Genomic DNA, 57,297 nt, shown 5'->3' with positions numbered 1-57,297 from the left:
CGGAAAAGCCGCACCGGAACGTGCCCGGTCACCCGAGCGTTTTCCCGGTTGGATGTAACAAGGTTGCGAGCCCCGCGCCATGGACCCCGTCAGCACCACCCCACAGGCCGGGCCGAAGGCCCGCACCCTCATCGCCAGCGACCGCGTGATCGGCACCGAGGTGCGCCGCCCCGACGGCGGCAAGGTCGGCCGCATCGAGCGGCTGATGCTCGACAAGTCCTCGGGCCGCGTCGCCTACGTGGTGATGAGCTTCGGCGGCTTCCTCGGCCTCGGCGAGGATTACTACACGCTGCCCTGGGCGGTCCTGGCCTTCGATCCGGCCATCGAGGCCTACGTCGTCGACATCACCGAGGAGCAGCTCCGCAACGCCCCCGCGCGCTCACCCGAGGGCGGCGACCCGGCCGACGAGCGCGAGTGGGAAGAGCACGTGCACCGCTACTACAACGCGGCACCGTATTGGGGAATCTAGAGCCGTACCTGACCCCGTTGCATCGGGCCGGCGTCTCTAGATCACGCTGCGTTTTGAGCGGGTCAATCAAAACGCAGCGTGATCGATTCAAAAGTCGAAAGCAGGCTTCGCGCGAAAAACCGTTGCCATTTTTTTGCAGCCTGCTCCAGGGCGGCAGGTAAACCAGCCTGGCGCCGGGCGTCTGTCGAGTCGCGTCGGAACCGAAATTGGGATCCGCCGTGTAAAAGTCCTGATTTCTGCGCAAGCGTCAAAGACACAGCCGCACATACTCTGTAAAGTCGATATCTCAGCATCAAAGAGCTGTTAAAAGACAGCAGTCCATTTCTGTCCGATAAATACATACCTGCCAATTTTTCACGAAGTGGTCTCGAACAAAAACACTACCACGCGAATGACGACGTGCCATGAGCCGAGATATCCATGTCGTATAACTGCTGGATTCAAATTCTCAGAATTTATCTTGAATATCTATTTGGCAGACCGATCGAATTACGAAGATAGTTTCGTCTTGCTCATCCCGGACTTGCAAGACAACGGAATAGCTATCACATTTTTCGCTTCCTGCTGCCAGCAGACCGGTGATCGCTTTTAGGGCGCCTCGCCTCAAGGCCGCCTGATCTCTGAACTCACAGCCGATATGATCCCGGAAATCGAGCCCATCATTGGTGTCAAAAAAGTACCGTGGCATTCTGCTTCTGCTTCATTGTTTTCCACCATCGATCCGAAAGGACGCTCCTCTCAGCGGGTGAATGGCGCCTCACGGCGTGTGTCGGACGGGGAACAGCCAAATAATCTGCGATAACGCTGCCCAAAGTCACTCATGTGGACGAAGCCCCAGTGTCGAGCAATATCCGAGATAGACCATGTTGCTTTGGCAGCTGAAAGCAGATCGTGATGAGCGCGTTCGAGACGCTGGTCGATAATGAACTGAATCGGTGTCCGGCCGATTTCTTTTCTAAATTTATCCTGCAGTGATCTAACGCTGATACCAGCTATGGAGGCAATATCGGCTAAAGTTAATTCACTTGATAGATTGGCGTGAATATAATCGACTGCTAAGTTGAGCCGACAGGACGACGCCGGTGTCGATTCATTTAGCGGCTTATTTTCAAGTCTTGGCCAAGCTGATAATAATTGATAACTCATTATCTCTTGTATCATCGGCAATATTAAGTCTGGTTGCTGCATCGAATCGTTGATTTGGCTCTTAACCAACTTGACGGTGCAAAACAGCGCCATCATGCCCGGTGTGGTCATTTCGGCGACCGGTGAAAGCGACGGTAAACCTGCGTGGTCGTTGCCCGTCAGCGCCTTGTTTGCGGCTATAAGGGTTTTAACCGCGATCGTTCCGCTGATCGAACTGAGTGCCCTGGATGCGCAAACGTCCTTTATACCTTCGAAGCCGGCCAATGTAGCATGTGTTCTGGATCCCAGGACGTCCCCGCCCCGGTGCGAATAAATAATGTGGCCACTCGTAATGAAGCGGACGGTTAAAAGATTGGCGGAGAATTTGGGTTGCGTGATGAAGCCACTGGCCGAACGCGTCTCCCAGAAACTAAGCAGTTCGCTTTGACTGCCTGATATATTGATGTCAGGTTTCATTGCCTTCATAACATCAAAATTAACTGCGATGCCTCCGGCACCATTGAAATTACGGAGCTGGCGCGCCGAAATAATACTTGCAGAAAATCGAGGTTGTGGCCGCCACGAGTTTTCATCGTGTCGATCCTGGCCTATCATCAGATTCACACGTTGCCCGTGAATAACTCACGCCTTTCAACCGCAGACGGTCTTGTTCCCTGAACACTGACGGACCGGATGCCGCGCCGCAAGTCCCGAAGGAGGTTTAGCGCAATATAGAAGCCGATAGCGAGACTATAAATATACTGTATTTTTATATCATTTTTGCGCATGGCGTCTGTTAAGACTATAGAAACCTTGGTAATCCATAAAAATACGACCTGAGGTGGAGTGTGATAGATTTGCAACGTCATGCTTTTGCTTCGAAATAATTTGCGGTCTGTGGGACCTGTCGGTTTTGCACGACGCCGATCAGGTCGCGGTGGCGGCAAGCGATCGCCGAGTTTCTGCTGCGTGATATGGCTAAGATGTCCAATTGCAATCTCATGCCATCATGTAATTCCGCTCGGCCAGAAGGCGAGTCTGGCATCGTATTCCATGCATGCCGTCCATCGAGCAGGATGAAAGTTCAAGCCAAGCATCTGTTATGGTCGAGCGCGGCAGAGTTTCCATGGCTTAAGGATTTGCATTTTCATTTGTAATCGTAGCGGTAGAGTGTCGCGGACAATGTTTCGTGACTTACTATCCTGGACGAATGTGCCATGATCTTTGGATCGCCGGTAATTGGTTTTTGGAACGACCAGACAAAGATTTCTAGAATGTCGGATTGGATAAATAAAGAGAAACAATAATATTACTTGATGACCGATCGTGGATTAATTTGATTTATTATTCTATGCAAGATAAACGCCAGAATCTGGACGTCGAAATCGGGTTGATGCCGTGGCTCTGCGTTTCGTAGATCATTCCTTGATGGCCCAAAGCAGGTTGGATCGATGCCAAGCTCGACTGTCGTCGTACTCACCGATAACATCGATCGGGGTCACGATCTGTGTGAAGCTGTTCGCATGATGGCCGGCTGTCGCGTCGCTGACGTCGAGGAGCAATGGCTGAACCTTGAGCCCGTCGTCGGCGTCATCGCAGATGTCGCCTTGGAGCGTCCAAATTCGAGGCGCTGCTTGCAGAGGCTGACCGTCAGGTGCCGCGATCGTCGGATGCCGCTGATCTACCTCACAAGAACGGGAACGGACGCCGTGCTGCGGGAGGCCGGAAACCTCGGCATCACGGCCTGCTTTTCGGCGCTTGCCATGGAGCCGCGAACGGTCGTCGCAGCCCTGTTCCGCTTGATCGCTCCTGCAAAGACCACAACCGATTTGCTTGTCGAGCACAATTTCGAACTGGTCGGCTCGACCTTCAGCGAGATGTTCGACACAGCCCGGTCGGGATCGCTGGACATGGAGACCGTCAACGAAGCCATTGGGCCGCTTCTTGTTGCTATACGGGAAGGCGGCCTGGACCGGTGGATTACTCTTATACAGGCGCACGACGACACGACTTTGCGACACTGCCTGCTCGTTGCGAGCTATGTAGCTCACTTCGCCATCTACCTCGGCCTGCCGTCCTCGGAGCGGACGACATTGATCCGTGCCGGGCTGGTGCACGATGTCGGTAAGGCGCTGATCCCTCTTTCCGTTCTGAACAAGCCCGGAAAGCTCGATTCGAGCGAGATGGCGACGATGCGGACTCATGCTGCACTTGGGTACGAAATCCTGGCCGCGGCTGGTTCCGTCGATCCGATCATCCTCGCGGCCACGCGACATCATCACGAAATGCTTGACGGATCTGGATATCCGGATGGTCTGCAAGGCGGCCAGATCGGCGATACGGTTCGCCTTTTGACGATCTGCGATATTTACGCGGCACTGACAGAGCGGCGCCCTTATCGGCCGCCGATGTCCCAGACGGAAGCGTTGCAGATTCTGCGCGGCATGACAGGCAAACTCGAGCCGGCACTTGTCGAGGCTTTTGCCGCTTCGATCGAAGGGTGAATGCGAGTGAAGAAGGCTAAGCCAATGCTATTGTATAACACATCAACCTGAATGTTTATGGAGCTTCTTTAATGTATTTTATTTACATGTTATATATCTGTTCTCTAATTTAGATGTAATTTTTTTCAAATATAGATGTAGTTTTATTTGAAGCCATATGAGAAATACAAATGTAGCATCCGAAAAATATCTGCAATTTAGCTAATTATTATTGATTTTTGTATATTTCTAATCATTAAGCGGATCAGCCATGCGTCTAGGACGTGCGCGGATTCGCCGTGGCAAGGATTTGAGATGTTGAATTTTCGCGCCCCTGAAGCAGACGCAAAGCTTGCGGTCCTGGATCGTTCCCAGGCGATAGTCGAGTTCAAGCTCGACGGCACGATCCTGACTGCAAATGCAAACTTCCTCGCGGCCGTCGGCTACACCCTCGACGAGATCCGGGGACGTCATCATAGTCTGTTCGTCGAGCCGGGCTACAGCGAGAGCGCGGCTTACAAGGCATTCTGGGAAACCCTGCGCCGCGGCGAGTTTCAGTCGGCCGAGTACAAGCGCATCGCCAAAGGTGGGCGGGAGATCTGGATTCAGGCTTCATACAACCCGGTGCTCGATCGGGCAGGCAAGCCGGTCAAGGTCATCAAGTTCGCTTCGGACATCACGACACGGAAGGTGCGCAGCCTCGACCTGGACGGGCAGATCGCCGCCCTGGACCGATCGCAGGCCGTCATCGCCTTTGCCCTCGACGGCACGATCCTGACGGCCAACAGGAATTTCCTCGACACGCTCGGCTATCGGCTCGAGGAGATCGCAGGCCGCCACCACAGCATGTTCGTGAACGACGACGAGCGCCGCAGCGCCGCCTATCAGGCGTTCTGGGTCGCCCTGGCTCGGGGCGAGTTCCAGTCGGCCGAGTACCGGCGCATCGGGAAGGGCGGCCGCGAGATCTGGATACAGGCGACCTACAATCCCGTTTCAGACGCGGACGGCAAGCCGATCAAGGTCGTGAAATTCGCAACCGACATCACGGAGCAGGTACGGGACCGGCATCGCCGCGCGGACGCGCAGAAAGCGATCGGTCTCGACCTCGACGCCATCGGCGTCGCGGTCGGCGACGTGACCCGGCAGACCACGGAGGCCGCCGGCACTGTCGGGCGCGTCTCGAGCGAGATCCAATGCGTGGCATCGGGTGCCGAGGAGCTCTCGGCGTCGGTGAGCGAAATCAGCCAGCAGGTGAGCTATGCCGCGAAGATCGCCGGGGAAGCCGTCGAGCAAACGCAGCGCACCGGTGCGATCGTGGAAGGCTTGAGCGGACAGGCGGCCCAGATCGGCGACGTCGTGGCGCTCATCCAGGGAATTGCCGCCCAGACGAACCTTCTCGCGCTCAACGCCACGATCGAGGCGGCGCGGGCCGGCGCGGCAGGCAAGGGCTTCGCCGTCGTGGCTGCCGAGGTCAAGGCGCTGGCGGAGCAGACGGCCAAGGCGACGGACCGGATCCGAGGCCAGATCGCGGCGACCCAATCCGCGACACGGGAAGCCGTGGATGCCATCGGCACGATCCAGTCGACCATTCGCACACTCAACGATGTGTCCGGTTCGATCGCGGCCGCCGTGGAAGAGCAATCTGCCGTCACGCGGGAGATGTCGGGAAGCATGCAGGCCGCGTCGCATGGGGTCAGCGCGATCGCGGCCGGCATGGACGCCATCGCTCTGGCGAGCGAGCAGGTCGATCAGGCGACCCGTCAGGTGCGCGAGGCTTCCCGCGCCGTGGGATGAGGCCTTAGAGCGCTTTCCGACCAAGAGGTTGCCGGTTGGTCGAAAGAAAGCGCGTCACAACAAAGGCTTAGAGCCGTACCCGACCCGATGCAATCAGGTCGGGTACGGCCCTAGAGTTTCGTCGAGACAGCATATCCGTATCGACGAAACTCTCGCGTTTCGTCCGTCTGCGAGGCCGAAGACTTTCCGTCTCAGGGCACTTCGTCGCGTACCCGAAGATCGGCGTTGTCTTGTTCCTGCCTGAAAGCGGACGGTCTGCCGAAGGCGCCGAGAGATGGGCCGGCCGGCATGGCTCAGGCGAAGCTGGCGGCGGTGAGGGTCGGTGCGCCGACCGTGAGCTGGAAGTCGGCTTGGGCGTCGCCGTTCAGGTCGGCGCTCACCAGGGAGGTATTCGCCTGGGTGCCGCGCTGATAGCGCAACTGCCCGGCTTGGCCGCCGAAGGCGTCGGTGCCGATGAAGGTGAAGCGCTGGATCCCGGCAATCCCGGAATTGGCATCGATGGCGGAGAAATCGATGCGGTCGCCGTCGCCGCTGATGAACTCGATGATGTCGAGGGCGCCGCCCGCACCGAAATCGGCCACGCTCCGGAACGCGAAGCGGTCCGCGCCGGCCCCGCCATAGACGGTGTCGGCGCCGGGGCCGCCGATGAGCACGTCGTCGCCTGCGCCGCCCGAGAGGTAGTCGTTGCCGGCGGCCCCGTCGATGGTGTCGCCGCCGCCGTTGCCGCGCAGCGTGTCGTTGCCGGCGCCGCCCGCGATCGTGTCCGCCGCCTCGCTGCCGTTGATGGTCTGGCCCGGCGCGGAGCCCGACGTGGTGTTGGTGACGCTTCGGGCGGCGAAGGTGGCGGCGTCGTTGCCGGCGAGATCCTGGATCGCCAGCGCATCGTTGCCGGTGCTCGGATCGGTGTAGGCGACGGTGACCGCCTGGCCGGCCGCGACGGCCGCCGCCAGGGTCAGCGTCACCGTGTTGTTCGCGACGCCGACGCCGACGACGCCGACCGCGCTGCTGCCGGCCCGGACGGCGAAGGCGGCGGGGGCGGGCCGGTTGGCGGCGTCCAACGCCTCGCCATAGGTCAGGATCAGGCTGGCGCCGTTCACCGTCGCCGACTGGAAGGCGGGCGGCGTCACGTCTCCGCCGCCGCCGCTCCCGGAGAGGAAGTTGCCGGCGGCGAGGCTCGGGGCCCCGACCACGAACTGGAGGTCGGCCTGACCGTCGCCGTTGAGGTCGGCGCCGACGCGCTGCGTGCCGCCGAGTGTGCCGGCCTGATAGCGCAGCTGTCCCGCCTGGCCGGTGAAGGCGCCGGTCCCGATGAACGTGAAACCCTGCTTGCCGGCGATCAGGGTGTTGGCGTCGATCGCCGACAGGTCGATCAGATCGCCGTCGCCCGCGATGAACTCGATGAAGTCCGGCGTGGCCGCCGGCGCGAAATCGGCCACGCTCTGGAAGACGAAGCGGTCCGCGCCGGAGCCGCCAGAGACGGTGTCGGCTCCCGGTCCCCCGATCAGCACGTCGTCGCCGGTGTCGCCCGTGATGGCGTCGTTGCCCCCCGCCCCGTTGACGGTGTCGTTGCCGCCGTTGCCGCGCAGGGTGTCGTCGCCCGCGCCGCCGGTGATCGTGTTGGCCGTGTCGTCGCCGACGATCTCCACTCCGGTCGACGGACCGGGTCCTGCGCCGCCGACCGTGAGGTTGAACGTGTCGGCGGTGGTCTGACCGCCCGCCGCCGCCCGCACCGTCACGGCATAGCTGCCGGCCACGGCCTGGCCGCTCGCGCTGAAGGTCGCCGAGGCCGGGTTGAAGCTCAGCCAGGCCGGCAGAGCCACACCGGAGGCCAACGTTGCCGAATAGGTCAGGCCGGCCGGCGCCCCGGAACTCAGGAACGGCGATGCGCCGGCCGTCGGCCCGTTCGGATCGAACCCGAGCGCGCGCAGATACGCCCCCGCCCGCAGGGCGTTGCCGGTGGCGTTCGGGTGGATCAGATCCGCCATGCGGCCGGCGGCCGAGGCCGTCGCGTAACTGCCGAGGACGGCCTTGTCGTCCACGTAGAGGAGGCCCCGGTTCGCGGCCTCCTGGGCCAGGATCGCGCGGTAATTGTCGAGGTAGACCTGTCCGCTGCTGCCGATGTCGTTCGGGCCGATGAGGAGGATGTCGGTCCTCGGCGAGGCCGCCGCGAAGTTGTTCAGGATCCCGGCGATCCGGGTCTGGTAGGACGCGCCGAACAGGACGCCGCGATCGTTCATGCCGGCATCGAGGAGATAGGCCTCGGGCGCGAGGGCACCGAACCAGGACTGGCGGAAGCTCGTGTTCAGGTTCGACCAGTTGGTCAGGCTGGTGCCGGGGATCGCGACGTTCGAGAAGCTCGCGCCGTCCGTGTCTGTCCGGAAGTCGGCCCCGAACAGGGTGACGCGGCCGGTCATGCCCTGGACGGTGATCTGGTCGTTGCTCTGCCCGCGATCCGAATGGACCACCACGCTGCGCAGGCCGAGCGCCCCCGCCGTGTCGACCGTGACCGGGGCGGCGGCGCCCGCGCCCTGGAGCGTGAGCTTCCCGCCGCCGGGCTGCTGCAGGTAATAGAGGGTCGCGGTGTCCCAGGCCGCGTTCGGATCCCACACGAACCGGTCCGAAGCAGAGGCGGCGGCGACGTTGATGCCCTGTCCGTTGATGCTGTACTGCTCCAGGCCCGGACTGGCGGTCGGCCCGGCGAGGTAGGACACGCCGGCCGACGCGGCTGCGATGCGGCCGGCCCCGGTCGGCGGATTGTTCGTGAAGGCCTGGTAGCCGCCGCCGCCGTCGCCGTAGAGACCGCGCAGATGCGCCGTGAAGCTCTGCGCGTAATTGCTTCCGGCGAAGCCCGCGGTGAGACTGTCGATGGCCCCGAGCGCGTTGTACTCGTAGCTGACGGTTCGGCCGGCCGCCCTGGTGAAGGTGTCGGCGGGAACGCTGAACGAGAACGACGTGCCGAGCGAATAAGACCTGTCCGCCAACGGGTTCAGGACGGTCGGGGCCCCCGTGACGACGATGGTCTCCACCGCCGGTGCGCTGGCTCCGTTCGCGTCCTGCGCCGTGACGAGCACGTCGTAGCTGCCGACGGCCGACGCGCCCGAGATGGACAGCGCACCGTTCGTCCTGTTGAGCGTCATCCAGGACGGCAGCGCCGTGCCGTCGCCGAGAGTCGCGGTGTAGCTCAGATTTGCCCCGACGTTGCTGAACGTTCCTGCCGCGAGGCCGACTTGTGTCGATTGGCCGACAGGCAGGAACACGTCCGAAGGATTGCGAAACAACAGGGCCATCGCAGATCTCCTATCAATCCCATGAATACACTGATGCACGCTCGATTTTCGGAAAATCCGTGAGATAGACTTTTCAAATTTTCCATTGAATCGGTAGATCGTCTATCAAGGCACGGGGCCTCTGCGACGCTCGCCCGGGGCGGCGCCTGGGTCGATCGAAATCAAGTACGCAAATGATACTATTTCTTGGAGCCGCATTTCTATATAGCTTAGATTCCGAATTCGAAATCTTCGCGAATCATAATCAGAGGAATAGGATTGAAGCAAGTACGGATGTCATATCCCGGCGCGCGATTTTATAGCGCCGTTACTCGGCCGCGCCTGAGCGCCAATCGCGACGTCGTGAGGCACGGGCCGGGGGGGCGGAATCAATGCTTAGGACCGTAAGATTCTTGTCTCGGATCTAAGCCGTCGCCGGTCCGGCATTATTTGGGGCCGAAACGCTGCCGTCTCCGCCTCGGAGATACGGATTGCACCGCCTCGGCGGCGGCCATCGGAAGCTTTCCGGACAAGTGCCGGCGCTCGGTCGAGCTGGAAAGACACCGTACCGGAGCCGTGGCGACACCACGGCCTCGCCTCAGGGCCGCATCACGAACCCGATCGGCTCGCGGCCCGGCTGGCCGAGCCAGAGCAGCGTGGCGCCGAGCAGCAGGCCGATCGCGGCGGCGGGGGCCAGGGTCAGCGGCAGGACCAGGACCTGCCAGAGCCAGGGGGCGACGCCCTCGACCGCGCCCTGCAGCGCGCTCGCCTTGTCCTTGAACAGGGCGAAGAGCAGGTCGCTCACCGTGGTGACGCGCAGGGCGTTGTTGGCGATGGAGCGCGCGCCGTCATAGACGACCTGCACGAAGCCGCCGGCCAGGATCAGGAGCCCGAGCGCGCGGCTCAGGAAGGGCAGGCCGAGGAAGCTGGCGACGGAACGGAGCATCGAAACGGGCCTCGCCGGTCCGTCCGAGCGGAGCCGGTCCGAGGGCTGAATACGGGGCCGTCGGCGAGGGCGCAAGCGAGGGACGCGCCGCCGCCGCGCAATCACGAGGTGCACTCCGCTGGCAGCGCCGCCCGCCGCATGGTCTACAAGGCGGCCGCATCTGAACTCCCGTCGAGAATGCCCCGCTTCGCCGCCAACATCAGCCTGCTCTTCACCGAGCACGCCTTCCTCGACCGCTTCGAACAGGCGGCGAGGGCCGGCTTCGCGGCCGTCGAGATCCAGTTTCCCTACGAGCACCCGAAGGAGGCCATCGCGGAGCGGTTGGCGCGCCACGGCCTGCGTTGCGTCCTGCACAACCTGCCGCCCGGCGACTGGGAGGCGGGCGAACGCGGCATCGCGATCTTTTCCGAGAGGCAGTCGGAGTTTCGCGACGGCGTAGCGCGGGCGATCGACTATGCCGGGGCGCTCGGCTGCCGCCAGCTGAACTGCCTCGCCGGCCTCGTCCCGGCGGGGGCGGACCGGGCGCGGCTGCACGCGACCTTCGTCGCGAACCTCGCCTACGCGGCGGCGGAACTCGAGCGCGCCGGCATCCGGCTCCTGATCGAGGCGATCAACACGCGCGACATGCCTGGCTTCTTCCTCACGGGCACCGCCCAGGCCCTCGACCTGATCGCGGCGGCAGGTTCGGCCAACCTCTTCGTGCAGTATGACGCCTACCACATGCACGTCATGGGCGAGGATGTGCGGGCGATGATCGCCGCCCATCGCGACCGGATCGCCCATGTCCAGATCGCCGACGATCCCGGCCGGCACGAGCCGGGCACGGGGCGGATCGATTGCCCCGGGCTGTTCGAACAGCTCGACCGGATCGGCTTTCCGGGCTGGGTCGGCGCCGAGTACCGGCCCGCCGCGCGGACGGTGGACGGGTTGGGCTGGTTCGCCCCGTACCGGGTGGGATCGATAGGGTGATCGGGACGCGAGCGGGACCGAACGATCCATCGGACGCGTTGCCGGAGGATTCCTTGGCCTCGACAGGCTATTGAATTATGAATTCATTTAATCGATCGGATCGCGCCCGGAGGCCGCTACCGCGGTACACGTCGCGAAACCCGAACTGACAGCAGCACGGACGCGCAAGGGCGCCGCAGGGGAGAAACGGTTTGGGCGCGAGCGCAGCACCTGCGGGCAGCCGAACGGTGGCGGAGTCCGCGCTCGCTCGCGAACTCGGGACGGCGATCCAGGGCGAGGTCCGCTTCGACGCGTTCACCCGCGGCCGCTACGCCACCGACGCCTCGATCTACCAGATCATGCCCGCCGGGGTGGTGCTGCCGGAGAGCCGCGACGACATCGCCGCGACGCTCACCGTCGCGAGCCGGCATGGCGTGCCGGTCATCCTGCGCGGCGGCGGCACCTCGCAGAACGGCCAGCCGATCGGCTCCGGCCTCGTGGTCGACTGCTCGCGCCATTTCAACGGCGTGACCGGCTACGACGCGGAGGCCGGCACCGTCACGGTCGAGCCCGGCATGGTGCTGGAGCGCTTGAACACGCGTGTCAAAGCCGATGGCTGGTTCTTTCCGGTCGAGCCCTCGACGGCGACCCGCTGCACCATCGGCGGCATGGCCGGCAACAATTCCTGCGGTGCGCGCTCGCTGCGCTACGGCAAGATGAGCGACAACGTGCTCGCCATGGAAGCGCTCTTCCACGATGCCGAACCGTTTGGATTCGGCCTGACCGGCAACGAGAGCAGCGGCGTCACCGGCTCTCCGCGCGCGGAAGACCTCGCCCGCCGCATGCTCGCCCTGGCCGCGCAGAACCGCGAAGAAATCATCCAAACATATCCAAAAGTTCAGCGGCGGGTCGGGGGCTACAACCTCGATGCGCTGATCGCGCCGCGCCCGAACCTCGCGCATCTGCTGGTCGGATCGGAGGGCACGCTGGCGGCCACCACTTCGGTGACGCTGAAGCTGTCGCGGCTGCCGGCGCACCGGGTCATGGGCATCTGCCACTTCCCGTCGTTCCGTGCGGCGATGGAGACGACGCAGGCGATCGTCGCCCTCGATCCGGTGGCGGTGGAACTCGTCGACAACAATGTGCTGGTGCTCGGCGCCGACATTCCGTTGTTTCGCGCGACGCTCGCCGACATCACCCGCGGAACGCCGAACTGCCTGCTGATCGCCGAGTTCGCCGGGGACGATCATTTCGCGATTTCGCAGGACCTGAAACGCCTCGACGCCTGCATGGCCGACAATGGTTTTCCAAACGCCGTGGTCGAGGTTGTTGAGACCGCGCGGCAAAAAACGGTGTGGGAGGTACGCGAGGCCTGCCTCAACATCATGATGTCGATGAAGGGCGACGCCAAGCCGATCTCCTTCATCGAGGATTGCGCGGTGCCGCTCGAACACCTCGCCGACTACACCGACGCCGTCACCGAGGTCTTCTCGAAGCATGGCACCCGCGGCACCTGGTACGCCCACGCCTCCGTCGGCTGCCTGCACGTGCGGCCGATCCTCGACATGAAGGATGCCGGCGGCGTCAGCGCGATGCGCGCCATCGCCGAGGAGACGGCCGACCTCGTGCGCCGCTTCAAGGGCTCATATTCGGGCGAGCACGGCGACGGCATCTCGCGCTCGGAATTCGTCGAGCCGCTGTTCGGCGCGCGGCTGACGCGGGCCTTCGAGACGGTGAAGGACGGCTTCGACCCCGACAACCGGCTGAACCCGAACAAGATCGTGCGCCCGCTCAAGTTCGACGACCGCTCGCTGTTCCGGTTCAAGCCGGACTACGCCGTGACCCCGATCGCCACCGCCCTCGACTGGTCGGATTGGGGCGGCCTCGGGTCGGCCGTCGAGATGTGCAACAACAACGGTACCTGCCGGAAGCTCGCCGGCGGGGCGATGTGTCCCTCATACCGCGCCACCCGCGAGGAGCAGCATCTTACGCGCGGCCGGGCGAACTCCCTGCGGCTCGCGCTCTCGGGCCAACTCGGGCCGGACGCCTTCACCTCCCCAGAGATGAAGCGCACGATGGATCTCTGCGTCTCGTGCAAGGCCTGCCGGCGCGAATGCCCCACCGGCGTCGACATGGCCAAGATGAAGGTCGAGTTCCTGCATCACTACCACGCCCGGCACGGCCTGCCGCTGCGCGAGCGGCTGGTCGCGGAGATGCCGCGCTATGCGGGCGTGGCGGCAAAACTCGCGCCTCTGATGAATCTGCGCAACCGCATTCCGGCCTTGGCGAAGCTCGCCGAGCAGATGATCGGTCTCTCGGCGCGGCGCTCGCTGCCGGAATGGGGGCGGCCCTGGCGCGAGGCGGGCGAGGCGGCGCATCCGGGTGACGTCACGGACGCGTTTCGCGACATCGTCCTGTTCGGCGACACCTTCAACCGTGCCTTCGAGCGCGAGAATCTGGAGGCGGCCGAGCGCGTGCTGACCGCCGCCGGCTATCGTCTGCATCGCGTCGTCCCGCCATCCGGCAATCGCCCACTCTGCTGCGGACGGACTTATTTGGCCTCCGGCCAGACGGACCGGGCGCGGCAGGAGGCGCGGCGCACGCTCGACGCGCTGTTGCCCTTCGTGCGGGCCGGCGCCCGCGTCGTGGGGCTGGAGCCGTCCTGCCTCCTCACCTTCCGCGACGAGTTTTTGTCGCTGCTGCCGGGGGACGAGGCGAAGGTTCTGGCAGACAAAACGTTGCTGTTCGAAGAGCTGCTTGCCGTCGATCTCAAGGCCGGCCGGATCGCCCTGAATCTCGCCGATCAGGGCGGCCGGGTCGCGCATCTGCACGGACATTGCCACCAGAAATCGTTCGGGGTGATGGGCTCGGTCGAAACGGTGCTGCGCGCCGTGCCCGGCCTCGACGTTCGTATCATCGAGTCGAGCTGCTGCGGCATGGCCGGGGCGTTCGGATACGGGGCGGAGACCATCGAGACCTCGTTCGCCATGGCCGAGCTCTCGCTGTTTCCGGCTTTGCGCAAGGCCGGCCCGGACGACCTCGTGGTGGCCGACGGCACCTCGTGCCGCCACCAGATCCATGACGGCCTCGACCGCGAGGCCCTGCACGTCGCCCGCGTGCTCGACGCCGCGATGGAGCCCCGCTCATGATCGTCGACCTCTTCAGCGATACCCAGACTCGGCCCACGCCCGGCATGCGCGAGGCCATGGCCCGCGCCGAGGTCGGCGACGAGCAATCGGGCTCCGACCCGACCACCAACGCGCTCTGCGCGCGCGTCGCGGATATGCTCGGCATGGAGGACGGCGTGTTCATGCCGTCCGGCACCATGTGCAACCTCGCCTCGATCCTGGTGCAGACGCGGCCCGGCGACGAGATCATCTGTGACGACCAATCCCACCTCTACAACACGGAGGCCGCGGGCTCGGCCGCGATCGGTGGCGTCTCGGTGAAGGCGCTGCCCACGCGCGTCGGGCTCTACACCCTGGAGCAGGCCGAGGCCGCGATCCGCGTTCCCCAGCGTACGGCGCCGCGCTCGGCCCTGATCTCGATCGAGCAGACCACGAGCTTTTCCGGCGGCACGGTCTGGGACCTCGGCGTGATGCGCGCCATCCGCGACCTCGCGCACGACAAGGGCCTGAAGGCGCATATCGACGGCGCGCGCCTGCTCAACGCGGTGGTCGCAACGGGCATCTCCGCCAGCGACTACGCAGCCGGATTCGACAGCGCCTGGATCGACCTGAGCAAGGGCCTCGGCTGCCCGGTCGGCGCGGTGCTCTGCGGCTCTCGGGACTTCGTGGTCGAGGCCTGGCGCTGGAAGTACCGGCTCGGCGGCGCCATGCGCCAGAGCGGCGTGCTCGCCGCCGCCGGCCTCTACGCCCTCGACCACCACATCGATCAGCTCGCCGAGGACAACGCCAACGCGCGGAGCCTGCACGCGGCGATCCGCGCGGCGCCCGGCCTCGCCTTCGACCCGACGGCGGGCCAGTCCAACATCCTGTGCTTTTCCGTCGCCGGCCTCGGCGTCACCGCCGCGGACTTCGCCGCCGCCTGCCTCGACGAGGAGGTCCGGATCCGCGCCATCGGCCGCGACCAGATCCGCGCCACGGCCAATCTCGACGTCGACCGTGCCGGCATCGCGCGGGCGGCCGAGGTCATCCTGGCCAAGGCGGCAGCGTTCGCCACGCGAGCCGAGACACCGCCCGCAGCACCACCACGGTTGCAGCCGGGCGCCCTCTCTCAGTAAGGCCAATTCATAATACGAAGACGCCGGCACAAATCGCCGGCCGTTCGCCCGACACGTCTCCGCAGAGGGACGGCGGCGAGCGGGACGACACACAAAAGTCCTTGGAGGAAGCCGCCATGTCGACGCCGCCCGTTGCGCCACCGCGCAAGGTCCCGCTCATCAGCGCGACGAACAGCGTGCTGTTCCTGCTCTGCCTGATGTACTTCATCACCTATCTCGACCGCGTGAACATCGCGACGGCGAAGGGCGTCATCAGTGCGGATCTCGGGCTCTCGAACACCGAGTTCGGGCTGATCCTCTCGGCTTTCGCCTACCCCTACGCGATCTTCCAGGTCATCGGCGGCTCGGTCGGCGACAGGTTCGGGGCGCGGCGCACGCTGCTGGTCTGCGGCATGATCTGGGCGGCGGCGACGATCCTCACCGGCTTCGTCGGCGGCATCGTCAGCCTGTTCGCCGCCCGCCTGCTGCTCGGCTTCGGCGAGGGCGCGACCTTCCCCACCGCCACCCGCGCCATGCAGAACTGGACGGCGGCCGGCCGGCGCGGCTTCGCGCAGGGCATCACCCACGCCTTCGCCCGGCTCGGCAACGCCGTGGCGCCGCCGGTGATCGCCTTCCTGATCTACCATGTCGGCTGGCGCTACTGCTTCGTCGTCCTCGGCATGGTGAGCTTCGTCTGGGTGGTGATCTGGTATCTCTACTTCCGGGACGATCCGGCCGACCACAAGGACATCACCCAGGCCGAACTCGACATGCTGCCGCCGCCGCGTGCGCCCGGCACGAGCCAGGCGGTGCCGTGGGGGCCGCTCACCCGGCGCATGCTGCCGGTGACGATCACCTACTTCTGCTACGGCTGGACGCTGTGGCTCTTCCTCGGCTGGATCCCGAGCTACTTCGCCGAGCATTTCGGGCTCAACCTGAAGAACTCGGCCCTGTTCGCCTCGGGCGTGTTCTTCGCGGGCGTCGTCGGCGATACGCTCGGCGGCGTGCTGAGCGACGCCATCTTCAAGCGCACCGGCAACCTCAAGCTCGCCCGGCTCTCGGTCATCGTGGCCGGCTTCCTGGGCGCGGCCGTGAGCCTGACCGGCGTGTTCTTCACCAAGGACCTGACCTACGTCGCGCTGCTGCTCTCGTCGGGCTTCTTCTTCGCCGAACTGGTGATCGGCCCGATCTGGTCGGTGCCGATGGACATCGCCCCGAAATATGCCGGCACCGCGAGCGGGCTGATGAACACAGGCTCGGCGGTGGCGGCCATCGTCTCGCCGATCGTGTTCGGCTTCGTCGTCGACAAGACCGGCGACTGGACGCTGCCCTTCGCCGGCTCGATCGGCCTGTGCCTGCTCGGCGCAGCCCTCGCCTTCACGATGCATCCCGAACGCAAGTTCGAGGACCCTCTGGACGAGACGGGGATCCCCCGCTCCCCGAAGGCCGCGATCGTGCCCGCCGCGCGATAGGGCTTGCCGAGGGCTGGGGCGCGCGGTCCCGGCATAGCCGGCGGGGGCGATTGCGGATCACCGCCGACATCAAGATTTCGTCACGGATGCCGCCGGACGTTCGATCTGGGATCAAACTTCGCGACTTTCCTGTTATGGCTGTGGCAGCGGGTCGCGCCGGGTCGCGGCACGTCGGCACTTGTCGCGCAGCGCCGCAGGCGTCCGGCACGGCAGTTGCCAGCTTGACTGCCGGAAGGCTTTCGTCGTCTAGCCTGTCCGCCCACTCCTGACCCGAGGGTCCCTGCTCTTGCCGCCGCTCCGCCGTTCCAGCGCAAAAGCCGTCGCCGTGCCCCGCAGCATGAGGGGGCCGGCGGGAGAACGACGGGATCCTCTGGAGGACGAGGCCCGGTTCCTGCGGTCTTGGTTCGAGCGCCCGCTCGTCACCGGCTCGGTGACGCCGTCCGGCAAGATGCTCGCCCGCACCATGGCGTCCTATGTCGACCCGCGCATGAGCGGCCCGGTGATCGAGCTCGGCCCCGGCACGGGTCCGGTCACGGAGGCCCTGGTCCGCCGCGGCATCGAGCAGGAACGGCTGATCCTCGTCGAGTTCAACCCGAAATTCTGCGCGCTGCTGCAGCGCCGCTTCCCCCGCGCCACGGTGCTGCAGGGCGACGCCTACCGGATCCGCGAGACCCTGAAGGGTCTCGTCGAGATCCCCTGCGCGGCCACGATCTCCAGCCTGCCGCTCTTCACCAAGCCGATGGAGCAGCGCATGGAACTGCTCCAGAGCGCCCACGACCTGATGCAGCCGGGCGCGCCCTTCGTGCAGTTCACCTACGCCGTCGTGCCGCCGATCCCGGCCAAGTGCGAGGCCGGCAGCTACACCGCCAGCCGCTCCAACAAGGTCTGGCTCAATCTGCCGCCGGCCCGCGTGTGGGTCTATCGCCGGCCGTCGTAATTCGGCCCGTCTCCATCCGTGCATTCGCAAGGCCGCGTCGTAGACTGGCGGTCTTTCGGGCAACTGCTCGGCCATTTCCCGCACGTCTGAAGCGAAGGCGAGCGGCAGGACGTCCCGCGCGGCCGTTGCGACGGCCCCAGCAGAACCGAGTTCGCCGAGGACGTGCGCGCGGAGCGGAGATCGCAGGTCTGCCGTCCGCTGCGGGAATGGCGAAGACGCTGCCTGCGGCGCGCCCGGAAGCGGCAAGGATCGCCTCCGATCGGCCGCCCGCTTGGGACAGGACCGGCGGATCGCCCGGCATGCGCCGACACGTCCTCGCCCGAGCACTTAATCCCTTCATCGTCTTGGCGTTTTCCGGTTGCGAACCGGAACGGTTCCGCCATGTTTCCGTTCGTTACTACGCCCCTCAGCAGGCGTTCACGCCGGGGGATCTAGACCAGACGCCTGGCCGGCTCAGCCCGGCCTGCGCATCCAAGGAGATCAGAATGACCATGCATCGAGGCCGTACCCTGCTCGTCGCGGCCGCTCTCGCCGCAGGCGGACTGTTCGCCGCCGCGACCGGCGCCGCCCAGGCCGCTCCGCTCGCCCCCGCAGCCGTCGAGACCGTGGCCGGCGAGGCCGGCGCTACCGCCGTGCATTGGCGCGGACGCGGCCATCACTTCGGCCACCACCATCATCATCGCCACTTCGGCTGGGGCCGCCCGCGCCACCACGGCTGGCACCACCACCACCACCGCGGTCACCACCACCACGGCTTTGGCCACCGTCACCGCTGGTAGGCCGGCTCAGCCGATGCGCTCGTGGATCGCGTCCGCGATCCCGGGCGCGTCGGCACCGACGCGGTAGGCGGCCCTCAGGGCCGCCGCCGCCACCTCCGCGGTGCCCTCGTCGCGGGCGTGGACGATTCCGAGGGGCCTGTCCGGGCCGACGGCGTCCCCCGGCCGCGCAAGCGCCGAAAAACCGACGGCGTGATCGATGGCGTCCTGCGGCCGGGTGCGCCCGCCGCCGAGCCCGATCACCGCGAGTCCGATCTCCCGCGTCGCGACGCCCGCGACGAAGCCGGACCGCTCGGCGAAGACGGGGCGAACCGCAGGCGCCCGCGGCAGGACATCCGCCGAGACCCGCAGAAAATCGTTCGGGCCGCCGAGGCCGGCGACCATCCGCTCGAAGCGCTCCGCGGCCTTGCCCGAGGCCAGGGCCCGATCCAGCCGCTCCCGCGCGTCGGCTGCGTCCGCCGCCAGCCCGCCGATCACCAGCATCTCGGCCGCCAGGGCCAGTGTCACCGCGTGGAAGCGCGGCTCCCGGCGCCGCCCGGTGAGGTAGTCCACGGCATAGGCCATCTCGACGGCGTTGCCGGCGGCGGAGGCCAGTGGCGCATCCATGTCGGTGATCAGCGCCACCGTGCGCATCCCCGCGCCGCTGCCGACGCCGACGATGCTCTCGGCGAGCGCCCGCGCCGCGTCGCGCGTGCCCATGAAGGCGCCGGAGCCCGCTTTCACGTCCATGACGAGTCCGTCGAGCCCGGCCGCGAGCTTCTTCGAGAGGATCGAGGCGGTGATCAGGTCGAGCGATTCCACCGTGCCGGTGACGTCGCGGATCGCGTAGAGCCGCTTGTCGGCCGGCGCGAGGTCCGGGGTCTGGCCGATGATGGCGCAGCCGGTCTCGCGCACGACCTTCCGGAACAGGTCGAGACCCGGCGTGGCGTCGTATCCCAAAATGCTCTCGAGCTTGTCCAGCGTGCCGCCGGTATGGCCGAGGCCGCGCCCGGAGATCATCGGCACGTAGCCGCCGCAGGCCGCCACCATCGGCGCGAGGACGAGGCTGACCGCATCGCCGACGCCGCCGGTGGAGTGCTTGTCGAGGACCGGGCCGGGCAGGTCCCAGGCCAGGACCGTGCCGGATTCCGTCATCGCCCGCGTCAGCGCGACCCGCTCATCGAGCGACATTCCGCGAAAGAACACCGCCATGGCGAAGGCCGCGGCCTGCCCCTCGGTAACGCTGCCGTCGGTGAGCCCGGCGATGAAGCCGGCGATGTCCGCCGCGTCGAGCGTCCCGCCGTCGCGCTTCGCCCGGATGATCTCCTGCGGCAGCTTCGTCACGATGCGGCGTCCCGGGCTTTTGCCAGTTCGCCATAGAGGCTGCTCGCCCCGAGCCGCATGTTTTTGGCTGTTGCCCAACGCGATCCCATGATGCGGTCGGCGAGGCTAAGATAGAGGGCCGCGTCGGCCACGCTCTTGAGGCCGCCCGAGACCTTCAACCCGCCTCCGCCATGCGCGCGGATCGCCTGCAGCATCACTTCGGCCGCCTCCGGCGTTGCCGAGACCGGGCTCTTGCCCGTCGAGGTCTTGATGAAGTCGGCGCCGGCTTCCAGCGCGATCCGGCTCGCCTCGGCGATGCGCTCGGGCGCTGCGAGTTCGCCCGTCTCCAGGATCACCTTGAGCAGACGGCCCCCGTCGCAGACCTCGCGGACCGCCGCCACCATGTCGCGCGCCAGTGCGCCCTCGCCGCGCAGCAGGGCGCGATAGGGCAGCACCAGATCGATCTCCCCCGCCCCGTCGCGCAGCGCCTCGACGGTGTCGTCCACGACCCGCTCGACATCCTCGCCGCCGGCCGGGAAGTTGACCACGGTGGCCACCGCGATCGGGTCGCCGTGCAGCCCGCGCAAGGATTGCCCGACGAATTGCGGCCAGACGCAGACGGCGGCAACGCCGCCCTCCCGCGCCGTCCGGCACAGGGCATCGATGGCGCTGGCCCCGCAGGCGTCGTTGAGATCGGTGAGATCGAGCAGCGGGATCGCCCGGCGGGCGACGGACGCGGCCTCCTCGGCGGATAGGGTCGGGCTGGCTGTCATGATCCGGTCGGCGATGCGGGAGGCGGCAGGCGCGCCACGAAGGCGCAGACGAGGCGGGTGAGGTCGTCCGCCGCGCGGGCGGCGACGGTCTTGGTCTCGGCATGGTGCGGATCCCCGCCCGCGATGCCGGCGGCGCGGTTGGTGACGACGGAGAGCGCGGCGACCTTCAGGCCGAGGAAGCGGGCCAGGATCGTTTCCGGTACCGTCGACATCCCGACGAGATCCGCGCCGAGGCGTCCGGCCATCCGCACCTCGGCCGGCGTCTCGAAGGACGGCCCCGAGAACCAGGCATAGACGCCCTCGTGCAACGCCACGCCGGAGGCCGCGGCCGCCGCGTGCAGCAGGGCGCGCAGCGCCGGATCGTAGGCGTCTGTCATCGGCACGAAGCGGGCGTCGCTCGGCTCGCCGACCAGCGGGTTGAGGCCGGAGAGGTTGATGTGGTCGGCGAGCGCCACGAGGCTGCCGGGCCCCGCCTCCGGCATCAGCGAGCCGGAGGCGTTCGTGAGCAGCATGGCCCCGGCGCCGAGGTCTCTCGCGAGCGTCAGCGGCACCCGCATGGCGGCGGCATCGCCCGCCTCGTAGGCGTGGATGCGGCCCTCGAAGACCAGCACCGGGCGTCCTGCGATGCGCCCGCCATGCAGCGTGCCGCCATGCCCGCTGACGCCGGATCGCGGGAAGCCGGGGATGTCGGCATAGGCGAGTCCGACCCGCTCCTCGAGCGAGGCGGCCAGCCCGCCGAGCCCGGTGCCGGTGACGATGGCGCAGGCATAGGGGCCACTCAGGCCCGCCGCGCGCAGCGTTGCGATCGCCGCACTCATCGCGAAAAATTCTCGGGGCCGAAGGAGGCGGGCAGCAGGGCCTCGATGGTGAAGCGCGCGCGCAGGCCGTGAGGATCGGCCACGAGCACCGGCGTGTCCGACCCTGAAAACTCGCGAATACGCTGGCGGCAGGCGCCGCAGGGCGTCACCGGCGCCGGCCCGTCGCCGAGGACGAGGATCGCCGCGATGCGCGTGCCGCCGGCCGCGACCATCGCCGCGATGGCGCCGGCCTCGGCGCAGGTGCCGACCGGATAGGCCGCGTTCTCGACGTTGCAGCCCGCATGGACGCGGCCGGCCTCGTCGAGGAGCGCCGCGCCGACATGAAACCGCGAATACGGTGCGTAGGCGCGCGCGCGGACCGTGCGGGCCGCGTCGAACAGAGCCTCGAACGTGGAGCGATCCTGAGCCGGATCGGAGGCCTGCGGGACCGGAGCATGCATGGCCGATCATAGGCCCGAGCGGCCCGGCTCTGTCGAGGGGGGCGCAGGCCATCGCTCCGTGGCATTTCGCGGATGGCGGAGCGAGGGCACGGACCGAGCCCGGCGGCTGGCGAAGGGCGCGCGTTTACATCTGTGCCGATTGGACTAAGCGAGCCCGAGGGCAGACGACTTTTCGCGTCGTCTTCGCTCCACGATTTCAAGGATGTCCGGTGCGATACGGGACGATCAAAAAGATTCTCGTGACCGGCGGCGCCGGGTTTCTCGGATCTCATCTGTGCGAGCGCCTGCTGGCGCAGGGACATGAGGTTCTGTGCGTCGACAATTTCTTCACCGGGACGCGCCGGAACGTCGCCCACCTTCTCGGCGAACCCCGCTTCGAGCTGTTGCGCCACGACGTGACGTTCCCGCTCTACGTCGAGGTCGACGAGATCTACAATCTGGCCTGTCCGGCCTCGCCGGTGCATTACCAGTTCGACCCGGTCCAGACGACGAAGACCAGCGTCATCGGCGCGATCAACATGCTGGGGCTGGCCAAGCGCCTGAAGGCGAAGATCTTCCAGGCCTCGACATCGGAAGTCTACGGCGATCCGGAAGTGCATCCGCAGCCGGAGGCGTATTGGGGCCGCGTCAATCCGATCGGCTTCCGCTCCTGTTACGACGAGGGCAAGCGCTGCGCCGAGACGCTGTTCTTCGACTATCACCGCCAGCATGCCCTGCAGATCAAGGTCATGCGCATCTTCAACACCTACGGGCCGCGCATGCATCCCAATGACGGCCGCGTCGTCTCGAACCTCGTGGTGCAGGCGCTGAAGGGCGAGCCGATCACGCTGTACGGCGACGGCTCGCAGACGCGCTCGTTCTGCTACGTCGACGACCTGATCGAAGGCATCGTGAGGTTGATGGAGACCGGTCCCGAGGTGACCGGTCCGATCAACGTCGGCAATCCAGGGGAGTTCACGATCCGCGAGCTCGCCGAGATCGTCGTCGAACTGACCGGCTCGCGATCGGTCTTCGTCCACAGGCCCATTCCGCCCGACGATCCCCGGCAGCGCCGGCCCGACATCACCCAGGCCCGCAGAGAGCTCGGCTGGGAACCCAGGATCGCATTGCGCGAGGGGCTTTCCAGGACGATCGCCTATTTCGAGCGGTCCCTCTCGGCGGAGAACGCGATTTCCTGACGGGAGACGCGACCGGAATCTGACGGATCCCGGCCTGCGGATCGGCCCGGTGCATCGATCGACAAGCGACGCGTGCCGGCGCTATGAGGCGATGAACGAGGCAGGAGTGGTCAGAGATGCTCGGTCGCTACGAACGCACGCCGCAGGGCGGCGAGGCCAAGGTCGAGTACGGCGACGGCACCATGCGCGTGGTCAAGCCCGGCACCTTCGTCCGCTGCGCCGTCACTGGCGAGACGATCGGGCTCGATGCCCTGCGGTACTGGAGCGTCGAACGCCAGGAAGCCTACGCGACCCCTGAGGCCGCCATGTCTCGCCTCAAGGCCGTCGGGCACGCGCCCTGAGCGATCGGGCCGAGGGCGGGTTTCAGATCCGCCGGCCGGGGCCGGGCGACGGATCGATCCCCGGACGCATCAGCGCATCGAGCTGCGCCCGCAGCGGCGCTTCGTCCGCGAACGCCAGCGCAACCCGCAGCACCGTCACCGCCTCCCGAAACGCCGCCGGCAGCCGCACCGCGTCCTTCTCGGTGGTGACGAGCACCGCCCCGAGCCGCAGCGCCGCCTCCGCCAGCCCCGCAAGCTCCTTCTCCGAAAAGCGGTGATGGTCGGGAAAGGCCCGCGTCTCCACGAGCCGCGCCCCGCAGCCCCGCACGGTCTCGAAGAACTTTTCCGGCCGTCCGATCCCGGCGAAGGCGAGCACCGCCCGACCGGCGAGGTCGGTGGCCGCCTCCGGCACCAGACGCCCGCGATGGACCGGCAGGCCGCGGCGCAGCGCCTCCCGCGCCACCGCTTCGCCCGGCGCGCCCTCGCCGATCAGCACGAGGCCGCCGACATGCCGCCATTGCCGGTCGAGGGGCACGCGCAGGGGGCCGGCGGGAAAGGTTAGGCCGTTGCCGATTCCGGCGCCGGCATCGACCACGGCGAGGGAGAGGGTCTTCGTCAGGCTCGGGTTCTGCAGCCCGTCATCCATCACGACGACGTCGGCGCCCTGCGCGGCGCAGAGCCGGGCACCGGCCGGGCGCTCGCGCGCCACCACCGTCGGCGCGACCCGCGCCAGCAGCAACGGCTCGTCGCCGATTTTCTCGGAGTCATGTCGTTCGGGATCGACGAGGAGGGGGCCACGCTCCCGCCCGCCATAGCCGCGCGTCAGGAAAGCCGGCCGCGCCCCGGCCTCCTGCAGCAGCGCGGCGATGCGGATTGCGGTGGGCGTCTTGCCGGCGCCGCCGAGCGTCAGGTTGCCGACGCAGAGCACCGGACAGGCCGTGCGCTCGCCCAACCCGTCCATGCGCCGCGCCGTCAGGCGTCCGTAGGCCGCGCCGACGGGCGCGAGGGCCCGCGCCAGGGGATGCGAGGCCGGGCCTGACCAGAAGCCGGGCGCGCGCATTTAGGCCGGCGACCGGGCGGCGAGCGTCAGCTGCGCGACGAAGGTGTCGAGCACGGCGAGCGTGCGCGCGACCGCGCCCTCGAACGGCTCCAGCGCCGCATGTCCGCGCTCGGCCATGGCGTCGATGCGGCGATGGTCGGCCAGCAGGTCGCCCACCGCGGCTGCGAGATCGCGGGCATCGGTGACGGTCAGCGCCCCCCCGGCGGTATCGAGCGCACGGTACGGCTCCAGGAAGTTGCCGACATGGGGGCCGTGCAGGACCGCCGTGTCGAGGCGCACCGGCTCGATCGGGTTCTGGCCGCCATGGGGCACCAGCGAGCCGCCGAGGAAGACGAGGGGGCTGAGCCGGTAGAACAGGCCGAGTTCGCCGAGGGTGTCGGCGACGTAGAGATCGACTTGCGGATGCGGCCTGCCGTTCATGGAGCGGCGGCTGGTGCGCAGACCCAGGGCGGCGGCGCAGGCGGCGACCGCCTCGCCGCGGCGTGGATGGCGCGGCACGATCACGGTGAGGAGGTTCGGCAGCCTGTCTTTCAGCAGGGCATGGGCCTCGGCCACCACCGCGTCCTCGCCGGGATGCGTGCTGGCCGCGACCCAGACCGGCCGGTCGCCGACCATGTCGCCGAGATAGGCGAGCTGCTGCGCGTCGGCCGGCGGCACGGCGGAATCGTATTTGAGGTTTCCGACCACCTTCACGCGCGGTGCGCCGAGGCGGGCATAGCGCTCGGCATCGTCCTTGGTCTGGACGAGGCAGATCGAGATCCGGGAGAGCAAGGCCTCGGCGGTGCGGGGCGAGCGCGCCCAGCCCTTGAACGAGCGCTCCGACATCCGGCCGTTGACCACGATCAGCGGCACCGCGCGCCGGTGCAGCGAGATCACGGTGTTGGGCCAGATCTCGGATTCGGCGACGAGGGCGAGGTCGGGCTGCCAATGGTCGAGGAAGCGCTCGATCCAGCGCGGCGCATCGAGCGGCATGTACTGGTGGACGGCGCCGGCCGGCAACCGCGTGCTGAGCAGTTCGGCGGCGCTCTTGGTGCCCGTGGTCACGAGCACGGAAAAACCGCGCGCGATCATGCCGGAGACCAGCCCGATCAGCGAGAGTGACTCGCCGATGCTGGCTCCGTGCATCCAGACGAGCTTGCCCGTCGGCCGCGCCCGGCCGGGACGGCCGCGCCGCTCGGGCAGGCGGCCGGGATCCTCCTTGCCGCGATGAGAGCGCCAGGCGAGCAGGCCGGCGACGGCAGGCTCGCCGAGGTAGAGCCCGGCGCGGTAGGCCTTCAGCGTGATGGGGAGCGCCGAAACCCTCATGCCTCCGCCCCACTTTTCCCGGACGCCTGCAGCGAAGCGCAAGGTGATCCGGGAGCCAGCGCGAAAAGGGCCGCGCCAGCGGCTCGATACGAACGGCGCTGAGGTGCCGACGCTTCGCGACGTCGTGTGCTGGGCCCCGGATCGGGTTCCGCTGACGCTCCACCCGTCCGGGGAAGGGGAGGTGGTGGCACCGACGCCATCAGCCGGGAGCGGTCTGGGCGGCGGTGCGCGCCTACCGATAGCTGGCAACCGACGAAGTCGTAGCTCGCGTCCATCGGAGTCATGCCGGATTCCCGACCCGGTCCTCACGTCCGACCAGCGTGTAGGCCTGGTCGTGAACGCGGTTCAGTTCGGTCTGGACCTTCAGGCGCAGGCTGTCGACGAACTCGGGCTCGACCTCGCGCGGCACGAAGATCGGCTCGCCAAACACCATGGCGCCGCGGCCGAAGGGCAGCCCGAGGCAGGCGCGGTCCCAGCTGTTGAAGCGGATGTGCCGGCTCGTCACCACCGCGACGGGCAGGATCGGGCGGCCGGAGAAGCGCGCGAGCATGATGATGCCGGCATCGCAGACCCGCGAGACCTTCGGCACGTCGGCGGAGAAGCAGACGGTCTCGCCGTTCTTAAGGGCGCGGACCATGGCGCGCAGGCCTTCGGCGCCGCCCTTCGCCTTGGCGTCGCGCACGGCGCGACCGCGGGCGCCGGAGGCGCGCATGACGCGAACGCCCATCCGCTCCAGGGAATACGTGTTGATGTTGCCGTCGGGGGACTTGGAGATGATGGTCGCGATGCGATCCTGCGGCCGCTTCATGAACGAGATCATGATGTGCTGGCCGTGCCACATCGCGGCGATGCACGGGCCCGTCGCGTCGAGCAGCGCGTTCGCGTCGGCCGGCACCGTGGTGAAGCGGTTGGTGCGCCGGACGAGGTTCAGATAGCCGTAGGCGGCGAGGCCGAGCCCCTTCTGCACGAGCGGCTTGCGGCCGATGGTCTTGATGAGGCCCATGTGCCGGGGGCGGTCTCCCGCTCTTCGTGATGGCGCTTTTTCGCGAGGCACCGGTGCGGACCGGCTCAGCTTCCAGTCCCGCGACGCGGGGACGTGACCGCCACGGAGGTCACGCGACAGGGAATCGCGGCGGGCCGCGGTTCTGTAACGCCAGTTAAGATTGCCGCGCAACCTCGGCGGCCGAGAAACGCGCCGGTTGACCTCGGGCGCCGCTGACGCACATGCGGGGTGGCCTGCTTCCCGCTCACCGCCGCGGCCAGACCCCACGCCGATGTTCCGTCTCGCTCACATCACCGATCCGCATGTTGGACCGCTGCCCCGGCCCAAGCTGCGCCAGCTCCTCAGCAAGCGCGCCACCGGCTACGTCAACTGGCGGCGCGGCCGCGGCCGGCACCACGACATGGACCTGCTGGCGGCGCTGGTCGCCGACCTGCACCTGCAGGGCAGCGACCACGTCGCCTGCACCGGCGACCTCTGCAACATCGGCCTGCCGGACGAGTGGGCGACCTCGCGGATCTTCCTCGAAGCCCTCGGCGCGGCCGACCGGGTCAGCTTCGTGCCGGGCAACCACGACGCCTACGTGCGCGGCTCGCTCGAAGGCCTGCTCGGCACCTGCGGCGCCTGGACCGGGGACGACAACGGCTTGGCCGGCGTGTTCCCATATCTGCGCCGCCGCGGCCCGCTCGCCCTGGTCGGCCTGTCCTCGGCGATCCCGACGAAGCCCTTCGCGGCTACGGGCCGAGTCGGGCCGCCCCAGATCGCGGCGGCGGAGCGCCTGCTGTGCGATCTCGCGGCCGAGCCCGAGCCGCCCTTCCGAGTGGTGATGATCCACCATCCGCCCCATCCCGGCGGCGCGCGTTCGGGTCGCGAGTTGAAGGACGCGGCGGCCTTCACCGCAATGATCGCCCGGGCCGGTGCGGACCTGATCCTGCACGGGCACAACCACGTCGGCAGCGTCGCCTTCGTCGAGGGGCCGAACGGTGCGGTGCCGATCGTCGGCGCGCCCTCGGCCTCCGCACAGAGCATTCGCGAGAACCACCGGGCCGCCTATTACCTCTTCGACATCGCGCGCGACGGCGGCCGCTTCGCGATCACGGCGACGGAGCGTGGCCTCACCGAGGAGGGCACCATCGGCGCGCTCGGATCGCTCGTGCTGACGCGCGCCTGACGGCATGGAAAAGGCGAGAATCCTGGGGATTCGCGCCTGAGTCGTCGATCGAGCAAGGCCTGCGATCGAGCACGGTCTGTGATCGAGGAAGACCTGCTCAGCCGAATTGGGCGAGGCGGCCGTTGCGAGCCGCCTGCTGGCGGGCGGCGATGCTGGCCTCGTACCTTTCCGCCTGCAGGCGGGTCAGGCCTGCCACCAACGCCATGGTGCCGCGATAGACCGTGTAGGTGCCGTCCTGCGTGGGTTTCACGCGAATCGCTTCCTGCATGCGCTTGGCTCCCTGCCCCCAGGGTTATGGTGTTTGGACGCGACTGGATGACGCCATGTTAGCCGGGCCGCCCCCACCGGCAAGAGCCCGTTGCCCCGCCGCCGCCCACATTCGTCGCTGCATCGCGGGAGGGCGATCGGGGTGGCCGGTCGCCGTCTCCGCAAGAAGGCGGAGGGCGATGACAGGTCGCCTCGTGACCGAACTACGTAAGTATCGACGGGATCGCGCAGATCAGGTGAGTGCTTGGATCGCCTTCGCCGGGAACTCGTGCTTCGGGTGTCCGACCCAGCGGGTTGTGCCGTGCAGCGAGCCGAACCGTGCAAAACGGCGGCGGGACGGCGGATCGGCCGTCTCCGAAGCCGTTCCGGTGGCTTTTAGTGCCTGAGATCGATTCGCGACGGAGGCGGCGCGGTTCGCCGAACTTCCCCGTCGGGCGTTCTTCGCATTTCGGGAAAACAGATTTCGATGTCGCCCGCCGCCATTTGCATGGACGAGTAGAGAAGACATCAAGCTCTCGGTGAGAACCTGGGGGCTTGCGGAGGCGATCGGGTTCATCATGCCGGGAGAGGCGCTCATCAGGTCTCTCGGGACGTCCGGCGGGGCGGGCACCGGCTCGTCCGCGGCCGCCGACACGATCGTGCTCGAACGGCGCAGCGAAGCGCGGACACCGACGAACTGGATCGGCCTGATCCTGTTGCGCGACGGGACCGAGATCCCCTGCACCGTGAAGGACGTCTCGAAATCCGGCGCTCGGCTGGGCCTGCCGGACACGGTCGTACTGCCCGACGCGTTCCAGCTGAAGGTGGTCGGCTACGCCTTCTTGCTCCGCGTCAGGCTGGTCTGGCGCAGCGGCCACTGCGCCGGCGTGCGGATCGAGCGGTTCGGAAAGGCTCCGCCGCCGGCTCCCGCACCCGAGGAGCCGAAAGCCCCGGCCAAGCCGGCCGAAAGCTACATTGTGCGGGGAAGACGGATTAGCCGGTTCTCGCCGCGCTGATCAGTTTCGGACGCGCGCGACGGCCGGCCCGGAAAAATGCGAGGCGGCGAGTTCGTCGCCGGGGCTGCGCGTGGAGAAGCGGGTCGCGACGGCCTCGACGGCGAAGATGTCGTCCGGCGCGGTATCCGGCCGCGCCTGGATCGCGGCAAGACGGATCGGCGTGTCGCGCCGGGCCGGCTCCGAGGCGCCCTGGGCCGAGGCCGAGAACAGTGCGCGCAGGTGATCGCGGGGATCGGCCTCGGGGGGCAGGAGGCTGACCGGTCTCACTGCCGTCTCATTGGATGCGAGCGCCATGCCGGAGAGGCCGGCATTTCCGATCCCGGCGACCTTCACCGGACGTCCCGGCGTCAGCGGCGCGGCGAGGGCCGCCGCGATGGCGGCGAATTCGGCGGGGCGGCGCGGCGGCAGCGGCGCGATCCGGGCGTCCTGGGCGTTCGGCGCGGCATCGGCCTCGCCGGTGAGCAGGGCCTTGGCCGAGGGCGTCCTGCCCTGGCGGTTCAGCATGGCCTCGCGCAGGGCCTCCGTGCTGTTCGGCACGGCATAGGCCAGCGCCTGCTTCGTGCCGGTGGAATCCTCGGGGTCGGCGCTGGCGACGGCGATGGTGGCCTTGCCGCGGGCCTTGCCCGGCGTGGCGGCCGGAATCGGCGCAGGCGCGGAATTGGAATCGCCGCCGAAGAGCCCAGCGAAGAATCCCTTGATGCCGGGTCCGTCGTCGGTCGGGTCGGCGGAGGCGACGGCCGTGACTCCGAGCACCGTGCCGCCGCGGGCCAGCACCTCGGCGCGGGCCTCCTCGTAGCGGGCGAAGGGCTTGCCGTCGGCCGGCAGGTGGACGGTCTTGCCGTCGGGGAAGAGGCGGGCGAGCTGGTCGCGGCTCATGCGCGGCCAGGCGCGCACCGAGCCGACGTCGAGATGGACGAAGGGCGAGCCGGAGCGCGGATACCAGCCGACGCCGCCGCGCTGCAGCCGGATGCCGGCGGCGCGTATGTCGTCCACCGAGGCGTCGGTCATGAAGAAGTCCATGGCCTTGCCGAGCATGTGCTGGCTCTGCTCGGCGACGCCGGAGGAGCGCCGGCGCAGCATGCCGTTGGTCTTCGGGCTGCGGTAGCCGCAGACCACGCGCAGCGGCGCCGTCGAGCCGACCGAGCGCTGCGCCTCCCAGACCACGTCGAACAGGCGCGGGTCCATCTTGGTGGCATCGGCCTCGCGCCAGTCGCGCAGCAGCCAGTTGAGCTGGTCCAGCGCGGCGCGGTCGTAGCGGCCGTCGCGCTTGAACGTGATCGTCGCGCTCTCTTTCGTGTGCTCGTGGATCAGGGAGAGCGTGCGGGTGTCGCCGTTGGCGACCGCGTTCTCGGTCTCGACCGTGCCGGCCAGCATCGCGGCGGCGACGAAGGCCATCACCGAGACATTGCGCTTCGAGAGCGGGCGCCGGGGAGTCTGCTCGCCGTTCCGGCGCAGGAGGCCGAGGGGCTGCCGGGCGAAGGCGCCGGCCCGATCTCGCAGCGATGTCATCACGATGGTCCACACCTCGCAGACGGCATGACGCGCTGTGCGGGCACAGGGCATCATGGTGAACGCAAGGTTACCGAAAACCGTAAAGGCGCGGTTATCAGATCCTGATGCTGCTCACCTTCCCGCGACCGGGCTAAAGCTCAACCGTGGCGGAATCGTGCCGTGCAAGTGTGCGGATGCACCTTGGCATTGGACAGGTTCGGTCGGGCCCGCATGTTGCCGTGCCGCACGGAGGCCGAAGTGGACCGTGGATCGCCGGTCCTACCACCACGTCCTGGGGGAGGGCGGCGGCGCCGGCGTCCAGAGGCCGGGCTCGCCGTAGCCGGCGGGCGCATAGCGCCGCGGGCGCTGGACGGCGTAGCGCTCGGCGGGCGCGTGCATCGCCTCCCGGCGCGGGCGGACGGGCCGAGCGGCGGCCGCCGGCTGTGCCACCGGGCCCGGCTGCACGCTCGCCGCGCGGCGCACCGGCTCGGTCGGGGCCGAGACCATCGCGCCCGGCCGGCTCGAGAGGCCGAGGGCTTCCTTGATGCGGGCATCGTAGCCGTAGAGGTCGGGCAGCGTGCGGTAGGTGCCGTTGTCGTCCACGTAGGCCGTGAAATAGGCGATGTGGACCGGGAGCTTCTGGGGCAGGCGGATCGAGCGCTCGCCCTTGCCGATCAGCTTGCGCAGGCTCGCCTCGGTCCAGCTGTCGGGCAGCACGGCGTCGGCGAAGCGGAAGGGATCGTCGACGCGCACGCAGCCATGGCTGAAGGCGCGCTTCGCGGCCGAAAACAGCGAGCGGTTCGGCGTGTCGTGCAGGTAGACCGCGTGCTGGTTGGGGAAGAGGAACTTGATGAAGCCGAGCGCATTGCGCTCGCCCGGCGGCTGGCGCAGCGAGACATGGCCGCCGCGGCGCACGACCTCGAATCCGCTGGTGCGGCCCGAGGCGAGCATGGTCTTGAGGATCGAGGGCGGCACGTACCAGGACGGGTTCACCACCGCCGTCTCCATGGCGCCGGAGAAAATCGGCGTCGGCGATTCGGTCTTGCCGACGATGACACGGGTCTCGTCGCGCATCGCGCCGCCGCGATAGACGCGCAGGCGGAACTCGGGGACGTTGACCAGCACGTAGTCGGGCCCGAGCTCGCGCGGCAGCCAGCGCCAGCGCTCCATGTTGGAGACGAGCTCCGCCTCGTCGCCGCCGCCGGAGCCGGCGCGCTGGCGCACGTCGTCGGGAATCGCGAGGGCGATGATGGTGCCGCGGGTCAGGTTGCCGTTGGCCGGCAGTCCGCGGCTGCGCTGGAACGCGGCGACCGCGTCCGCCACGTCCCTGTCGTAGACGTCCGGCTCACCGGGGCCGGCGTCGAGGGTGCCGGCACTATGCTCGGGCAGGCCGAAATGTGCGCGCAGCCGCGGCACGCGCGGATCGCTCATGCCGGCCTTCAGCGTCACGCCCACCGGGATCTGCAGGGTGCCGGTCCGGTTGGCGGTACTCGGCACGGCCGGTCCGCGTCCGGCGGCGAGGCGCTGCTTGAGGGCGAGGTAGCCGGGCTGGTTGGGGTTGTAGGCCTGGAGCCGGTCCCCCGCCTCCGCGCCCGAGACCGCGAGTTGGCCGAGCACGAGGTCGGCGGGCGTCAGGTCGAGATCCGGCGTAATCAGCTTCGAGATGGCCGCGAGGTTGACGCGCCCGCCGCGGGCATCGCGGGCATAGAGCGCCACGGCCGCCGACAGCTTCAACTCGGCATCGGCGACCTCGGCCTCGCTCATTGCGCTGCCGAGCACCGGGACAGGGTAGGCGGCCGGATCGAGCGCATCCTCGGCGGCGGCGCGGAGCCGCGCGATCACGGATTGCGCGACCGGCGTGAAGGCGCCCCCGGCGATCCAGACCGGCTTGAAATCGGCGATGGTGTAGAACGCGAGCATCGCCTCGCGATCCTTGGCGGGCAGGCGTGCCAGCAGCGGCTTGCCGTCCTTCAGGCGCGCGATGATGGCCTCGCCCTGCGGATCGAGCGGATGCGTCGGCACGGCCGGTGCGGCGGTGACGGGCTGCTCGTCCTTGGCCGGTTCCTTGAAGTCGGATTGCGGCGGCGCGTCGCTCGTCGGCGGCAGCGCGCCGAGATCGTCGCCGGAGGCGGCCGACGGCTCGGCCTTCACGGTCGAGGAGGGCTCGACGGCGGCGCTGCGAATCGTCGATGGGGCGGACGGCGGCGTGTCCTGTGCATGCGCCAGCGTCGCCATGCAGACGGAGGATGCCAGAACCGCGGACAGGACCGCGGAGGCCGTACGCGTGGCGCTCAACGAGACGCGCATAACGAAAGTCTCCACCGATACAGCCCGAGGCTATATGGATTCTATGATTATCGTCTTAAGCGCGGCCGTGTGCAACCGCACCGTTCGGTCGATGTGGAGCGCGCGCCCGATCAGAGCCGATCCGGCGCGGCCCGAAGGCGCTGCCGGCCTGCGAACATATCTCGAAGCCGCACCCGCCCGAACCGGCGCCGCCCCGTGCTCGCCGTATCGGCATCCCTGTCGACGAGGCACGGTTCAGGCCGCAGCCTCCTCCGCCTTGTCGTCGCCGTCCAGGCCGAGGTCTTTGAGCTTGCGGTAGAGGGTGGATCGGCCGATTCCAAGGCGGCGCGAGACTTCCGACATGCGACCGCGGTAGAACTGCAGGGCGAAGCGGATCACCTCGGCCTCGACCTCCTCCATGGTCTTCATCTCGCTGGTGTCCTCGACGACGAGGGACATGGCGTGCGGGTCGCGCACTTCGACGCGCACGATCTCGCGGACCGGCTCCAGCATACCGGCGGCCAGGGACGGCTGGTTCGGCAGCGGCGGGATGCGGACGTCGAAGCCTTCGACCTGCGCCGCGATCTGCGGAAACTCGGTGACCGAGAGCTCGTCGCCGTCGGCGAGAACCACCGCACGGAACAGCGCGTTCTCGAGTTGGCGCACGTTGCCGGGCCAGGGGTAGCGGGAGAGCAGCGCCATCGCCTCGGCCGAGATGCCGCGCAGGCGCTTGCCCTCCTCCGCCGCGAAGCGCGCGCAGAACGAGCGGGCGAGATCCGGGATGTCCTCGCGGCGCGCTCGCAGGGGCGGCAGGGTCATCGGGAAGACGTTGAGGCGGTAATAGAGGTCTTCGCGGAACTTGCCCTGCTTGACGAGGTCGAGCAGCGAGCGGTTGGTCGCAGAGATCAGGCGGATGTCGACGCGCACGGCGCGCTTGCCGCCGACGGGGTCGACCTCGCCCTCCTGCAGGGCGCGCAGCAGCTTCACCTGGGCGTCGAGGGGCAGCTCGCCGATCTCGTCGAGGAAGAGCGTGCCGCCGGAGGCCTCGACGAACTTGCCGGCATGGCGCTCCGTGGCGCCGGTGAAGGCACCCTTCTCGTGCCCGAACAGGGTCGATTCGACGAGGTTGTCGGGGATCGCCCCGCAATTGACGGTGACGAAGGGTTTTCCGCGGCGCTCGCCGGAGCCCTGGATGGCGCGGGCCAGCACTTCCTTGCCGACGCCGGACTCGCCCTCGATCAGGACGGGGATGTTGGACTTGGCCGCGCGCTCGGCGAGCCGGGTGACCCGGTCCATGTCCGGGCTCTTGGAGCTGAGATCCTTGAAGCCGAGTGCGCCGGAGGCGCGGCGGCGCATGCGCCGGACCTCCTCTTCGAGCTGGTCGACCCGCAGCGCGTTCTTGATCGAGACCTGCAGGCGCTCGGCGCCGGCGGGCTTCACGACGAAATCGACGGCGCCGGCCCGCATGGCGTTGACGACCGCGTCGATCGAGCCGTTCGAGGTCTGGACGATCACCGGGGTGTCGATGCCGGCCTTGCGCATCTCGGCCATGACGCCGAGGCCGTCGAGGCCGCCGGGCATGACGAGGTCGAGCAGGACGACGTCGATCTCGCCGCCGGCACGCAGGGCGTTGAGGCCGTCGAGGCCGTTCTCCGCGATGCGGGCATCGAAACCGAGGCGGCGCACCATGCTCTCGGCGAGGCGGCGCTGCACCGGATCGTCATCGACGATGAGAACGGTGGTCGACATGCGGATCCCTCGCTTCTTCGTTGGGGACAGCCGACCGCACGTCCGGAGCGCCTCGTGATCCAAGAGCGCGACCGGCGGGTTCCTTGCGGGCTGTTCCGTTTCGAAGCGTAGGGTCGCCCAAGAGCGTAAAGCTCCGCTTAACGACGTTGCGGGTTTTTGCCGCGAACCGTCGGACGGCTCTCATGGGGCGGGCGTCGGCGAGGATTTTCCGATCCCTCGTTGATCGGCCGCATAGTGCGCGCGATATCAGGCGCGCCAACGAAACGCATGATGCGGCGCCCATGCCGCTGGAGAGAGCAGCCCCATGTCGAGCCGAGTCGCAACGCCCGCGGGACTTCCGACGGCAGCGCAGAGTCTCGCCACCGCGAAGGCCATGGCCCATGCGGTCGACCTCGGCGCGCTGCCGGAATGGGATCTGCGCGATCTCTATACCGGGATCGACGCGCCGGAATTCCGCGCCGACCTCGCCAGGGCCGAGGCCGATTGCCGGGCGTTCACCGCCGACTACGCCGGCCGGATCGCGGCCCTGGCCGAGGGGCCGGACGCCTCCGAAAAGCTCGGGGCGGTGGTGAAGGCCTACGAGGCGATCGAGGATCTCCTCGGGCGGCTGATGTCGTTCGCCGGCCTCGTCTATTCCGGCGACACCACCGACGAGACCCGCGCCAAGTTCTACGGCGACACCCGCGAGCGCTTGACGACGGCCTCGGGCGATCTCCTGTTCTTCGGCCTCGAACTCAACCGCGTCGACGACGCGGTGATGGACCGGGCGATGGCCGACGGTCCGCTCGCCCATTACCGGCCCTGGATCGACGACCTGCGCAAGGAGAAGCCGTTCCAGCTCGACGACCGCATCGAAAAGCTCTTCCTCGAAAAGTCCGTCACCGCGAACGCGGCCTGGGACCGTCTCTTCAACGAGACCATCGCGGCCCTGCGCTTCCCCATCGGCGGCGAGAAGCTGACGTTGGAGCCGACCCTCAACAAGCTGCAGGATCCCGACGGCGCCGTGCGCCGGGAGGCGGCCGCTGCCATCAGCGAGACGCTGCGGGGCAATCTCCGCGTGTTCACGCTCATCACCAACACGCTGGCCAAGGACAAGGAAATCTCGGACCGCTGGCGCGGCTTCAAGGATGTCGCCGACGCGCGCCACCTTTCGAACCGCGTCGAGCCCGAGGTCGTCGCCGCCATGGTCGAGGCCGTGCAAGCGGCCTATCCCCGGTTGTCGCACCGCTATTACCGGCTGAAGGCCAAGTGGTTCGGCGTCGAAGCGCTGCCCTATTGGGACCGCAACGCGCCGCTGCCGAAGGTCGAGCAGCGCACCATCCCCTGGACCGAGGCGCGCGACACGGTGCTCGACGCCTACGGTGCGTTCTCGCCGGAGATGGCCGGCATCGCCAAGAAGTTCTTCGACTACGGCTGGATCGACGCGCCTACCCGGCCCGGCAAGGCGCCGGGCGCCTTCGCCCACCCGACCGTGCCCTCGGCGCACCCCTATGTCCTGGTGAACTACCAGGGCAAGCCGCGGGACGTGATGACGCTGGCGCACGAACTCGGCCACGGCGTGCATCAGGTGCTGGCCGCGGGCAACGGCGCGCTGATGGCGCCGACGCCCCTGACGCTCGCCGAGACGGCCAGCGTCTTCGGTGAGATGCTGACCTTCCGGCGGCTGCTGGCCGCCACCACGGACAAAACCCAGCGGCGCGCCATGCTCGCCGCCAAGGTCGAGGACATGATCAACACGGTCGTGCGCCAGATCGCGTTCTATTCGTTCGAACGGAAGGTCCACCTCGCTCGCGCCGAGGGCGAACTCACCGCCGAGCGCATCAACGAACTCTGGATGTCGGTGCAGGCGGAAAGCCTTGGGCCCGCCATCACCCTCGACAAGGGCTACGAGCCGTTCTGGGCCTACATCCCGCACTTCATCCACTCGCCGTTCTACGTCTACGCCTACGCCTTCGGCGACTGCCTCGTGAACTCGCTCTACGGGGTCTACGCCGAGGCCGAGGACGGCTTCGTCGAGCGCTACTTCGCGCTCCTCAAGGCCGGCGGTTCGAAGCCCTACGGCGAACTCCTGAAGCCCTTCGGCCTCGACGCCACCGACCCGGCCTTCTGGCAGATCGGGCTCGGCATGATCGAGGGGATGATCGTGGAGCTAGAGGGGATGGAGGCGGGAAGCTGACGAGCGCGCGAACTCCGTGCGGGCATGCCTACATGCCCGCTTGCCTACATGCCCGCGCGTGTTATACGGAAAGTACAACACGCGCGGGCATTGCTATGAAACTCGAAGTCAAGAAGATCGGAAATTCCACCGGCGTGATCCTTCCGAAGGATCTCGTCACCCGGCTGAACCTTCAGCAGGGCCAGTGGCTCCATATCTCCGAACTCGCAGATGGCGGCGTTCGTTTGACGCCCTACGACCCTGATTTCGATCAGGCGATGTCGGTCGTTGATGACATCATGGACGAGTATCGAGACACTCTGAGGGCGCTCGCAAAATGACCGAGCCCCGCTGGCTGACGACGGAAGAGGTCAAGGCTGCCCACGAGAAACAGCTCGTCCGTTTCGGTGGGCCGCCCGGCATCCGTGATGAGAACGCCCTCGAATCCGCTCTCGGTAGGCCGATCAACCGATGGCGCTACGAGGCGGCCGATCTGGCCTCGCTAGCAGCGGCCTACGCGTTCGGGCTCGCGCGCAATGATGCCTTCATCGACGGCAACAAGCGCATCGCTTTCGTGGCAATGACGACGTTCCTGCGTTTGAACGCTATACCGTTCCGGCCAGACCAGGCTCAGGCAACCGCCATGATCCTAGGCCTCGCCGCCGGCGAGATCGACGAATCCGGCCTCACCCGCTGGATCCGCGACAACTGGCCGGCCGCCTGACGCCCGCGACGCGCGGACCCAGCGCACTGGTGCCGGCGCCGCCCCGGCTTATCTCGTGAGCGAACCGCGACACGAGACAGACCCAGCCGATGGCCGAATCCGACCGCGAAGCCAACCGTTTCTCCGCCCGCGCGAGCCGCTACGCCAATGTCGGCGCGAATATGGGCGGCGTCGCCGCGCGGATGGCGATGGCGCGGATGTTCGGCGGCGAGAGCAACCCCGCCGCCCTGGCCCAGGCGCTCGGCGGCCTCAAGGGACCGATCATGAAGGTGGCGCAGCTGCTCGCCACCATCCCCGACCTGCTCCCGCCCGAATACGCCGCCGAATTGCAGAAGCTGCAGGCGGACGCTCCGCCGATGGGCGCCGCCTTCGTCAAACGGCGGATGATGGCCGAACTCGGAGCCGACTGGCAGACGCGCTTTTCGCATTTCGACCTGAAGCCCGCCGCTGCGGCCTCCCTCGGTCAGGTCCACAAGGCGACCTCGCTCGACGGTGCGCCGCTGGCCTGCAAGCTTCAGTACCCGGACATGCAATCCGCCGTGGAGGCCGATCTCAAGCAGCTCGACGTCGCCTTCGCCCTGCACCGGCGCATGAACTCCTGGCTCGACACCAGCGAGATCAAGAAGGAGATCGGCGAACGCATCCGCGAAGAACTCGATTACGAGCGGGAATCGCAGAACGCCCGCCTCTATGGCAACGTGCTGAAGGACGTCGATGCGGTACGCGTGCCGGAGGTCCACCCGGACCTGTCCACCAAACGCCTGCTGACCCTCGGCTGGCTCGACGGCGAGCGGATCCTGTCCTTCGCCGAGGCGCCGGTGGAGATCCGCAATCGGATCGCGCAGGCGATGTTCAAGGCGTGGTGGCACCCGTTTAGCCGCGCCGCGGTGATCCACGGCGATCCGCATCTCGGCAACTACACCGTCTTCTCGGAAGGCGGCCAAGGAGACAGGGAGGCGCAGGGCATCAACCTGCTCGATTACGGCTGCGTGCGGATCTTCCATCCGCGCTTCGTCGGCGGCGTGGTCGACCTCTATCGCGGCTTGCAGCAGGGCGACCACGACCGCGTGGTCCACGCCTACGAGGTCTGGGGCTTCAAGCGGCTCGACCGCAAGACCATCGACATCCTCAACATCTGGGCGCGCTTCATCTACGGGCCGCTGCTGGAGGACCGGACCCGCACGGTGGCCGACGGGGTGAAGCCCGGCGCCTACGGCCGCCGCGAGGCCTTCTCGGTGCATCAGGCGTTGAAGGAGCACGGGCCGGTGACGGTGCCGCAGGAATTCGTCTTCATGGACCGCGCCGCGGTAGGCCTGGGCGCCGTGTTCCTGCACCTGCGCTCCGAGCTGAACTACCACCGCCTGTTCGAGGCCGAGATCGAGCACTTCTCCCTCGAATCCCTCGGCGCACGGCAGAAGACGGCGCTCGACGCGGTCGGCCTCAAGGCCCCGGCCTGAGAAAATTCCTCGGATCAATCGTTTGCCGGACGGCCAAGCCGATTGCCGCTGGCAGGCCCATGCGCTAAATCCGCGCTGGACCAGAACAAGACGAGTTTGAGGGAACGGGCACGCGATGGCCGATACGAAGACCTTGTCCGGTGTGAGCTACAGCCCGGCGATGGACGAGAAGACGCACGAACAGACCTATCGCGGCTTCGTGAAATTCGTCGAAATCGGCTCCGTGACCGTGCTGTGCTGGGTCCTCGCCCTCGCCGTCGGCGGCGTTCGTGAGGCTTGGCTGACCGCCATCGCCGGCGTCCTGCTGTCGTGGGTCGCCGCCGCCATCGGCTCCTTCGTTCCGTCAATCGGCTGGAAGGCCCCGACCGTGGTGCTGGTGCTGCTCTTGCTGGTGCTGGCCTTCGGCTAAGCTTTCGACCACATCTCCGAAAATCCTGACACGGGTCGCGATCGAGGTATCCGGCGGGGCGGCCCGCACAGGCGAACACATCATATTGGCTCGGATACCGGCGCCCCCGACGGGTCGTTGTAAGAACGGGAGCTCTTGAATGCGCATCGGCGTCTTGACGGAATCGGATCCGGGGGAACCCCGGGTGGCGACCGTCCCCGACATGGTCAAGAAATACGTGGCCCTCGGCGCCGAGGTCGCGGTCCAGTCCGGCGCCGGCAAGGATGCCGGGATCACCGACAAGGACTACGAGGATGCCGGCGCCACGATCGCCGGATCGGCCGACGAGGCCGTCAGGGACGCCGACATCGTCCTCAAGGTCCGCCGCCCCGACGCGGACGAACTGAAAACCCTCAAGAGCGGCGCCGTCGTCGTCGCGATCATGGATCCCTACGGCCGCGAGGCCGAGGTGAAGGCGATGGCCGATGCCGGCATCTCCGCCTTCGCGATGGAGCTGATGCCCCGCATCACCCGCGCCCAGGTGATGGACGTGCTGTCCTCCCAAGCCAACCTCGCCGGCTACCGCGCGGTGATCGATGCCTCCGCCGAATTCGGCAAGGCGCTGCCGATGATGATGACCGCCGCCGGCACGGTGCCCGCGGCCAAGGCCTTCATCATGGGTGTCGGCGTCGCCGGCCTGCAGGCGATCGCCACGGCCAAGCGCCTCGGCGCCGTGGTCTCGGCCACCGACGTGCGCCCGGCGGTGAAGGAGCAGGTCGCCTCCCTCGGCGGCAAGTTCGTCGCGGTCGAGGACGAGGAGTTCAAGCAGGCCGAGACCTCGGGCGGCTACGCCAAGGAGATGTCGGCCGAATACCAGAAGAAGCAGGCGGAGCTGGTGGCGACCCACATCGCCAAACAGGACATCGTCATCACCACGGCGCTGATCCCCGGCCGCCCGGCGCCGAAGCTGCTCTCCAAGGCCATGGTCGATTCGATGAAGCCGGGCTCGGTCATCGTCGACCTCGCGGTGGAGCGCGGCGGCAACGTCGAGGGCTCGAAGCTCGGCGAGGTCGTCGTCACCGAGAACGGCGTCAAGATCGTCGGCCACGCCAACGTTCCGGGCCGCCTCGCCGCCACCGCCTCCGGCCTCTACGCCAAGAACCTCTACGCCTTCGTCGAGACGCTGATCGACAAAGAGTCGAAGCAGCTCGCGATCAAGTGGGACGACGAGCTCGTCAAGGCGACGAACCTCACCCGCGACGGCGCGGTCGTCCACGACGCCTTCAAGGGCAAGGCCGAGCCGCCGAAATCGGACACGCCGAAGCCCGAGGACGTGAAGTCCGAGGAATCTGCGGCTTCGAACGAAGCCAAGCTGCCCGACGCCAAAGGTCTCGACACCAAGGGGCTCGAGACGTCTGCGACCGCGACCAAGGACGGGGAGAAATAAGCATGGCCACCCTTCCTCCAAGCGCGGCGGCCGACCAGGCCCAGGCGGCGGCGGCCGCGGCCCGCGCGGCCGCGGACATCGCCCGGCAGAACGCCGACTACGCCCAGAGCATCGCCGACGGCCTCGGCCACGGCGCCGCAGCCGTGACGCACGGCGCCGTCGACCCGACCGTGTTTCGCCTCGCGATCTTCGTGCTCGCGATCTTCGTCGGCTACTACGTGGTCTGGTCGGTGACCCCGGCGCTGCACACGCCGCTGATGTCCGTGACCAACGCGATTTCCTCCGTCATCATCGTCGGCGCGATCCTCGCCGTCGGCGTCCCGTTGATCGAGCACGGCACCGGCTGGGCCCGTTTCTTCGGCTTCATCGGTATCGTGCTCGCCAGCGTGAACATCTTCGGCGGCTTCCTCGTCACCCAACGCATGCTCGGCATGTACAAGAAGAAGGCTTGAGACGATGTCCGAGAACATCTCCTCCCTTCTCTATATCGTCGCCGGCGTCCTGTTCATCATGGCGCTGCGGGGGCTCTCGCACCCCACCACCTCCCGCCAGGGTAACCTCTACGGCATGGTGGGCATGGGGCTCGCCGTGCTCACCACCCTGGTCGGCCATCCGCCCTCGGGCATCGGCGCCTGGTTCCTGGTCCTGCTCGGTCTCGGCATCGGCGGCGGCCTCGGCGCGCTGATCGCCAAGCGGGTGCCGATGACGGCGATGCCGGAGCTCGTCGCCGCCTTCCACTCGCTGGTCGGCATGGCGGCGGTGTTCGTCGCAGCCGGCGCACTCTATGCGCCACAGGCCTTCGGCATCGTCGAGAACGGCCACATCCACGGGCAGTCGCTGTTCGAGATGGGGCTCGGCGTCGCCATCGGTGCGATCACCTTCACCGGCTCGGTCATCGCCTTCGCCAAGCTGTCGGGCCGCATGTCCGGCAAGCCGATCATCCTGCCGCAGCGGCACCTGATCAATATCGGGCTCGCCGTCCTGCTGGTGGTGCTGCTCGGCCTGTTCATCGGCGGCGAGAGCAAGCTGGTGTTCTGGCTGATCGTGCTGGTGTCGCTGACGCTCGGCGGGCTGCTCATCGTGCCGATCGGCGGCGCCGACATGCCGGTCGTCATCTCGATGCTGAACTCCTACTCGGGCTGGGCGGCCGCCGGCATCGGCTTCACGCTGGGCAACCTCGCGCTGATCATCACCGGCGCGCTGGTCGGCTCGTCGGGCGCGATCCTGTCCTACATCATGTGTCACGCGATGAACCGATCGTTCATCTCGGTCATCCTCGGCGGCTTCGGCGGTGAGACTGCCGGCGGCGGCGGGGCAGGTGGGGCCGAGCAGCGCCCGGTCAAGCAGGGCTCGGCCGACGACGCGGCCTACCTTCTGAAGAACGCCGAGCGCGTCATCATCGTCCCGGGCTACGGCATGGCGGTGGCCCAGGCGCAGCACAGCCTGCGCGAGATGGCCGACATGCTCAAGAAGGAGGGCATCGAGGTCAAGTACGCGATCCATCCGGTCGCGGGCCGCATGCCCGGCCACATGAACGTGCTGCTCGCCGAGGCCAACGTGCCCTACGACGAGGTCTTCGAGCTCGAGGACATCAACAGCGAATTCCGGGATACGGACGTCGCCTTCGTCATCGGCGCCAACGACGTCACCAACCCGGCGGCCAAGACCGACAAGACCTCGCCGATCTACGGCATGCCGGTGCTGGACGTGGAGAACGCCAAGCAGGTGCTCTTCCTCAAGCGTGGCATGGGCTCCGGCTATGCCGGCGTCGAGAACGAGCTGTTCTTCCGCGACAACACGCTGATGCTCTTCGGCGACGCCAAGAAGATGGTCGATTCGATCCTGAAGAACATGTGACGACAGGGGGGGCGGCGCACCTGCGCCGAGTGCCGGCCTGCCGCCCCGCCGACGACACTTCCGGAAGCCGCCGGCCCGATCGCATCGGGCCGGCGGCTTCTGCATTTCGTCAGGCCGTGCCACCATCCGAGCCACCGGCGCCATCACGTCGGAAACCGCGCCAAAACGGCTTGCCAAGCTGCAGCGAAGGACTTAGACACCCCCCCACGAACGGGCGAGGCACTCGCTGCTCCCCGATCACTGCGCGCCCGTAGCTCAGCTGGATAGAGCACCAGACTACGAATCTGGGGGTCAGAGGTTCGAATCCTTTCGGGCGCGCCATTCTTTCCGTTATTCTTTTCTCGTCGAAAAACGGCAGCTTAAGTGCCAACTGGCTACTGAGCCGCTTGGTGCGGCATCGACGGCCCGTCGATCGCATCGGGCTGCGGCAGCGGAATCCGACCAGCCCGACGTCATCGATCGAAGCTCTCGGCGACAGGCCGAGGGAAGCGGCAGCCTGATCGCCCCGGCGCCGGCAGGCGATCCTGGCGGCACCGCCGCAGCTACCCCACGCTTAGGCGATACGACCCACGCGGGGCGGGCAGAAGCGCGATGTCCGTTGGCGGGGACGCCACCAACCAAATCGCAGCGTCCGCCGCGTGGCCTTGGCCGGTTCGACAGCCCGCCAGATCGGCAAAATCGAGTTCAAAAGCGGTAGCCGATCCCCGCTCCGACGATGAGCATGTTCAAGTCGGCCTTCACCTGGACCCCCGCAACCTCGTACGAGACAGGCGGCACGAAGACGTACTTGACCATCGCGTTTCCGAACCAGTTGCCGGTCAGGTGATAATCGAAGCCGGCCTGGATCAGCGGACTCGCCTGCGACTTCACCGTGAAGGCCGGGATTCCCTTCGCCGGATAGACCGCGATGGGTGTCGTCGCGCTGGCGCCGACGCCGAGGTAGGGATTGAACCGGGCATTCGGCAGGAAATGATACCGCACCACGCCAGCGACGGCCGCGTTCCAGATCGATCCGATCGCGATGTCGCCGGCCAGCGAGTTCCGGATCACCGGGCGGGTGCGGATCGCCCCTGCCTGTCCTGAGACGGCGAGATGATCCGTCAGGAAGTAGGACACGTCGAGGTCGGGCAGAACGGCGGTGGGCGTGTCGACCCGGCCGCCGATGAGCTCGATGCGGGAGGTCCGTTCCGTCGGGATCATCCCGATGATCCGGCCGTGCACGAGCCAGTCCCCCGCCTTCAGGCCGTCCGCCGCCGAGAACGATTCCGCTGTCGCCGGACCGGACGGTTCCGCCGCGCACGATGCTGCGGATCCCAGCGAGCCCGCGACGAGCCCGACGACGAGTGCGATGCGAGACGGGTCGATCTTCGACATGAGGCTGCTTTCAGAGGTTCGTTCCGCGCAGGCGTGCCGGCGTTCCCGAAACGCGAAGCGGCCGCCCGGGCGGCTCGGCCGTTCCAGAAGCGCTACCTCTCGTGCGCCCCTCACCAAAACCTATGGCGGGAATATTACGAAAATCTCAATTTCACTAACGGTGCTTTGTTCGAGTTTATCGCTGTGGGGCTAGGGAATTATTAGAAATTCGGGCGCATCTCTGCTCATGGATAGAAAGAGCTTTCATCAAGACATTCCGTATCGTTAACAAACGATTGCCTTGAAGGTCTGGCTTCGGCGCAGGGCGACAGACATCGGGTTTGCAAGGTATCTGTCGGTGGTGGCAGCTTAAGAGATCCGTGCGTTATGTTGCTTGACCTCGCCACGCTCCATTTTGCCAGCGGTGCAAGTCGATGCGCCTACGTGATCGTGTTCCTCGTGATGGCCCTGAGCCAGCGTGGGCAGACCTATCTGTGGCATTGGATGGGGGCGATGGGCGCGTCCATGGCCGGATCGTTCATCATGATGGGCGTTCCGCCGGAGACCCTGCCGTCCGTTCCGGTCACGATTGTGGTCTACTGGCTCTACAGTGCGAGCCTTGTCCTATCCTGGACGGGCTTCCGGAGTTTCTTCGGACGGCCGGTCGATATCGGGCTCGGCGTATTCCTCTGTGCCCTGCCGGGCTTGCTGTATCCGGCCATGCTCTTGGCTGGCCCTCGCTGCCGTGTTCGCCTGCTGCCTCATCGTGGCGGTCCTGGCGTTTTACGAGACCGTCCGCAGGACGGCCGGAACCGCACGGCTCTGGTCCCAGTACATCGAGGCCGTGGCCTTCGGGTTCTACGCGCTGGTCTTCGTGCTCTCGATCGGCATGCTCCTCGGCACCGACAGACCGATCGCCTCGGCGGAGAGCGCACGCGCCTCTCTCATCCTCGATCAGGTCGCCGGAGTCTTCGTCTATTTCGGCTACGTCGCCATGGCCGCGGAGCGGGCCAACCGCAACCTCGTCCGGATCGCCGAGACGGACCCGCTCACGGGCCTCTACAATCGCCGCGGCCTGCAGGAGGCGTTGCGCCACCGCTACGTGCCCAGCGGAGACATGCCGGCCGGCCTCCTCATCGCCGATATCGATCATTTCAAGTCCATCAACGATCGCCATGGTCACGAGAGCGGCGACCTCGTCCTGATCGCGTTCGCGAACCGGATGCGAGGTGTCTTGAGGGCTTCGGATATCATCACCCGCTGGGGCGGGGAGGAATTCCTGGTCGTGCTGCCGGGGGTTACTCGGCAGGAGCTTGCCGTCATTGCCGAGTCGCTGAGGGCAAGCGTCGCCGAGCAGCCGTTTCCGCTCCGGGCCGGCTCGCTCGCGGTGACGGTCAGCATCGGTATCGCCACGGTCAACCTGGGCGACGGCGACTTCGAGCAGGCCACGCAACGGGCCGACGCCGCGCTCTATGGTGCCAAGACCGGCGGCCGCAACAGGGTCTGCTTCGGGCCGGCCCGCGCCTCGTCACAAGGTGCCCAGGCGCGTCGCGGCGAGGAAATCCTTGCCGATCTTCACGCGGCTTGGCAGGTTGGTGAAAACGCCTCGGCAGCCTGAGGTATAATCTAGAAACTGAGCTTTAAACTGTTTTGGAGGCCCGTATAAAGGAAAATCTGCCGTCGAATTCTGTATTTGGATTTTTTAAAAGCAGAATGTGTCGTCTAAGATCGTCGTGGAGTCATTTATTTGTAAATTAGTTTTATATATAGAGTGTGTATTTTGCGCAAATAGTTGTCGTGATCTATCGCTAAGTTTCTAAAATATTGCAATTTGTCATAAAAATATGCGGAAGCTAAATCGGGATATATCAAATCAAGACTTGCAAGCTATCTATTCGAAAATTACTTTGCTCAAACGAATGACGCGTCGTCTTGGGTGGGTAGAGTTCGCCCGCACGAGCACGTCTGAGAACCTCGTCCCGTGTCGGATGAATCTCTGCGCGCCATGATGCCAACTCCACCGCCTCATAGGCGAAGACGCGGACCGGAACCCGGCGGAGGCCGAGCTGGATCGCGGCGGCGTGACGGTGGTGCCCATCGAGAATGGCGAGCGTCGTCCGTTCGAGGCAGATCGGCTGGGTCCAGGCCTGCCGCGCGACGATCATGGCGATGACCTCGCGGACGCGGCCCAGGCTGATCTCCTCCGTCGGTCGCAGGTCGAGAGGGGAGATCAGGCGAATCTCGTCCGTGTTCATGCCGCCCGCTCCGGGACGATGGCGCCGTCGGTGAGGAACAGCCGCTCCGGGTGCGCGTGGCACAGGAAGTCGTGGTGCGAGATGTCCCAGCCGTAGGCGCCGGCCATCAGGAAGACGACGCGATCGCCGATCCGGGCGCGCGGGACCGTGACGTCGCGGGCGAGGATGTCCTTCGGCGTGCAAAGCTCGCCGGCCAGGGTGAGCGGTGCGTTCGTGATCTCGGGCCGCGGCCAATCGTGGTTCCAGGCTTCGTGCGGCTGGATCGTGAAAGGATGGTCGTGCGCCCAGGAGCTCGGTAGCCGGAAATGGTGCGTGCCGCCGCGCAGGAGCGCGAAGGCGCGGCCATGCGCGTGCTTGAGGTCGACGATCTCGCAGACATAGGCGCCATGGTAGGCCGCGACGATGCGGCCGCACTCGAACTGCACGCGGGTCCGGCCGTCGAGATGCGGCGCGAGCAGGCGTGCGAACCCGGCCGCATCGAAGCGCCAGTCCGGATCGGCATAGTCGACACCCCAGCCCCCGCCGAGATTGACCAGCTTCAGATCGAAGCCGTGCTCCTCCGCCCAGCGGCGGGCCAGCGCGAGTTCCGCGGCACAGAGCGCGGCGTGGCCGGCTGCGTCGCGGTTGTTCGAGACCGTATGGAAGTGAAAGCCCTCGAAACGCAGTGCCCGGCAATCGCGAAGGACCGTGATCGCGTCGGGGATCGCGGCTTCCTCGATGCCGAACTGCGTCGCCGCCCCGCCCATGGTCAGGGTCGCGCCCGGGACCGGACCGGCGAGGTTGACCCGCAGCAGCACCGGGAGAACAGCGCCGGTCGCATCGGCGACGGCGTTGGCGATCCGCATGGCCTGGATGCTCTCCAGGTGGAGCCGCTCGACGCCGTGCGCGAGAAGCGTGGTCACGTCGGATTCGGTGCGGGCCGGGCCGCCCATGATGATGCGCGCGCTCGTGCCCAGCGCGGCGCGGACCCGCCTGACCTCGCCGGCGGAGGCGACCTCGAAACCGCCGACATGGGGGGCGAGCGCCCTGAGCACGCGCGGGTCGTTGTTCGCCTTCACGGCGTAGAAGAAGTCGGCCCCGGGCGGCAGCGCCGACACGAGCGACCGGACCTGCCGCACCAGGGCGTCGAGATCGTAGAGGAATGCGCAGACCGGACGGTCGTCGTGCGTCAGCGCGGCGATCTGCTCGGCGGTGGGGCGAAACAGCGTCATGCTTGGGCTCCGGTGGCGGCGCGCCAGCCGCGGTCCGCCTGGGTCAGCGCCCGGCGCAACAGACCGCGGTCGTTGGCGGCGATGATTCCGAGGGTGCCCTCTTCGAGCATCCGCGGGACGTCGGCCTCCGTGCGCGCGAAGGCGACGTTGAGGATCCCGGCTTGCCGGCAGATCCGCGCGAGGGCGGTTCCCGCCGCGATCACGGCCGGTGCGCCGGTCTGCCAGGGCAGGCCGATCGCCTGCGAGTAGTCGGCGGCGCCGAAGAGCAGCCCGTCGAGGCCGTTGACACGGGCGATCCGCGCGGCGGCGTCGAGCCCCGCCGGCGTCTCGATCATCGCGATCACCAGGGTTTCGCGATCGAGCCGGGCGACGAGATCCGCAAGGTCGCAATCGCCGAAGCGGCCGAGGCGGCCGGCATTGAGTCCCCGTGCGCCGCGCGGCGCGTAGCGCGCGTTCCGTACCGCCGCCTCCGCCTGGTCCAAGGTGTCGACCCGCGGCACCACGATCCCGGCCGCGCCGGCATCGAGGCTCTGGAGGATGCGCTCGGAGGACGCGTTCGGCACACGCACGAGGGCGCTCAAACCGGCCCGGTCGGCCGCGGCGAGGAGCTGTTCGAGGGCGCCGCCGTCGATGAGGGTGTGCTCCAAATCGATCAGGACGAAGTCGAAGCCCGCCACCGCCGCGATCTCGACGATCTCGGGGGCGGGAATCGACACGAACAGGCCGCCGGTCGGCCGGCCGGCATCGAGGGCCGTCTTGAGGCGAAGGCGCGCCGTCACAGGCCGTCTCCCAAAGCGGCGAGGGGGTTGGCGACGGTGCGGCCGCGGGCACCGGCCGGGTCGAGACGGCGGCGGGCGAGATCCTCGATCACCACGGTCTCGGCGGCGAGCCGATAGCGCCGCACGCCTTCGCGCGCCTCCGGGAACGCCGCGCAATGGTCGCGCAGAACAGTCACGACCCGCTCCCAGAATCGCTGTTCGGCGTACCCGAACCAGAGTTCGAGGCACCAGCCGAGCTCGGCCAGGTTCACACCGAACAGGGCGTCGACCATGAAGTCGCGGACATCCTCGACCTCGCGCGCCTCGACGTAGGAGTTGGCGTTGACGCGGGCGTGCTCGGCCGGCGTCGGCACGAGCTTCGGCCGGCGGCAGGCCAGCAGCTTCGGCACGAACCGAACGCCGTCGTGAAAATCCTTGAGCGCCACCCGGGTCGGCCAGCCGTCGCGGTGGAACAGCACCATGTTCTGCTGGTGGCTCTCCAGCGCGACGCCCTTGGCGACGAGCAGATGGACCACCGGCAGCATCGCCACGGTGAGCAGCCGGTCGAGCCAGGGCTCGACGCCATGGCGCGCGATCCAGTCGGCGATGAACGGCGCGTCGCCGTCGCGATGGGTCAGAGCCGTGAACGGCACGGCCCTGTCGCCCTGGAGATGCGGGCCGATAGGGTCGCGCCAGATCACCGAGAGCGCACCGCGCAAGCTGCCTGCCCGATCCCAGGGCGGCGCGATCGTCACCGCCGCCCCCATGCGCTCGGCGAGGAGCACGGTGCCCGATCCGCTCAGATACGCGTCCTCGCGGACGATCTCCTGCAGCCACGCGCTCACGATCGGCGCGTTGAGCACCGTGTGCGGTGCGAGCGTGCGAGCCGTCGAGGTGTTGCGGATCGAGAGCGAGAGCTTCAGCGAGGGCGCGGCGGAGTCGGTCCGGTCGGCGAGGGTGCGGATCGATTGCTGCGCGCCGTAGACGTGCGGTCCCTCGCCGAGGACGACCAGCCGTCCTGCGTGCCGCTCCGCCGCACTCGCACCGTCGGCGAGGTGCTCCCACTGCCACGGATGGACCGGCAGCAGGACGAACGCGTCCGGCCGGCCGCCGCGTTCGGCGATGCGGGTGTCGAAGGCGGCCCGGGTCGCGGCGTCGAGGGTTTGCGACAGCAGGCCGTCGTCCTGGCTGCCGTCGGCGCCGATGGCGCTCGCGGCCGAGATCGAACGGTGGGCGGCGATCCAGACCGGGCGCAGCTCCGCACCGAATTCCGGGCCGTAGGCAGCGTTGTCGGCAGGCGAGAAGCCGATCCGCGACTTGAAGCAGGGGTGGTAGCGATGCCCGTCGGGCAACGCGCCCTCCAACTCGTCGTAGGCGAGGTTTCGGAGGGTCGTGCCGGCACCGTGTTCGAGGGCGCGGGCATGGTTGTCCTGGGTGCGCGCCAACTCTTCGGCGAAGCGCGCATGGTCCTCCGCCGTACCGGGCAGGTGCGGCAGGAGGTCGGCGAGGAAGACGGAGGCGTCGCCGACGGGGCCGCCCTCCGTGGTGAGGCTGCCGGTCTCGACGAGGACGCGGCCGTAGGCCCACATCCGGCGCGCGCGGGCGACGTAGGTTCGTTCGCCCTCCGCGACGGTGAGCACGACGCGAAGGCTTTCCTCTTCGCCCTGCATGGTCAGGATCGCGCCGGGCAACAATGCCTCGTGCAGCAATGCGCCGAGCAGCTGGACGGCGACGCGCTGGCCCGCCTCGTTCCAGGCGCGCAACGCTGCGTCCCCCGCGACGTGCAGGCGGGTGTTCTCCTTCGAGCTGCGCAACGGATTGGCGAGCCTGACATAGGCGGGCCGTTCGCCGCGCCCGGCGAGGCAACTCGCGAGGTTGGCTTTCGCGGGCAACGTCTCGGCGTCGAGGAGCCGTGAGACCAAGGCGACCGTCTCGGGGGCTTCGTCGGCCTCGGCGAGGGTCCGCGACAGGACCTGCCAGAGGCCGGCTTCGCCGGTTTCGGCCGCCCGTGCCACGACCGCGACGACGTGGGAGGCCTGGTTGACGATCAGGTAGTAGAGCAGCCGGTGCCACGCCTCGTCGGCCGCGTAGTATACCGCCGGATCGAGTTCGAGGCCGCCCGCCACCGCCGAGAAGCGATGCCCGTCGATGCTGACGCCTTCGAGGTCGCGCAGGACGAGACGTTCGGGCAGGCGGCCGTCCGGCCGCGCATCGAAGGCCAGCAGGCTGTTCTGCGCATGCGCCTCCAGGCTGATCCCGGTCGTCGCGAACAGGCGCAGAACCGGCAGCAGAACGGCATGTCCATAGGCGCGGATCCAGGCCGCGGCCTCGTCGGCCCCGGTCAGCGCGCAGCCGAGGGCCGCCAGGATCGGCCTGCCGTCGCGGGGCGAGGGCTCCAGCAGGCCGGCGACGACGAAGGCTTCGCGGGACGGCCCCTCGCGCAGGAGCACGCCCGTCACCGCATCGAGCTGCGGATGATCGAGGAACAGCGCGCCGCGCTCGCTCAGCACGTCGAGCCCCGCCTCGGCGACAGCCTCCGGCACTGCCGCGAAGGCGCGGGCGGCCGCAATGCTGCGCGCCAGATGCTCGCGGCTGTTGGTGCGGGCGAAGTTGGTGATGCGGGCCGCGATCGGCAGCTTGAGGAACAGGTTGCTCGCGGGCGCGAAGACCGTGCGCACGGACGAGGTCGGCCGCACCGTCTCGCCGCTCGGGCCGGTCAGCGCGAGCCGGCCCTCGGCGGCGAGCGCCGCGAAGGCCGGATCGGTCTCGAGCCGCGCGGCCTGCCAGGGGTGGCTCGGTAGGACGACGCGATCGCCGATCGTCTCCGGTGGCAGGCCGGACAGGGCAATCAGTGCCTCCCGGGTCGCGGCCTCGGCGCCCGGGTCGCGCCACAGCCCGATGACGAGATCGGGATCGGCCAGGATCCAGCGCAGCCGGAAGCCGACACCGCGCTCCGGGCCGTAGGCTTCCGTGTCGGCCTCCGAGAAGCCGTCGACGCTCTTTGCCAGCGGGTGGAACGGGTGGCCGTGCCACAAGCTCTGTTCGAGCCCGATCGGCGTGAGGTCGGGCGCCCGATGCGCGCAGGCCCGGATGTGATCGGCGGAGCGGTCGAGGCTGTCGAGCATGCGCCGCTTCACCGTCTCGCGGATCGGGCTCGGTTCGCCTGCGAGGGCATCGACCATGCGCCGGGCCAGGTCTCCGGGATCGTCGCACGGTACGGTTCGCCCGTCCTGCAGACGCAGCCGGAGAGGGCCACCCCATGCGTGGAAGCCGCCCGGCGAAGACCGCAGGCAGGGTACGGTCACGGTATCGGTGCCCAATGGAATCGCGCAGATCTCACCCTCCCGCGGCGCGACCCCGCCCGCGCACTCGCGCAGCCAGGTGTTGAGCAGGCGCTCGATCGCATGCGCTTTGTGGACGGCCGCGACCGGGTCGGGTCGGTCCGATGTGGCGAGGGCGCGTGTCATGCAGCGCGGCTCCGGTTCTTTCGATGGATGGGATGGTGGGCGACGACGAGCCAGACGGCGCCGGCGAGCGACAGCCCGGCCGCCGCCCAGATCGCTCCGGCCGGGCCGAACGGCACCAGGACGAGCCCGGCGACGAAGGGGCCGGCGAGCTGCCCGAGGGTGAGGCTCGCCCGGACGTGGGCGATTGCGGCGACGCGGTTCGGGCCGGCCGCTTCCGCCGCGGCGAACAGGGCCGGCGACTGTCCGGCGAACAGGGCGCCCTGCAGCAGCCGGAGTACCGCGATCCCGACGAGTCCGAGTCCGAGGGGGATCGCCGCGAAGGCCAGCGCGCAGCCGGCGAGCGACAGGGCCAGCGCCGTCAGCGGCGAGAGCGCGCCGATGCCGCGGGCCCAGAACGGCAGGACCAGCAGCGCCACGAGCCAGCTCGAGGAGTGCAGCAGGCCGATCAGCCCGGGCGTGAACATGGCCGGATCGGCTGCTGTCGCCCAGGTCGGGAAGAAGGCGACGAAGGCGAAGGCTCCTGCACTGCCGAGCAGGCCGGCGCCGAGGACCGGCCAGCCGGTGATCCTGCCGCCGGCGCTACCCTCCGGCGCGTCGAGGGAGATGCCACGGCACAGGGCCGCCGCCCCGAGGCTCGCCACCAGGACGAGGCCGCCGCAGGCGAGCATCAGCGTCGTGAAGCGGCCGTGTTCGAAGGCCAGGCCGCCGACGAGCGGCCCGATCAGGCAGCCGGCCGAGACGGCCTGCTGCATCCGGGTGTAGCCGCGCGCCGGGTCGAGGCCCACTTCCCGGAAGGCCAGGGCCAGCACGACGCCGCCGCCGGCTGCACCCTGCACGAGGCGGGCGAGCACCAGAGCGAGCGGATGGGTCGCGGAGGCAATCATCGCGCAGCTGAGGGCGCTGAGCAGTCCGGTCCAGAGGATCAGGCCGGGGAGCGAGACCCAGACGGCGAGCCGTGCCCAAGCCGGCGTGAGCGTGAGGGTCGTCACGGCCGGTGCCGCCAGCGCCATCGCCGTCCAGAAGGCCGGCGCATCGCTCATCCCGGCGACCTGCATCCCGAGGAACGGCAGCAGCGCCAGGGGCGCCGCCGTCACCAGCGTCTGGAGGGCGACGAGGGCGAGAAGATCGTACGGATGCACCGGGTCGGTGCGGACATCCGCTGTCAGGGGCTGCGAGATGGCGCTCATTGCAGTGCGCCGCGAAAGATCGGGTTCGGCGCGGAGCCGAGCCGGCTCGGCATCGAGGTGTTCGCCGTCTCGACGGTGAGGAGCGGCGTGAGCACCTGCTTGAACGGCGCCTCTTCGGTATCGAGCAGGATCCGCGTGATGAACGACCGCCGTGCGGCCGGCATGTCGGTCTCGGCGAGCACGCGCTCGCAGGTGGCGACGAGAATACGCCGCGCCGCGTGCAGGCCGAATCCCTGCCCGGCAGCAGCGAAGGCCTCGGCGACGGCGCGCAGGGCGACGTCGACGGCCAGCGTCTGGGCGTAGGCGAGGAGATCCTCGGGCCGGCGCAGCAGCAGCGAATTCCGCAACGGATCGGTGACGCGATACGGCGGAACGGTCAGGTCGCTTTCGGCGAGCCAGGCTGGCGCGGTGCGCACGGTGTCGTGGTCGCGCAGCACGATGCGGCGCGGCGCACCGTCGGAGCAAAGCAGCAGCGCGTTCTGGCCGTGCAACTCCGGTACGAAACCCAGGGCGACGCAGCGCAAGGCTGCGCCGAGGACGAGGTCGGCGATCCCGGCGAAAAGCTCATTCAGATCTGCATCGTCTCCGGCCACGGCGCGGACGGCCGGCGGCAGACCGCCGAGCGGCACGACGGCGAAGCTCGCGAGCGGCACCGGCACGCCGGCCTCGTCCGGAAGGCGGCGGATCTGGCATCCGAGCAGGGCGCCGCGTTCCGCGTAGATGTCGCCGTCGCCTTCCGAGAAATGCCAGAATGCCGTCTCGTCGGCGACGCGGACGTGGCGCGCGAGCCAGGGGTCGCGCGGCATGGCCGTCCCCACCAGCGCTTCGCCGTGCAGGCCGTTCTGCAGGGATTGCGGCGGCAGCAGGCGACGCACGCCGAGCGTCTGGACGTCGAGCGGCAGCTTGAGGTGAAGGCCGGGACGCGACGGCAGCGCCACCGTCCGCAGCGACGATGTCGCCGCGCAGAGCGGACCCTGGAAATCGAGAGGAACGAGGCAGCCGGAGCGCGCCTCGGCACCGAACGGCTCGGCGAGGGCGTGCGCGGCCTGCCAGGGATGCAACGGGATGGCGACGTGCGAGGCGGCGAGGCCGCGCTCGGCGAGTTCGGCGTCGAGCATCATGCGCTGGGGGGCATCGAGGAGGACGCATGCCGGCCCGCCGGGATCGGCCAGCGGCGACGCCGCGCAGTGCTCCCGCGACAGCGCACACCACGATAGCGGAAAGTAGCGGCCAGTTTCCGCGCCGTAGGCGACGCTCTCCTCCCGGCTCAGACCGTGCCGTGAGCGGCCGAGCGGGTGGAACGGGCGGTCGCGCCAGGCGGCGAGCCGCTCGAAAGCCAGCGGCAACCCGGCCCGCGCGTCGGTGTCCACATCCGCGGCCGTCGTGTCCCAGAGATCGGCCTCTCCGACGATGCCGTGCAGCCGCGCGATCGTACCCGCGGCGATGGCGGGAGAGAGGTCCGGTACGGCCGAGAGCACGCGGGTGAGCAGGCCCGACGCGTCGAGGGTGTCCTCGGCCGTGGCGCTTTCATAGCGGACAGGCCCGGCGAGGCGGACGCCGCGTCTCCAGCCGTCCGGTCGTACGGTCGCGCGCAGGTGGGCGGCGCCGAGGGCCAGAGCGTAGTCGCGGCTGCCGTCGGCGAAGCACGGCCCCAGGACCGCGCGACTGCGAAAGCCCGCCACGTCCTCGATCCAAAAGGCGTCGAAGAGCTCCGCAAGGAGTTCCGGCCCGATCGGACGCGTCATCGGTACGGTCACGGCGCGCCGCCCGTCAGTACAGCGGCAGAACGGTGCCGGCGCCCTTCGCCTCCGCGCGGCGCAGGATCGCGGCGGCGCAGGCGACATCGTCGATCGCCATGCCCATCGGGTTCAGCAGGATGACCTCGTCGTCGGTCTCGCGGCCGGGTTTTCTGCCGACGACGATCTCGCCGAGTTCCGCATGCAGGGTCTCGCGCGAGAACTGCCCCGACTCGACGAGCAGGTTGATGATCTTCTTCTCGCGGTTCGATTGGTCCCAATCGTCGACGACGACCTTGTCGGACTTCAGGAAAACCTCCCTCTCCACGTCCATGATCGAGACATTGGCCAAAAAAGTCCCCCGCGAGAGCCAGGAGAACGGCAGGTAGGGTGTGTCGGTCACGGTGCAGGTGATCACGACCGACGCGTCGCGCACGGCCGCCTCGGCGGTCTCGGCGATCGCGATGCGCAGCCGCGGGAACCGGTCGCGCAGTCGCACCGAGAGGTCCTCGGCCGCCTCCCGGCGCAGGTCGAACAGACGCAGGCTTTCGAGGCCTGGGAACTGTTCGGCCAGCATCCGCGCCTGCCGCTCGCCGATCGGGCCGCAGCCGACGATGGAGGCATCCGTGAAGCCGGCCTTCGCGAGGTGCCGGACGGCGATTCCCGTGACGGCGGCGGTGCGCATGGCGCTGATCAGGCCCGCTTCCATGATCGCGACGGGGAAGTTCGTCTCGGCATCGTTCAGCACCATCACGGCGCTCGCCCGCTCCATCCCGCGTGCGGACGGGTTGTCGTGCTTCGAGCCGATCCACTTCAGGCCGGAGATGGGGGCCTCGCCGCCGATCCAGGCCGGCATGGCGATGATGCGGTCGGCGATGTGGCGGCCGCGCGGGTTGCGCAGGTAGGGCTTCAGCGGCTGCACGAACTCGCCGGCCGCATGCAGGCGGAGGCCGTGCTCGATCGCCTCCATGTAGAGGTCGGAATGGTCGCCGCCGAGGGCGGCGATGTCGGAGCGCGACAGGTAGCGCAGAGTCGGAGCGGTCATGGCGTTCGCCTTCTGGTAACGAGGGGTCGATGGATCGGCGCATGGGACGGCGCTCCCCGTGCGAGCAGCGCCGCTCGGGGTTTCGCGTCGGATCTGGACCGCCGGTCAGGCCGCGGCGGGTCTCGCGGCGTCGGGGCGGCGCTTCGCGACGCGGTGATAGGAATCCGCGAATGAGCGCGTCAGCCGCCGCTCCGGCTCGGGCCAGCTCCGGTCGTGGACGGTGTCGAGGTAGCGCTCGCCACGATCCGGCAGCAGCGTGACGATGCGCGAGCCGCGTGGCAGTTGCGGGATCAGCTTGCCGATCGCGGCGACGACCGCGCCGGAAGAACCGCCGGCCAAGATGCCCTGGTTGTCGACGAGGCGGCGGCAGCCCAGCGCCGCTTCCCAGTCCGTCGCGTAGATCACGCCGTCGACCTCGGATTCCGAGAGCTGTTCGGGTACGCGGCTCGCCCCGATCCCGGGGATGTCGCGACGGCCGCCGGGCGCGCCGAAGATGACCGAGCCTTCCATGTCGACCGCGACGACCTCGATCCGCGGCCAGCGCTCGCGCAGGCGCCGCGCCAGACCCATCAGCGTGCCGCAGGTCGAGACCGCGGCGACGACGTGGCTCGGCTCGGCCGGCATCTCGCGCAGGATCTCGGTACCGATCCCGTCGTAATGTGCCCGCCAGTTATCGGGGTTGGCGTACTGGTTGAGCCAGACGGCGCCCGGAATCGTCCCGGCGAGGTGTTTCACGCGGCGCACGCGGGTGTGCAGGTAGCCGCCCTCCTCGTCCTTCTCCTCGACCCTATCGATCTGTCCGCCATACGCTTCGATCAGCCGGAGGTTGGCGGGGGCGATGTTTGGGTCGACGACGGCCGTGAAGCGCAGCCCACGCTGCCGGGCGATCATCGCCAGAGCGATGGCGAGGTTGCCCGACGAACTCTCGACGAGATGGCTGCCGGCGGTGATGCGGCCCGACCTGACCGCCTGCTCGACCATGTAATGAGCCGTGCGATCCTTCACGCTGCCGCCGACATTCAACATTTCGAGCTTGGCGAAGACCGGAACCGCATCGGGCGGAAAGGCCCGGTCGAGTCGAACCAGCGGCGTACTGCCGACCGTCGTTTCTGAGCTCGTCGTCATGGCTGCTTCCATTTTTGGAATGGCTCTGAAGTTGTCCGGCGCCATGCGGCCTCAATAGGCGGCAGCAGGAAAGATTTCCCGGCGCGTCAGCTTGGCAAAGACATAGCTGCTGACAAGCAAAAATCAAGAACCTGGATGAATGACCAAGATCACGTCTTGGAAAATACGATAGAACCATTCTATCGTATGGAAAAATTGTCAGATAAATCTTGATCTTGCTGGAGGGCGAAGAATGAAAAATACCCGCCACCGCGTCCTCGATCGAGGAGAAACAGCTTCGCTCAAGGACCAGAAATGACGCTCGCGGGAATGGTTGCGTTCTATACGAAAAATCAATGTTTGGAATTAGAACAGAACAACCTTGTGTCTCTTAGATCACGGATCGCGCAAACCGTCAGCCGTCACTGCCCCATAGCTTGCAGGCGTGTGAATGGACCCGGTAGATAGCATCACGGACTCGTGTACAGACGTTATAATACTGTATTATATGTAGTTCTATATTTGTTCGCGTCTGAGGCGGTGGATTGTTGTTTATGACG

47 protein-coding genes and 1 tRNA gene are annotated in these 57,297 nt (G+C 67.8%); 23 read left to right on the top strand and 25 right to left on the bottom strand.

Going from position 1 to position 57,297, the window contains the following annotated elements; translation table 11 throughout:
- Window positions 1-79: 79 nt before the first annotated feature.
- Complete coding sequence (locus MFF07_RS18170) at window positions 80-469, top strand: PRC-barrel domain-containing protein (protein ID WP_147817045.1); 390 nt, start codon at window positions 80-82, stop codon at window positions 467-469.
- Window positions 470-917: 448 nt separating this feature from the next.
- Here MFF07_RS18170 and MFF07_RS22735 read toward each other — a convergent pair whose 3' ends face one another.
- Both MFF07_RS22735 and MFF07_RS18165 read right to left on the bottom strand, forming a co-directional pair.
- A complete protein-coding gene (locus MFF07_RS22735) occupies window positions 918-1,157 on the bottom strand; it encodes a DUF6894 family protein (RefSeq protein WP_147817046.1) in 240 nt (79 codons plus the stop codon).
- Between the two features lie 50 nt (window positions 1,158-1,207).
- On the bottom strand, window positions 1,208-2,209 hold the full coding sequence (locus MFF07_RS18165) for a helix-turn-helix domain-containing protein (protein WP_238232591.1): 1,002 nt from the start codon (window positions 2,207-2,209) through the stop codon (window positions 1,208-1,210).
- 1,055 nt (window positions 2,210-3,264) lie between these two features.
- On the opposite strand from MFF07_RS18165, the gene MFF07_RS18160 reads away from it, so the two are divergent.
- Together MFF07_RS18160 and MFF07_RS18155 are read left to right on the top strand one after the other, a co-directional pair.
- Window positions 3,265-4,098, top strand: coding sequence for an HD-GYP domain-containing protein (locus tag MFF07_RS18160; protein WP_238232542.1), 834 nt, complete (start codon window positions 3,265-3,267; stop codon window positions 4,096-4,098).
- Window positions 4,099-4,392: 294 nt separating this feature from the next.
- Window positions 4,393-5,871 carry a methyl-accepting chemotaxis protein gene (locus MFF07_RS18155; protein ID WP_147817049.1) on the top strand — a complete coding sequence of 493 codons (1,479 nt, stop codon included), beginning with the start codon at window positions 4,393-4,395 and terminating at the stop codon, window positions 5,869-5,871.
- Between the two features lie 293 nt (window positions 5,872-6,164).
- Here the strand turns inward: MFF07_RS18155 and MFF07_RS18150 are convergent, their stop codons facing one another.
- Together MFF07_RS18150 and MFF07_RS18145 are read right to left on the bottom strand one after the other, a co-directional pair.
- Window positions 6,165-9,158 carry a SwmB domain-containing protein gene (locus MFF07_RS18150; RefSeq protein WP_238232541.1) on the bottom strand — a complete coding sequence of 998 codons (2,994 nt, stop codon included), beginning with the start codon at window positions 9,156-9,158 and terminating at the stop codon, window positions 6,165-6,167.
- A 577-nt stretch (window positions 9,159-9,735) separates the two neighbouring features.
- A complete protein-coding gene (locus MFF07_RS18145; protein ID WP_147818773.1) occupies window positions 9,736-10,083 on the bottom strand; it encodes a PetM family of cytochrome b6f complex subunit 7 in 348 nt (115 codons plus the stop codon).
- 177 nt (window positions 10,084-10,260) lie between these two features.
- On the opposite strand from MFF07_RS18145, the gene hyi reads away from it, so the two are divergent.
- The 6 genes from hyi (at window position 10,261) to MFF07_RS18115 (ending at window position 18,441) form a co-directional block, all read left to right on the top strand.
- Window positions 10,261-11,052: a hydroxypyruvate isomerase gene (gene hyi / locus MFF07_RS18140; RefSeq protein ID WP_147818775.1), complete on the top strand. Its 792-nt coding sequence runs from the start codon at window positions 10,261-10,263 to the stop codon at window positions 11,050-11,052.
- Between the two features lie 227 nt (window positions 11,053-11,279).
- A complete protein-coding gene (locus MFF07_RS18135; protein WP_238232540.1) occupies window positions 11,280-14,180 on the top strand; it encodes an FAD-binding and (Fe-S)-binding domain-containing protein in 2,901 nt (966 codons plus the stop codon).
- A complete protein-coding gene (locus MFF07_RS18130; RefSeq protein WP_306424649.1) occupies window positions 14,180-15,274 on the top strand; it encodes a threonine aldolase family protein in 1,095 nt (364 codons plus the stop codon). Before MFF07_RS18135 ends, MFF07_RS18130 begins: the two co-directional genes overlap by 1 nt.
- A gap of 116 nt (window positions 15,275-15,390) precedes the next feature.
- On the top strand, window positions 15,391-16,725 hold the full coding sequence (locus MFF07_RS18125; RefSeq protein WP_147818779.1) for an MFS transporter: 1,335 nt from the start codon (window positions 15,391-15,393) through the stop codon (window positions 16,723-16,725).
- Window positions 16,726-17,011: 286 nt separating this feature from the next.
- Complete coding sequence (locus MFF07_RS18120) at window positions 17,012-17,662, top strand: class I SAM-dependent methyltransferase (RefSeq protein ID WP_147818781.1); 651 nt, start codon at window positions 17,012-17,014, stop codon at window positions 17,660-17,662.
- A gap of 485 nt (window positions 17,663-18,147) precedes the next feature.
- Window positions 18,148-18,441 (top strand): hypothetical protein, encoded by a 294-nt coding sequence (locus MFF07_RS18115; RefSeq protein ID WP_187272632.1) that lies wholly within the window; start codon window positions 18,148-18,150, stop codon window positions 18,439-18,441.
- A gap of 6 nt (window positions 18,442-18,447) precedes the next feature.
- Here the strand turns inward: MFF07_RS18115 and deoA are convergent, their stop codons facing one another.
- The 4 genes from deoA to cdd are packed head-to-tail and all read right to left on the bottom strand — an operon-like array spanning window position 18,448 to window position 21,771.
- Window positions 18,448-19,764: a thymidine phosphorylase gene (gene deoA, locus MFF07_RS18110; RefSeq protein WP_147818799.1), complete on the bottom strand. Its 1,317-nt coding sequence runs from the start codon at window positions 19,762-19,764 to the stop codon at window positions 18,448-18,450.
- Complete coding sequence (deoC, locus tag MFF07_RS18105) at window positions 19,758-20,513, bottom strand: deoxyribose-phosphate aldolase (RefSeq protein ID WP_147818783.1); 756 nt, start codon at window positions 20,511-20,513, stop codon at window positions 19,758-19,760. The genes deoA and deoC overlap by 7 nt, the downstream gene beginning before the upstream one ends.
- On the bottom strand, window positions 20,510-21,331 hold the full coding sequence (locus MFF07_RS18100; protein WP_147818785.1) for a purine-nucleoside phosphorylase: 822 nt from the start codon (window positions 21,329-21,331) through the stop codon (window positions 20,510-20,512). The genes deoC and MFF07_RS18100 overlap by 4 nt, the downstream gene beginning before the upstream one ends.
- The gene (cdd, locus tag MFF07_RS18095) at window positions 21,328-21,771 is read right to left on the bottom strand and encodes a cytidine deaminase (protein ID WP_147818787.1); all 444 of its coding nucleotides are present in this window, start codon (window positions 21,769-21,771) and stop codon (window positions 21,328-21,330) included. Before cdd ends, MFF07_RS18100 begins: the two co-directional genes overlap by 4 nt.
- A gap of 209 nt (window positions 21,772-21,980) precedes the next feature.
- Between cdd and MFF07_RS18090 the strand changes: the two genes are divergently transcribed.
- Both MFF07_RS18090 and MFF07_RS18085 read left to right on the top strand, forming a co-directional pair.
- The gene (locus MFF07_RS18090; RefSeq protein WP_147818789.1) at window positions 21,981-22,949 is read left to right on the top strand and encodes a UDP-glucuronic acid decarboxylase family protein; all 969 of its coding nucleotides are present in this window, start codon (window positions 21,981-21,983) and stop codon (window positions 22,947-22,949) included.
- Window positions 22,950-23,065: 116 nt separating this feature from the next.
- Window positions 23,066-23,290: a DUF2093 domain-containing protein gene (locus tag MFF07_RS18085; RefSeq protein WP_147818791.1), complete on the top strand. Its 225-nt coding sequence runs from the start codon at window positions 23,066-23,068 to the stop codon at window positions 23,288-23,290.
- Window positions 23,291-23,312: 22 nt separating this feature from the next.
- Here the strand turns inward: MFF07_RS18085 and lpxK are convergent, their stop codons facing one another.
- The 3 genes from lpxK to MFF07_RS18070 all read right to left on the bottom strand — a co-directional run bounded on the left by lpxK (window position 23,313) and on the right by MFF07_RS18070 (window position 26,637).
- Window positions 23,313-24,329 carry a tetraacyldisaccharide 4'-kinase gene (gene lpxK, locus MFF07_RS18080; RefSeq protein ID WP_238232538.1) on the bottom strand — a complete coding sequence of 339 codons (1,017 nt, stop codon included), beginning with the start codon at window positions 24,327-24,329 and terminating at the stop codon, window positions 23,313-23,315.
- Window positions 24,330-25,634: a 3-deoxy-D-manno-octulosonic acid transferase gene (locus tag MFF07_RS18075; RefSeq protein ID WP_147820562.1), complete on the bottom strand. Its 1,305-nt coding sequence runs from the start codon at window positions 25,632-25,634 to the stop codon at window positions 24,330-24,332. It lies immediately after the preceding gene.
- A 280-nt stretch (window positions 25,635-25,914) separates the two neighbouring features.
- Entirely contained in the window at window positions 25,915-26,637 is a 723-nt protein-coding gene (locus MFF07_RS18070; RefSeq protein WP_147820564.1) for a lysophospholipid acyltransferase family protein, read from the bottom strand.
- A 271-nt stretch (window positions 26,638-26,908) separates the two neighbouring features.
- Here MFF07_RS18070 and MFF07_RS18065 point away from each other — a divergent pair, with 271 nt between their 5' ends.
- A complete protein-coding gene (locus MFF07_RS18065; protein ID WP_147820566.1) occupies window positions 26,909-27,805 on the top strand; it encodes a metallophosphoesterase family protein in 897 nt (298 codons plus the stop codon).
- A 97-nt stretch (window positions 27,806-27,902) separates the two neighbouring features.
- Here MFF07_RS18065 and MFF07_RS18060 read toward each other — a convergent pair whose 3' ends face one another.
- Window positions 27,903-28,073: a hypothetical protein gene (locus MFF07_RS18060; RefSeq protein WP_187272667.1), complete on the bottom strand. Its 171-nt coding sequence runs from the start codon at window positions 28,071-28,073 to the stop codon at window positions 27,903-27,905.
- A 231-nt stretch (window positions 28,074-28,304) separates the two neighbouring features.
- Complete coding sequence (locus MFF07_RS18055) at window positions 28,305-28,649, bottom strand: hypothetical protein (RefSeq protein ID WP_238232537.1); 345 nt, start codon at window positions 28,647-28,649, stop codon at window positions 28,305-28,307.
- Between MFF07_RS18055 and MFF07_RS18050 the strand changes: the two genes are divergently transcribed.
- On the top strand, window positions 28,630-29,067 hold the full coding sequence (locus MFF07_RS18050) for a PilZ domain-containing protein (RefSeq protein WP_147820569.1): 438 nt from the start codon (window positions 28,630-28,632) through the stop codon (window positions 29,065-29,067). The two genes, MFF07_RS18055 and MFF07_RS18050, sit on opposite strands and share 20 nt — an antisense overlap.
- Here MFF07_RS18050 and MFF07_RS18045 read toward each other — a convergent pair whose 3' ends face one another.
- From MFF07_RS18045 to MFF07_RS18035, 3 genes are all read right to left on the bottom strand, one after another.
- The gene (locus MFF07_RS18045) at window positions 29,068-30,576 is read right to left on the bottom strand and encodes a peptidoglycan L,D-endopeptidase MepK (RefSeq protein WP_373322391.1); all 1,509 of its coding nucleotides are present in this window, start codon (window positions 30,574-30,576) and stop codon (window positions 29,068-29,070) included.
- Between the two features lie 261 nt (window positions 30,577-30,837).
- The gene (locus MFF07_RS18040) at window positions 30,838-32,865 is read right to left on the bottom strand and encodes a L,D-transpeptidase family protein (protein ID WP_238232536.1); all 2,028 of its coding nucleotides are present in this window, start codon (window positions 32,863-32,865) and stop codon (window positions 30,838-30,840) included.
- A gap of 234 nt (window positions 32,866-33,099) precedes the next feature.
- Window positions 33,100-34,593, bottom strand: coding sequence for a sigma-54-dependent transcriptional regulator (locus MFF07_RS18035; RefSeq protein ID WP_147818200.1), 1,494 nt, complete (start codon window positions 34,591-34,593; stop codon window positions 33,100-33,102).
- A 304-nt stretch (window positions 34,594-34,897) separates the two neighbouring features.
- Here MFF07_RS18035 and MFF07_RS18030 point away from each other — a divergent pair, with 304 nt between their 5' ends.
- The 9 genes from MFF07_RS18030 to MFF07_RS17990 all read left to right on the top strand — a co-directional run bounded on the left by MFF07_RS18030 (window position 34,898) and on the right by MFF07_RS17990 (window position 42,942).
- The gene (locus tag MFF07_RS18030) at window positions 34,898-36,769 is read left to right on the top strand and encodes a M3 family oligoendopeptidase (RefSeq protein WP_373322390.1); all 1,872 of its coding nucleotides are present in this window, start codon (window positions 34,898-34,900) and stop codon (window positions 36,767-36,769) included.
- Window positions 36,770-36,864: 95 nt separating this feature from the next.
- Window positions 36,865-37,089: an AbrB/MazE/SpoVT family DNA-binding domain-containing protein gene (locus MFF07_RS18025; protein ID WP_147818198.1), complete on the top strand. Its 225-nt coding sequence runs from the start codon at window positions 36,865-36,867 to the stop codon at window positions 37,087-37,089.
- Window positions 37,086-37,472, top strand: coding sequence for a type II toxin-antitoxin system death-on-curing family toxin (locus tag MFF07_RS18020; RefSeq protein WP_147818197.1), 387 nt, complete (start codon window positions 37,086-37,088; stop codon window positions 37,470-37,472). The genes MFF07_RS18025 and MFF07_RS18020 overlap by 4 nt, the downstream gene beginning before the upstream one ends.
- 89 nt (window positions 37,473-37,561) lie before the next feature.
- A complete protein-coding gene (locus MFF07_RS18015; RefSeq protein ID WP_147818196.1) occupies window positions 37,562-38,929 on the top strand; it encodes an ABC1 kinase family protein in 1,368 nt (455 codons plus the stop codon).
- Window positions 38,930-39,044: 115 nt separating this feature from the next.
- A complete protein-coding gene (locus MFF07_RS18010; protein ID WP_147818195.1) occupies window positions 39,045-39,338 on the top strand; it encodes an aa3-type cytochrome c oxidase subunit IV in 294 nt (97 codons plus the stop codon).
- Between the two features lie 139 nt (window positions 39,339-39,477).
- Window positions 39,478-40,764 carry a Re/Si-specific NAD(P)(+) transhydrogenase subunit alpha gene (locus tag MFF07_RS18005; protein WP_147818194.1) on the top strand — a complete coding sequence of 429 codons (1,287 nt, stop codon included), beginning with the start codon at window positions 39,478-39,480 and terminating at the stop codon, window positions 40,762-40,764.
- A 2-nt stretch (window positions 40,765-40,766) separates the two neighbouring features.
- Window positions 40,767-41,216, top strand: a complete 450-nt coding sequence (locus MFF07_RS18000; protein ID WP_238232535.1) for a proton-translocating transhydrogenase family protein — start codon at window positions 40,767-40,769, stop codon at window positions 41,214-41,216.
- 4 nt (window positions 41,217-41,220) lie between these two features.
- Window positions 41,221-42,621, top strand: a complete 1,401-nt coding sequence (locus MFF07_RS17995) for an NAD(P)(+) transhydrogenase (Re/Si-specific) subunit beta (protein ID WP_147818192.1) — start codon at window positions 41,221-41,223, stop codon at window positions 42,619-42,621.
- 244 nt (window positions 42,622-42,865) lie between these two features.
- Window positions 42,866-42,942 (top strand) — tRNA-Arg (locus tag MFF07_RS17990).
- Between the two features lie 363 nt (window positions 42,943-43,305).
- On the opposite strand, the gene MFF07_RS17985 is transcribed toward MFF07_RS17990, so the two are convergent.
- Window positions 43,306-43,995 carry an OmpW/AlkL family protein gene (locus MFF07_RS17985; RefSeq protein ID WP_147818191.1) on the bottom strand — a complete coding sequence of 230 codons (690 nt, stop codon included), beginning with the start codon at window positions 43,993-43,995 and terminating at the stop codon, window positions 43,306-43,308.
- 724 nt (window positions 43,996-44,719) lie between these two features.
- On the opposite strand from MFF07_RS17985, the gene MFF07_RS17980 reads away from it, so the two are divergent.
- On the top strand, window positions 44,720-45,592 hold the full coding sequence (locus MFF07_RS17980) for a GGDEF domain-containing protein (RefSeq protein WP_238232534.1): 873 nt from the start codon (window positions 44,720-44,722) through the stop codon (window positions 45,590-45,592).
- A gap of 250 nt (window positions 45,593-45,842) precedes the next feature.
- Here MFF07_RS17980 and MFF07_RS17975 read toward each other — a convergent pair whose 3' ends face one another.
- The 8 genes from MFF07_RS17975 to sbnA form a co-directional block, all read right to left on the bottom strand.
- A complete protein-coding gene (locus MFF07_RS17975; RefSeq protein WP_147818189.1) occupies window positions 45,843-46,229 on the bottom strand; it encodes a ParB N-terminal domain-containing protein in 387 nt (128 codons plus the stop codon).
- Window positions 46,226-47,440, bottom strand: a complete 1,215-nt coding sequence (locus tag MFF07_RS17970) for a type III PLP-dependent enzyme (RefSeq protein ID WP_147818188.1) — start codon at window positions 47,438-47,440, stop codon at window positions 46,226-46,228. Before MFF07_RS17970 ends, MFF07_RS17975 begins: the two co-directional genes overlap by 4 nt.
- Window positions 47,437-48,219 (bottom strand): HpcH/HpaI aldolase family protein, encoded by a 783-nt coding sequence (locus MFF07_RS17965; RefSeq protein WP_147818187.1) that lies wholly within the window; start codon window positions 48,217-48,219, stop codon window positions 47,437-47,439. Before MFF07_RS17965 ends, MFF07_RS17970 begins: the two co-directional genes overlap by 4 nt.
- Entirely contained in the window at window positions 48,216-51,665 is a 3,450-nt protein-coding gene (locus tag MFF07_RS17960; protein WP_238232533.1) for an IucA/IucC family protein, read from the bottom strand. Before MFF07_RS17960 ends, MFF07_RS17965 begins: the two co-directional genes overlap by 4 nt.
- Entirely contained in the window at window positions 51,662-52,852 is a 1,191-nt protein-coding gene (locus MFF07_RS17955; RefSeq protein WP_147818185.1) for an MFS transporter, read from the bottom strand. The genes MFF07_RS17960 and MFF07_RS17955 overlap by 4 nt, the downstream gene beginning before the upstream one ends.
- Complete coding sequence (locus tag MFF07_RS17950) at window positions 52,849-54,597, bottom strand: IucA/IucC family protein (RefSeq protein WP_238232532.1); 1,749 nt, start codon at window positions 54,595-54,597, stop codon at window positions 52,849-52,851. The genes MFF07_RS17955 and MFF07_RS17950 overlap by 4 nt, the downstream gene beginning before the upstream one ends.
- Before the next feature lie 25 nt (window positions 54,598-54,622).
- The gene (sbnB, locus tag MFF07_RS17945; protein WP_147818183.1) at window positions 54,623-55,633 is read right to left on the bottom strand and encodes a 2,3-diaminopropionate biosynthesis protein SbnB; all 1,011 of its coding nucleotides are present in this window, start codon (window positions 55,631-55,633) and stop codon (window positions 54,623-54,625) included.
- Between the two features lie 105 nt (window positions 55,634-55,738).
- Window positions 55,739-56,758: a 2,3-diaminopropionate biosynthesis protein SbnA gene (gene sbnA / locus MFF07_RS17940; protein ID WP_238232531.1), complete on the bottom strand. Its 1,020-nt coding sequence runs from the start codon at window positions 56,756-56,758 to the stop codon at window positions 55,739-55,741.
- Window positions 56,759-57,297: the final 539 nt, after the last annotated feature.

The organism is Methylobacterium thuringiense (assembly GCF_022179645.1).
GTDB classification, from domain to species: Bacteria; Pseudomonadota; Alphaproteobacteria; order Rhizobiales; family Beijerinckiaceae; genus Methylobacterium; species Methylobacterium thuringiense.
The sequence above is the reverse complement of the archived record's forward strand: the minus strand, read 5'-3'. Positions and strand labels throughout refer to the sequence as shown.

Coding starts and splice junctions, on each gene's coding strand:
- MFF07_RS18170 (WP_147817045.1), top strand. CDS start 80: ATGGACCCCGTCAGCACCACCCCACAGGCCGGGCCGAAGGCCCGCACC.
- MFF07_RS22735 (WP_147817046.1), bottom strand. CDS start 1,157: ATGCCACGGTACTTTTTTGACACCAATGATGGGCTCGATTTCCGGGAT.
- MFF07_RS18165 (WP_238232591.1), bottom strand. CDS start 2,209: ATGATAGGCCAGGATCGACACGATGAAAACTCGTGGCGGCCACAACCT.
- MFF07_RS18160 (WP_238232542.1), top strand. CDS start 3,265: ATGCCGCTGATCTACCTCACAAGAACGGGAACGGACGCCGTGCTGCGG.
- MFF07_RS18155 (WP_147817049.1), top strand. CDS start 4,393: ATGTTGAATTTTCGCGCCCCTGAAGCAGACGCAAAGCTTGCGGTCCTG.
- MFF07_RS18150 (WP_238232541.1), bottom strand. CDS start 9,158: ATGGCCCTGTTGTTTCGCAATCCTTCGGACGTGTTCCTGCCTGTCGGC.
- MFF07_RS18145 (WP_147818773.1), bottom strand. CDS start 10,083: ATGCTCCGTTCCGTCGCCAGCTTCCTCGGCCTGCCCTTCCTGAGCCGC.
- hyi (WP_147818775.1), top strand. CDS start 10,261: ATGCCCCGCTTCGCCGCCAACATCAGCCTGCTCTTCACCGAGCACGCC.
- MFF07_RS18125 (WP_147818779.1), top strand. CDS start 15,391: ATGTCGACGCCGCCCGTTGCGCCACCGCGCAAGGTCCCGCTCATCAGC.
- MFF07_RS18115 (WP_187272632.1), top strand. CDS start 18,148: ATGACCATGCATCGAGGCCGTACCCTGCTCGTCGCGGCCGCTCTCGCC.
- deoC (WP_147818783.1), bottom strand. CDS start 20,513: ATGACAGCCAGCCCGACCCTATCCGCCGAGGAGGCCGCGTCCGTCGCC.
- MFF07_RS18100 (WP_147818785.1), bottom strand. CDS start 21,331: ATGAGTGCGGCGATCGCAACGCTGCGCGCGGCGGGCCTGAGTGGCCCC.
- cdd (WP_147818787.1), bottom strand. CDS start 21,771: ATGCATGCTCCGGTCCCGCAGGCCTCCGATCCGGCTCAGGATCGCTCC.
- MFF07_RS18085 (WP_147818791.1), top strand. CDS start 23,066: ATGCTCGGTCGCTACGAACGCACGCCGCAGGGCGGCGAGGCCAAGGTC.
- lpxK (WP_238232538.1), bottom strand. CDS start 24,329: ATGCGCGCGCCCGGCTTCTGGTCAGGCCCGGCCTCGCATCCCCTGGCG.
- MFF07_RS18075 (WP_147820562.1), bottom strand. CDS start 25,634: ATGAGGGTTTCGGCGCTCCCCATCACGCTGAAGGCCTACCGCGCCGGG.
- MFF07_RS18070 (WP_147820564.1), bottom strand. CDS start 26,637: ATGGGCCTCATCAAGACCATCGGCCGCAAGCCGCTCGTGCAGAAGGGG.
- MFF07_RS18065 (WP_147820566.1), top strand. CDS start 26,909: ATGTTCCGTCTCGCTCACATCACCGATCCGCATGTTGGACCGCTGCCC.
- MFF07_RS18060 (WP_187272667.1), bottom strand. CDS start 28,073: ATGCAGGAAGCGATTCGCGTGAAACCCACGCAGGACGGCACCTACACG.
- MFF07_RS18050 (WP_147820569.1), top strand. CDS start 28,630: ATGCCGGGAGAGGCGCTCATCAGGTCTCTCGGGACGTCCGGCGGGGCG.
- MFF07_RS18055 (WP_238232537.1), bottom strand. CDS start 28,649: ATGAGCGCCTCTCCCGGCATGATGAACCCGATCGCCTCCGCAAGCCCC.
- MFF07_RS18045 (WP_373322391.1), bottom strand. CDS start 30,576: ATGACATCGCTGCGAGATCGGGCCGGCGCCTTCGCCCGGCAGCCCCTC.
- MFF07_RS18040 (WP_238232536.1), bottom strand. CDS start 32,865: ATGCGCGTCTCGTTGAGCGCCACGCGTACGGCCTCCGCGGTCCTGTCC.
- MFF07_RS18035 (WP_147818200.1), bottom strand. CDS start 34,593: ATGTCGACCACCGTTCTCATCGTCGATGACGATCCGGTGCAGCGCCGC.
- MFF07_RS18030 (WP_373322390.1), top strand. CDS start 34,898: ATGTCGAGCCGAGTCGCAACGCCCGCGGGACTTCCGACGGCAGCGCAG.
- MFF07_RS18025 (WP_147818198.1), top strand. CDS start 36,865: ATGAAACTCGAAGTCAAGAAGATCGGAAATTCCACCGGCGTGATCCTT.
- MFF07_RS18020 (WP_147818197.1), top strand. CDS start 37,086: ATGACCGAGCCCCGCTGGCTGACGACGGAAGAGGTCAAGGCTGCCCAC.
- MFF07_RS18015 (WP_147818196.1), top strand. CDS start 37,562: ATGGCCGAATCCGACCGCGAAGCCAACCGTTTCTCCGCCCGCGCGAGC.
- MFF07_RS18010 (WP_147818195.1), top strand. CDS start 39,045: ATGGCCGATACGAAGACCTTGTCCGGTGTGAGCTACAGCCCGGCGATG.
- MFF07_RS18005 (WP_147818194.1), top strand. CDS start 39,478: ATGCGCATCGGCGTCTTGACGGAATCGGATCCGGGGGAACCCCGGGTG.
- MFF07_RS18000 (WP_238232535.1), top strand. CDS start 40,767: ATGGCCACCCTTCCTCCAAGCGCGGCGGCCGACCAGGCCCAGGCGGCG.
- MFF07_RS17995 (WP_147818192.1), top strand. CDS start 41,221: ATGTCCGAGAACATCTCCTCCCTTCTCTATATCGTCGCCGGCGTCCTG.
- MFF07_RS17985 (WP_147818191.1), bottom strand. CDS start 43,995: ATGTCGAAGATCGACCCGTCTCGCATCGCACTCGTCGTCGGGCTCGTC.
- MFF07_RS17975 (WP_147818189.1), bottom strand. CDS start 46,229: ATGAACACGGACGAGATTCGCCTGATCTCCCCTCTCGACCTGCGACCG.
- MFF07_RS17970 (WP_147818188.1), bottom strand. CDS start 47,440: ATGACGCTGTTTCGCCCCACCGCCGAGCAGATCGCCGCGCTGACGCAC.
- MFF07_RS17960 (WP_238232533.1), bottom strand. CDS start 51,665: ATGACACGCGCCCTCGCCACATCGGACCGACCCGACCCGGTCGCGGCC.
- MFF07_RS17955 (WP_147818185.1), bottom strand. CDS start 52,852: ATGAGCGCCATCTCGCAGCCCCTGACAGCGGATGTCCGCACCGACCCG.
- MFF07_RS17950 (WP_238232532.1), bottom strand. CDS start 54,597: ATGACGCGTCCGATCGGGCCGGAACTCCTTGCGGAGCTCTTCGACGCC.
- sbnB (WP_147818183.1), bottom strand. CDS start 55,633: ATGACCGCTCCGACTCTGCGCTACCTGTCGCGCTCCGACATCGCCGCC.
- sbnA (WP_238232531.1), bottom strand. CDS start 56,758: ATGACGACGAGCTCAGAAACGACGGTCGGCAGTACGCCGCTGGTTCGA.